We start from the raw sequence: 57,191 nt of genomic DNA, 5'->3' as shown, positions 1-57,191 counted from the left end.
GCACCCTCACCGCGCTGCGACTGGTCATCGCCAGCCGCCTCGGCATCAGCGCTGAGACGCAGCACGATCCGGAGGATCCGCGCTTCGCGGTCTTCGACTGGCTCGGCTACCGCCTCGACGGCCTCGTCGCGGCCGCCGACGAGGCCCACGGCGCATGACGCTCGAACCGTCCATCGCAGATTGGTGAGCGTGTCCGCATCCCGCCCTTTCCAGGTCGATCTGCGCAGCGTCGTCGATCTGCTCAGTCGCCACATCTACTCCAGCCCGCAGGTGTTCCTGCGTGAGCTCCTGCAGAACGGGCGCGACGCGATTCGTGCCAGGGCTGATGGCCATCCGGATGCCCCTGCAGGGCTGATCGAGATCGTTCCGGCCGAGGACGGGAGCACGTTCCGCTTCCGCGACAACGGCGTGGGACTCACCGCGGACGAGGCTGCTGAACTGCTCTCGACCGTCGGGCGCAGCTCCAAGCGGGACGAGCTGCTGCAGGTGCGCCGCGAGAGCTTCCTCGGGCAGTTCGGCATCGGTCTGCTGAGCTGCTTCATGGTGGCCGACCGGATCACGGTGATCAGCCGATCGGCATCGGGCGCGCCGGCCATCGAGTGGGTCGGTGATGCGACGGGCGAGTTCCGCGTCCGCGAGCTCGACGAGGCAGCGACCGCCGAGCTCCCGATCGGCACGGAGGTGGTGCTCGTTCCTCGTCCGGATGAGGCCGCGCTGCTCGCGCGGGGTCGCGTCGCAGGGCTCGCGGAGCGCTTCGGCGGGTACCTCCCGGTGCGTGTGACGGTCGCGAACGCCGACGGCAGCCGTGACCAGGTGACCCGCCGCGCGGTCTTCCTCGATCCGGATGCGACCGATGAGGAGCGCGCCGAACTCGGCGCTGAGCTGCTCGGCCGGGAGCCTCTCGATGTGATCCCGCTTGCGGTCTCGGAGACCGGAACGACCGGCGTCGCGTTCGTGCTGCCTTTCTCGGCTCCGCCAGGCATGCGTCAGCCCAGCACGGTCTATCTCGGCCGGATGCTCGTGAGCGATCAGCTCGATCGTCTGCTGCCGCCGTGGGCGTTCTTCGTCCGCGCCGTGATCGACACGGAGAGCCTTACGCCGACGGCCTCTCGGGAATCGTTCGTCGAGGACGTCTCGCTCGAGATCACACGCGAACGACTCGGCGACGCGCTGCGCGCGTGGATCATCCGGCTCTCCCGCGATGAGCCGTGGCGGTTCCAGGAGTTCCTGTCGGTGCACCAGATGGCGCTGAAGGCCATGGCCGTGCACGACGACGACCTCGCCCGCGCCGTGCTGCCGTGGCTGACGCTCGAGACGTCGCGGGGCACCCACACGGTCGACGAGCTCACGACATCCGGCGGCGAACTGCGCTATGTCGAGACGGTCGACGAGTTCCGCCAGATCGCCGCGGTGGCCGCCGAGGACGCCCCCGTCGTCAACGCGGGCTACTCGTACGACGCCGACCTGCTGAGGCGGCTGCCGGCTCTCACCGGGGCACGAGTGACCCGGGTGCGCGTGGATGATCTGCTCGATGAGCTGAGCCCGCCTCCGCTCGACGATCTCGACGCGGTGCGCGCCCTCGAACAGCGGGCACGCACCGCGTTGGCCGAGACGCGCGCCGATGTGATCGTCCGCGCGTTCTCGCCGGAGAGCGTGCCGGGGCTGTGCGTCGCCGACCCCGAGACGATCAGGCGCCGCGAGCTCGATGACGCGAAGGAGCAGGCATCGGATTCGCTGTGGGGAGATGTGCTCGGCGACGTCGGCGCCATTCTCGACTCACGGCGCCGTGGCGAAGCACGCACGCTGGGCATCCGGCTCTGTCTGAACTGGTCGAATCCGCTCGTGCGGCAGATCGCGTCGATCGACGACGGCCTCGTCTTCGACAGGACCACGAAGCTCGTGTACGTGCAGTCGCTGCTGAGCTCGCACCGGCCGCTCACGGCCGCGGACCGTGCCATGCTCACCGACGCGCTCGGTGACATGGTCGCTCTCAGCGCCGGTGTCACGAACGGAATCGACGTCTTCGGAACAGAGGGAGATCGGTGAGCACCGCACCAGAGGCAGAACGGATCCTCGACCGGATCGAGCAGGGAGAGCTCGCCGCTCAGGCGCAGGAAGAGGTCGCCAGGGCCGTACGGCTGGCCGACGAGGCCGACGCCGACGACACGTCGTACCGCGCCCGCATGCTGCAGACCGATATCGCGCACTGGCTGAACGACTCCGACACGATGCTCTCCTCGTTCGCGTGGTGCGTCGCGAAGCACGACTCCGATCCCGCGCGCTTTCCGATCGCGCGGGCGGACGATGGGCCGGATCTGCTGTTCCAGCACAAGTGGATCGCCGGGCTGCTGGCCGGCAACAGCCGCTTCCCGATCGCCCGCATCGATCAGGTCCTCGGCGACATGGAGCGGCGCTTCCGCGAGGCGGGGCTGAGCCAGAACGGCGTGCACCAGGCGCGACGCGACGTGGCCATCGCGCTCGGCGACTACGAGGCTGCTGAGCGGCATATGACGGCGCGGGAGCTCGCGCCGCGCGACGACTACTCGCACTGCGAGGCGTGCCAGCGGTCCACGGATGCCGGGTTCGCGTCTCTGCAGGGTGACGACGAGCAGGCGCTGCGGCTGTGGCAGGAGATCCATGAACGGGATCTCTCCTGCGGGGAGGAACCGGAGTTCGCCGACGCACAGGCGCTGCTGCCGCTGCTGCGTGCAGGCAGAGGCGACGAGGCGATGATCGTGCACGCCCGCAGCTACCGGGCGGCGCGCACCAACCCAGACGCGATGTCGATGGTGCGCTTCCACCTCGAGTTCTGCGCGGTGACCGGCAACGTCGAGCGCGGTCTCGAACTGCTGCAGCGGCACTTGGGCGGGTTCACCGTCGACGCGTTCTCGGATCAGCACCACATGGGCGTGCTGCGTTCGATCGCGGTGCTGCTCGACGCCGCGGTCGAGGCAGGTGCCGGCGAACGCGAGCTCGTCGGATCCGACGGCGAGAACATCGAGCGCCTGTTCGGCGAGCGGAAGCGCGTGCACACGGTGAGCGAGTTCCGCGACCGCGCCTGGAGCGTCGCAGAGCGCATCGGCGGCGCCCTCGACGAACGCAACGGCAACGATCGCTGCGCCAGCGACCTCACCGCCGCGCGCGGGCTTCGCACGGAACGGTACGACCTGCCCTTCTCTGATGCCGAGGCGTATGCGCCGCTGGCGTCGGCGCATCCGGAACCGTCCGATGCCCGCGGGTGGCTGATCGAAGCACGGCGCTTGGTGGCGGGCCATCACCTGTCGCGAGCGGATGAGGCCGCGGCGCGCGGTGTGCAGACCGCGACGCCGGATGCCGCCCCTCCCCTGCACACGGTGCGCGTGTGGGCGGCGCTGAGCGACGACGACGAGACGGCAGCCGCGGCGCATCACCGGGCACGCGTCGCTGCGATGCGCGAGGCCGGATGGCACGACTACGCCGACGCCGAGGAGCGGCTCGGGCTGAAGATGCTCGGCAACGCATCGCGCGACGACGTCGACGAGATCGCCGAGGAGATCGAACGCGCCAGGTCGCACGGCAGCGACCCCTCACTGCTCGTCGATCTGCTGATCACGTTCGCCGCCACCCAGTTCGAGGCTCCGGAGACGCCGACCGGCGGCGTGGAGGCTGCCCTCGCCGCCGTGCGCGAGGCGGCGCTGACCCTCCCCGACGACGACAAGAACATGCTGTGGCCAGGGCTCGTCGACGCCCATCTCGAGGCCCTCACGCGCGCGGAGCTGTTCGAGGAGGCAGGCGAGGTCGCCGCTCTGGCGCTCGAGGACCCGCGCGCCGCAGATGCCGTGATGCTCACCGCCAGGCGGGTCGTCACGATCTCGATGGCGTCGAAGGCGCGCTTCGACGAGGCGGCGACCGCGAGCGAGGGGCTCATCGTCGACGCCGCGCGCGCCGAGGATCCCGTCGCCGTCGGCAACTCCGCCATGCTCGCCGCGCAGATCTATGCCGACCTCGGCCGACCTCGCGAGGCGAGCGCCCGCGCCGCGTACGCGATCCGGAGCTTCGAGCAGGTGGGGCAGGCGCTTCCCGGCCAGCGGCACACGCTGGCGTCGCTGCAGCTCGATGCGGGGCAGGCGCAGGCAGCGCTGGAGAACTTCCAACTCGCGTTCGACGCCATGCACGAGTCGGGCGAGGAGGATCCCGTCGTCCTCTCGCGTGTCGCGAGCGGGCTCGGCCGTGCCGCGTCGGAATGCGGTGAGCTGGCGGTCGCGTACCGCGTCTGGACGTGGGCGGCCCGCGTCGCGGAGGACGCAGAGGTCTGGGACAGGGCGGCATCCGTGACACTCGACGTGGCGTCTCTGCTGCACGACGTCGACGATGAAGACGCGGTCGTCACCGCGGCGGAGGGTATGGAACTCGCCATGCGCTCAGGCGTTCCCGCACTGCTGGCACGCGCACAGCAGCTGCACGGCTGGTTCACCGCCGGCACCGGTGACGCGGTCGGCGTCGCGGTGCTCGATGAGGCGATCGGCACAGCGGAGGCCGCCGAGCTGTGGGAGAGGGCGCTGGATGCGCGCATCTCCCGCGGCAGGGCGCTGCTCGCGCTCGACCGCCACGACGACGCGATCGGCGCGCTGCGCGAGGCCGCGGAAGCCGCCGAACGGCACGACATGCCGCAGTTCGCGCGACTCGCCGACATCCATCGCGCCACCGCGCTCACGGAAGCGGGGCGCACAGACGAGGCAGCCGTGGTCTACCGCGAACTCATCGACCGCCTCGACCCCGCCGACGATTCCGGCATCCGCGACGCCGCGCGCAGCGCCCTGGCGGAGCTGGGCGGGTAGGGGCGTTCGAGCCTTCCTGACGATCCGGGCCATCGCCTGCCCATGGGGCGCGCCGTCACGGCTTCTACTGAAGCGTCAGCTCACTTTCCAGCGGTCCTCGCGAGTACGCGTCTGAGTGGTCGAGGATCCGTTTCTCGGGCAGAATGAACGGTTCGCCGAAGGTGTGGTCCCACTCGGTCGGATCGAACCGGCCGAACCCGCTTGTTGTATAGAAGGTCAGTTCCTCCACGAGTATCCGACCTTCTGCGATGCAGAGGTCAACGCGGACGTGTGGGAAGGGCGCCGACAGCTTCCTGCAGATCTCAACCAACTCGTCGAAGAGCTCCGGCTTTGGAATGGGGTACTGCGCGTTCTTCTTACGTCGGGTGAACGGCAGCAGGTTCCAGTCCATGTCGTAGTTGTTGTATGTGTTGGGTACACCGGGTGCGCTGTCCCTGGCGACGGTGATGAACGCCGGCTCGCCATCGAAGCAGAAGAACTTGTACTCGAACTCCTTTCCTTCGATGAGTTCCTCTGCGATGATGCGGGGCTCGATGTCCTTGTATCCCCAATCGAACGTGTGGTAGTAGACGTTCTCCCACGGCTGTATCCAGGAACTGGTGCGCAGCCTCATCTCGTCGACGTTCAGCGCGTTCTTATCGCGAACGAGTTGCACGTGGCGGCTTCCGCTGCCCCAGTTCGACTTGATGACGAACTTTTCAGGGAGGGCGTCGAAGTCAATGGCTCGACCACTCTCCCACACCCCGATCAAGGGGATCACGTACCGTTCGCCCACGGTTTCGGCGACATAGTCTTTGAACTTGTACTTGTCGATGCACGCCGTGATGAGCGGATCCTGGTAGTAGAGCTTGTACCAGTTCGTCTTCTCGTTGAAGGTCTCGGGGTCGTCGAGGTTGGGAAAATACTTCAGCGCTCTCATGCACTGCTTCTCGATGAACCACTTCTTCTGTTCCAACGAGAACTCTCGATCGACGATGTACGTGAACATCCGAAATTGGTCGTAGAATGCGGGTTTGTCCACGCGCTGCTGCAGACGCTCGACAGTCCTTTTCAGGATCCGGATCTCTGGGAGCGTCAGACCCTTGAGCGCGTCTACTCGCCCGTTCACCCGCGACAGGCGGTCGCTTGCCTGAGACAGACTGCTGCTGAGTCGCGAGGCTCGGGAATCCAGTCGCGTGACGTCCTTGGATATGCCGAGCTTCGAGCGGAGCAGCTGGCGCAGTCGCGTCTTCAGTCGATCGAGAAGATTCAATTGATGCCGTGTTTCTATAGGTGTGCGGTGACAGCATATACAGGATAACAGTATACCGAGCGACACCGTAGCAGCTCTGACTATACGGAGCGAAGTCAGGCCGCGTTCCGAGCGCGAGCGGACGAACGGGCGAGATCGGGATGTTCGCGGCCTCGACACGGTCCATGATGCCCGCCAGCGCGCGGACATCTCGCCGTATCCGTCGCGGCCCCGGGGACGCCTGTCCATTCATCGATGCGAGGGAGCGCCGCTCCGCAACGGTGCAGCGCACACTGACTCGCCGAGCAGACTCAGCAGGATCGGCCGGGACGCGTCATGGGCACCCGCCGAGCGACGATCCCGTTGCCAAGCGATCGTCTCGGTCGTGTGCCCACCGATTCGACGCCTGATCGCGGACTAGCGCAGCTCGAGCCGAAGGTCTGCGAGCGCGGCCGGATCATGGGAGGCGATGTGTGCGCGTTCCTGCGCCGCCCAGCGCTCCCAGTGCGGCGCGTAGGTCTCGCCGTCGCGAGCCAGAGCTCGCTCCCGTCGCGACACCTCAGGTGCGTCCAGCCAGACGGTCAGATCGGCGAGCTCTTGCGCGTGCGGGGTGAGCGCGCCCGCGCCCTCGACGATCAGCGCGGTGTCCGGCGCGATGCTGACGCTCGCGCCGGGTGATCCGGCGTTCCAGTCCCAGCGGCGGAACTGCCCCGCTCGTCCTGCGGCGATCGGTGCCAGGATGCCGTCGGCGACGATCGTGCTCGCGGACGCGAGGCCGTCCCACCCCGGATAGAAGTCGTCGAGCGCGATCAGGCGCGGCGTCTTCTGGCGGGGCCACGCGTCGCGAAGCCGCGCCGCGATGGTCGTCTTCCCCGAGCCGCTTCGCCCGTCGATGACGACTCTCGGAAGGGCGACGTCCAGGGCGCACACGCGCCGGAGCACGGTGTCGAATGCGACATCGAACGATGCCGCGAAGGCGTCGCTACTTCTTGAGGGCACGGATGATCTTGCGCAGGGCGCGCCCGGCCACGCAGATCACCGGAACCGATACCGCCAGCAGTGCGATGAGGTTCGGCTCGAAGCGCAGCCCCTCCGGTCGGCGCACGTAGACGCCGAGCGGCATGGAGATGCTGCCGCCTCCGCCGCCTGCACCCTTGCCCTCTTCGTCGCCGCCGCCGAAGCCCGACCACGCGGCTGCCACCGGGACGATCGTGACGCCGTCGACTTCCTGCTTCTCGCCGTAGACGGCGTTCACGCCGGCACGGTTCGTGATCTTGCCGAGTTCCAGTGCGATGTTGGGCATGCCTCCAACCTACTCCGGATCGCCGAGATTCGCCCTCACCGACGTCCTGCTCGCCTCAGTCCGACGTCTCCGGCGGTCGTGGCGGCGCATGCAGCGCCCCTCGCCCGAGGAAGGTCGCGCGCGTGAGCGCCCCCGCCCCGAAGCGCGCGACGGCATCGTCGAGTGCTCCCTCGGCGCGGCGCCAGTCCTGATCCTCGTCCCACAGCGCCAGCGCAGACGACCCCGCGGGCTGGAGACGCTCCGCTCGCACGCCGATCAGTCGCACCGGATCGTGCCTCTCCACGGCGGCGAACAGCTCGCGCGCTGATTCGCCCAGGCGCTGGCCGAGGTCGGTCGGCTCGGCCAGCGCCTGCGAGCGCGTGATCGTGGTGAAGTCGGCGAAACGCACCTTGATGGCCGCTCCGGCCGCTTCCAGCCCGGCCCGGCGCAGACGCACCGCCACACGGTCGGCGAGACGCAGCAGCTCGGCGCGCAGGGCATCGGCATCGCGCACGTCGTCGGCGAAGGTCTCCTCGTGGCTGATGCTCTTCTCGACCCGCTCCGTCTGCACCTCGCGCGGATCATCGCCCAGGGCGAGCTCCGCCACCCTGCGCGCCCCCGATTCGCCGAGCGCTCTGGCGAGCACGTGCTGCGGTGCCCTGCGCACGTCTTCGATGGTGCGCACGGCCCGCGCTTCGAGCGCCTCCGCGGCCTTAGGTCCGACGCCCCAGATCGTGCGCACCGACAGCGGCGCGAGAAAGTCGGCCGTCTCGTCCGCTGGCACGATCAGCAGGCCGTCGGGCTTCGACATCGTCGAGGCCATCTTCGCCACGTGCTTCGTCGCGGCGACGCCGACGCTGCAGACCAGCCCGGTCTCCTCCGTCACCCGGCGTCGGATCATCCGAGCGATCTCGCCTGGACTGCCCCATAGTCTCCTGGCCCCGCGCACGTCGAGGAAGGCCTCGTCGATCGACAGCGGTTCGACCAGCGGCGTGATCTGCCGGAAGATGTCCATCACCTGGGCCGATGCCTCGCGATACCGCTCGAAGCTCGGCGGCACCACGGTTGCGCGCGGGCACAGTTGCAGCGCCCGTGCCATCGGCATCGCCGAGCGCACCCCGTACCGGCGCGCCTCGTACGACGCGCTCGAGACGACAGAACGGCCATCCGGCGCCCCGATCACGACCGGCTTGCCCGCAAGCGACGGGTCGTGCAGCACCTCCACGGCCGCGAAGAACGCGTCCATATCGATGTGCAGGATGCCCGTGCCGGAGTCGTCGGCATCCGGCGCAGACACGCGCCTGCCGCTGCCGTCCGATCGCCCCATGCTCTTATTCTCCCCGCGCCCGGCAGCTCAGGTGCGGGAAAGCGCCGCCATTCTCGTGGGAAAGCGGCGTTTTCCCGCACCCGAGCGACGGGGCGCGGATCAGGACCCGGCGCGCTCGAGGATGAGCTCGCGTACTCGGGCGGCGTCGGCCTGGCCCTTCATGGCCTTCATCACGGCGCCGATGATGGCGCCGGCCGCCTGCACCTTCCCGCCGCGGATCTTCTCGAGCACGTCGGGTTGAGCGGCCAGTGCATCGTCGATCGCGGCGATCAGCGCGCCGTCGTCGGAGACGACCGCAAGCCCGCGTGCGTCGACGACCTGCTGCGGCGTTCCCTCACCGGCGATGACGCCTTCCAGCACTTGGCGGGCGAGCTTGTCGGTGAGGGTGCCGTCATCGATCAGCTTCTGCAGCGACGCGACCTGATCCGGAGTCACCAGCGCGGCAGGCTCCGTCTCCTGCGCGTTCGCGACGCGGGTGATCTCTCCGGTCCACCACTTGCGCGCGGTCTGGGGCGCAGCTCCTGCGGCCACCGTCGCCTCGACCTCGTTCAGCAGCCCGCCGTTGACGACGTCCTGCAGTTCGAGATCGGTGAAGTCCCACTCGGCCTTCAGGCGGCGGCGGCGCACGGCAGGCGCCTCGGGAAGCGCGGCGCGGAGCTCCTCGATCAGCTCCTCGCTGGGTGCGACAGGCAGCAGGTCGGGCTCCGGGAAGTAGCGGTAGTCGTCTGCGTCCGACTTCGGTCGGCCTGGCGAGGTCTCCCCCGTGTCCTCGTGCCAGTGCCTGGTCTCCTGAGTGATCGTGCCGCCGGAGGCGAGGATGGCCGCCTGGCGCTGGATCTCATAGCGCACGGCGCGCTCGACCGAACGCATCGAGTTGACGTTCTTCGTCTCGGTGCGGGTGCCGAGCTTCTCAGCTCCGCGGGGGCGCAGCGACACATTCGCGTCGCAGCGCACATTGCCCCGTTCCATCCGGGCCTCCGAGATGCCCGTCGCGATCGCGATGTCGCGGATCGTGGCCAGATACGCCTTGGCGAGCTCCGGTGCACGGTGCTCGGTGCCGAAGATCGGGTGCGTGACGATCTCGACGAGCGGCACGCCGGCGCGGTTGTAGTCGACCAGTGAGCTGGACGCACCCTGGATGCGACCGGCCGAGCCGCCCATGTGGGTGAGCTTTCCGGCGTCCTCCTCCATGTGCGCACGCTCGATCGGCACCACGACCGTCTCGCCGTCGCCCAGGTCGACCTCGACCGAACCCTCGAATGCGATCGGCTCGTCGTACTGGCTGATCTGGTAGTTCTTGCCGAGATCCGGGTAGAAGTAGTTCTTCCGCGCGAAGCGGCTCGACGGGGCGATCGAGCAGCCCAGCGCCAGGCCGAGCGTGATCGACTTCCGGATGGCCTCGGCGTTGACCGCAGGCATCGAACCGGGCAGGCCCATGTCGACGGGGGCGACGAGCGTGTTCGGCTCTGCGTCGTGGTTCTCGGTGTTGGCCGGGTTGGCCGCGGCCGAGAACATCTTCGTCCTGGTGTTCAGTTCGATGTGCACCTCGAGGCCGATCACCGGCTCGAACCTCTCGAGTGCCTCCTCGAAGCCCATCAGTTCTGCGCGCGCCATCAGCGTGCCCCTCCGTTCAGTGCGGGGGCCCGATCGAGCAGGGGGCCGCCCCAATCGTCGACGAGCAGGTGTTCGAGTGCCGCGCCGACCCGGTAGAGACGGGCGTCCTCGTGCGCGGGGGCGAGGAACTGCACGCCGACGGGCAGGCCGTCGTCTGCTGACAGGCCACTCGGCACCGAGATGCCGGGGACTCCCGCCAGGTTGGCGGGGATCGTGGTGAGGTCGTTCAGGTACATCGCCAGCGGGTCGTCGATCTTCTCGCCGAGCTTGAACGCCGTCGTCGGCGCGGTCGGCGTGGCGATCACGTCGACGTCGGCGAAGGCCGAGGCGAAGTCGCGCTGGATCAGAGTGCGCACCTTCTGGGCGCTGCCGTAGTAGGCGTCGTAGTATCCAGCCGACAGAGCGTACGTGCCGAGGATGATGCGGCGCTTGACCTCGGGCCCGAAGCCCGCGTCACGCGTGGCCGACATCACGTCCTCCACCGTGCCGCCCGGCACCTCGACCCGCATGCCGAAGCGCACCGAGTCGAACTTGGCGAGGTTGCTCGATGCCTCAGCCGGGAGGATCAGGTAGTACGCGGCGACCGCGTACTCGAAGTGCGGCGCGCTGATCTCGACGATCTCCGCGCCCTGCGCCTCGAGCTTCGCCAGCGACTGGTGGAAGGAATCGGCGACGCCGGGCTGGAAACCGGAGTCAGGCAGCTCCTTCACGACGCCGATCTTCAGGCCCTTCAGGCCTTCGCCGGCCGCACCCTCGATGGCGGCACGTGCCATCGAGGGCCACTCGCGGTCGATCGACGTCGCATCGTGCACGTCGTGGCCGGCGATGATGTCCTGCAGCAGGCCCGCGTCGAACACGGTACGAGTCACGGGCCCCACCTGGTCGAGGCTCGACGCCAGCGCGATCGAGCCATAGCGACTCACCGCGCCGTAGGTCGGCTTGATGCCGACGGTTCCCGTCACGTGCGCGGGCTGACGGATCGAGCCGCCCGTGTCAGATCCGAGCGCGAGAGGCGCCTCGAAAGCGGCGACGGCTGCGGCCGAACCGCCGCCTGATCCACCGGGGATCCGGTCGAGGTCCCACGGGTTGCGGGTCGGCCCATAGGCCGAGTGCTCCGTCGAGGAGCCCATCGCGAACTCGTCCATGTTCGTCTTGCCGAGCGGCACGAGCCCTGCGGCGCGGGCACGGGCGACCACCGTCGCGTCGTAAGGCGACATGAAGCCCTCGAGGATCTTCGACCCGGATGTCGACGGCATGTCCGTTGTGACGAGCACGTCCTTGATCGCGAGCGGAACGCCGGCGAGCGGGGGCAGCTCCTCGCCGGATGCTCGGCGCTCGTCGATTCCGCGCGCCGTCTCGACGGCCGCGTCGTTCACGTGCAGGTAGGCGTTCACGTCGCCGTCGACCGCGGCGATGCGGTCGAGGTGCGCCTGGGTGGCCTCGACGCTCGAGATCTCGCCCTCAGTGAGCTTCGCAGCCAGCTCAGCTGCGGTCATCCGGATGATGTCCGTCATGTTCTCCCCCGTCACTGTTCTTCGCCGAGGATCGCCGTCACACGGAAGCGATCTCCGTCCGAGTCGGGCGCGTTCTGCAGCGCCTGATCGGTCGTGAGCATGTCGCCGACCTCGTCGGGGCGGAACACGTTCTGCATCGGGATGGGGTGGCTCGTCGCCGGGACGTCGTCGGATGCGACCTGCGAGACCTTGGCGATGTTCTCGACGATGGCGTCGAGTTCACCGGTCAGGCGCGTCACCTCCTCGTCCTCCAGCTGAATTCGGGCGAGCACACCCAGATGGCGCACGAGTTCGGGAGTGATTTCTGACACCGGTCCAGTCTAGGCCGCCCGACGAGCTCGCGCTGTCGTCTGCTGCCGCATCCGGATGTCCTTGAGAAGGCACCTGCGCACTCTCGCGTGCGTTCGCTCGCCTAGTCTTGTCTGGTGACAACGCAGTTCGATCCGCCGCGCCCCTGGACCGCCTCCTATGCACCCGGCGTGCCGGAGGACCTCGATGAGATGACCGGTTCCCTGATGGACCTCGTCAGGACCTCGGCGCGCGAGCATCCCGATGCCCCCGCGCTGCAGTTCTTCGGGCGCGAGACGACCTACCGAGAGCTGTCAGCCGCGATCGACCGCGCGGCGGCCGGACTGTACGCGCTCGGCGTGCGAAAGGGCGATCCGGTGGCGATCGTGCTGCCCAACTGCTCGCAGCACATCATCGCCTTCTACGCGGTGCTGCGCCTCGGAGCGATCGTCGTCGAGCACAACCCGCTGTACACGCCGCGCGAGCTGCGCAAGCAGTTCGAGGACCACGGCGCGAAGCACGCGATCGTGTGGAGCAAGGTCGCCCGCACCGTGCAGGACTTCCCGAACGACGTCGCCGTCGATTCCCTCGTCTCGGTCGACGTCACCAAGGGCATGCCCGCGTACATGCAGGTGGCGCTGCGGCTGCCCGTGCCGAAGCTGCGCGAACAGCGCGCCCAGCTCACCGAGCCGGTGCGCGGCGCCGTTCCGTGGGAGCAGATCATCGGATACGCACCGATCGGCGACGACGTGCCGGCACCCGGCACCGACGACATCGCGGTGATCCAGTACACCAGCGGCACGACGGGCGACCCGAAGGGCGCGACCCTGACGCACCGCAACCTGCTCGCAAACGCCGCGCAGGCCAGGGCGTGGACCCCGGATGTCCCTGACGGCGAGGGCACGGTCGTCTACGCCGTGCTGCCGATGTTCCACGCGTACGGGCTGACTCTGTGCCTGACGTACGCGATGTCGCGGGCGGCGAGACTCGTGCTGTTCCCGAAGTTCGACCCCGACATGGTGCTCGCCGTGACGAAGAAGCACCCCGCAACCGTGCTGCCCGCCGTTCCGCCCATCGCCGAACGCCTGCTGAAGCGGGCGAAGGAGACCGGTGTCTCCCTTGCGGGCACCGGCATCGGCGTCTCAGGAGCGATGGCGCTGGACGACGCGCTCGTCGTGCCGTGGGAGGAGGAGACGGGCGGCATGCTCGTCGAGGGCTACGGGCTGAGCGAGTGCTCCCCCGTGCTGTGCGTGAACCCGGTCGGTGACAACCGCAGGGCCGGCACGATCGGCCTGCCGCTGCCCGGCACCGAGGTGCGCGTGGTCGACCCGGAAGATCCGACCCGCGATGCCGCGCAGGGCGAGGCCGGCGAGCTGCTCGTGCGCGGGCCGCAGGTGTTCAGCGGGTACTACGGACGCCCCGAGGAGACCGAAAGAGTGTTCTCCGACGGCTGGTTCCGCACCGGCGACATCGTGGAGATGGACGATGACGGGTTCCTCACGGTCGTCGACCGGATCAAGGAGCTCATCATCACCAACGGCTTCAACGTCGCGCCCACCGAAGTCGAGATCGCGCTGCGTCAGCACCCGGCGATCTCCGACGCCGCCGTCGTCGGCATGCCGTCGCCCGGCGGCGAGGAGGTCGTCGCAGCCATCGTGCTCGACGGCGCTCCCGATTTCGACCAGGACGAGGCCCGTGAGTTCGTCAAGCGCATCCTCACGCCGTACAAGGCTCCCCGCCGCTTCGTCGTGGTCGACGAGCTGCCGAAGTCGATGATCGGCAAGGTGCTGCGCAAGCAGGTGCGCGAACTGCTGCTCGCCGACGCCGAGAGCGCCGCGTGAACGAACAGGACCGGCTCCCGGCCGCGGAGTGGGAGAAGCGCGTCGAGGCGCTGCGGGCTTCGGACTGCGGCCACCAGGAGCTCATCATCCAGATGACGGCCCTCGCTGCGGCGGCACCGCATCCGGCACTCGGCGCGTTCGAATTGGCCGGCGCTTTCGATTCGACGGGGCATGAAGACGAAGCCGACGCCGAGTACTCCCGGGCCACGGCACAGGGTCTCAGCGATGTCGACCCGTCGAGGGCCTCGCAGCTCGTGGTGCAGCACGCATCCACGCTGCGCAACCTCGGCCGCGTCGACGCGGCCATCGAGATGCTGCGAGACGCGCCGCCCCACCCCGACACGGGCGCGGCCCCTGCGGTCTTCCTGGCGCTCGCGCTGCACAGCGCCGGCCGGCACGACGAAGCTCTGCGCACGGCGGTCGAGGCGATCGAACCGACGCTGCCGCGGTACAACCGCTCGGTGCGCGCATACGCCGCGGCGCTCGCCGACGAATAGTCGTGTTCGCTGCGGCGAAGTGATGTACTCCCACGACGATGGTCGTGCCCGAGACGGATCTCGGGCACGACCATCCGGTCATGTCAGGATCACTCCGAGCGACGCTTGACCTGCGTCAGGATGATGGTGTCGGTGTCGTTGAACTCCTGCTGGATCTCGTTGTCCGAATCGGTGTCGGCCTTGTGCGTCGAAGCACTGACGACGAACGCGAGCACGAGGTTGATCAGGAAGCCTGGCACGATCTCGTAGAGGTCGAAGATTCCGCCGGAGAGGTACTGGCCCCATACCCAGGCGGTGGCGGCACCGGCGACCATGCCGACGATCGCTCCCACGTTGGTGAGCCTGCGCCAGAACAGCGACAGGATGATCAGCGGGCCGAATGCGGCGCCGAAGCCCGCCCACGCGAAGCTGACCAGTTCGAGCACGGACGACTCGGAGTCGAGGCCGATCAGGACGGCGATCACGGCGATGAGGAGTACCGCCCCGCGACCGAGCCACACCAGAGCGGACTCCTTGATGCTCTTCTTCAGCACGAGGCGCGCGATGTCTTCGATCAGCGCCGACGACGACACGATGAGCTGGCTCGAGATCGTCGACATGATGGCGGCGAGCACGGCGGCGAGCACCAGACCGGCCACGAACGGGTGCATCAGGTTCTGTGCGAGCACGAGCACGACCGTCTCGGAGTCGGGGAGCTCGATGCCCTTGACGTGGAACCAGGCGATGCCGATGAGGCCGGTGATCACAGCACCGATCAGCGACAGGATCATCCAGCCGATGCCGATGCGGCGGGCGACCTTGGCGTCGCCCGCGCTGCGCAGCGCCATGAAGCGCACGATGATGTGCGGCTGGCCGAAGTACCCCAGGCCCCAGGCGAGCGAGGAGATGATGCCGAGCAGGACCACGCCGGAGAAGCCGTCGCCGAACCACGACAGCGGGGTCGCACTCGCGAACGGTCCTTCCTCGCCGGCGTCCATCGCGGTCTGTGCGTCTGCGATGCGCTGCGCGCTTGCCGCGTCGAATCCGTCTGCGAGCGCTGTGAGGTCGCCGATGGAGATCACGGCCAGCACCGGAACGATCATGAGGGCGGCGAAGATCATGATGCCCTGCACGAAGTCGGTGTACGTCGCCCCGAGGAAGCCGCCGAACAGCGTGTACGCCAGTGTCACGCCGCCGACCAGGAGCATGCCCGTCAGGTAGTCGCCGCCGAACGCGCTCTCGAAGTACTTTCCGCCGGCGACCATGCCGCTGGAGACGTACAGCGTGAAGAACACCAGGATGACCACGCCCGCGACGATGCGGAGCACGTGCGTCTTGTCGTGCGTACGGTTCTCGAGGAAGCTGGGCACCGTGATCGAGTTCTTCGCGACCTCGGTGTAGGCGCGCAGCCGCGGCGCGACCAGCTTCCAGTTCAGGTAGGCGCCGATCGTCAGGCCGATCGCGATCCAGGCGTCGAAGAGGCCCGTGAAGTAGAGGGCACCAGGAAGACCCATGACGAGCCAGCCCGACATGTCGGACGCCCCGGCGCTGAGCGCCGCGACGGCCGGTGGCAGACTGCGTCCGCCGAGCATGTAGTCTTCGTGGTTCTTCGTCTTCAGCGTCGCGTAGACGCCGATACTGATCATGGCGGCGAAGTATATGACGAGCGCGATGATGAAGTACGTCTGTGGCTGCATTCTGGCACGCTACCGGCAAACTCTCAGTTAAGCGAGTCTTTCGGGGCCGTCCGTTACGAGAATGTGGAACTGCGCGGAGTCGAGTACCGGAATTCCGAGAGACTCCGCTTTTGCGAGTTTCGAACCGGCGCCTGGGCCCGCCGCAACGAAGTCGGTCTTCTTGCTCACACTCGATGCGGCTCTGCCGCCGGCGCGCGTGATCGCCTCCTGCGCTCCCTCTCGGGAGTAGCCCTCCAACGCACCCGTCGCGACCACCGTGATTCCGTCGAGCACTCCCCCTTCGGCCATGGCGGCACCCGGCCCCGGATGATCCGGAGTCTCGAAACGCACACCGGCCGCGATCCAGCGGTTCACGATCTCGACATGCCAGTCGACATCGAACCACGCCAGAAGTGAGTCGGCGATGATCGGACCGACGCCCTCGACGGCCGCCAGCTCGTCGCGGCCGGCAGCCCGGACGGCGTCGAGCGATCCGAAGTACGCAGCGAGCGCGCGGGCGGCGACGGGCCCGACGTGCCGGATGTTCAAAGAGACCAGCAGCCGCCACAGGTCCTTCGTCTTGGCCTTGTCGAGCTCTTCGAGCAGCTTCACCGCCTGCGCCGACGGGTGAACGAGCTCGTGATCCTTGCGCACTCCCGCTCTGCGGCGCTCGGCGGGCGCGGCATCCTCCCAGCCCGGCGGGTAGACCCGCTCGATGCGCTGGAACGGCGAGCGTCGCACCGGCTCGCCCGCCTCGTCCGTTCTGCTCTCCCCCGTCTCGGGATCGGTGACGATGACCTCGAGCGGCACGATCTCGTCGAGCGTGAGGTCGAACAGCCCTTCCTCGGTCGACAGCACGGGCGGCAGCTCCTCATGCGTCTGCGCGTTGCGCGCCGGCTGCGTGAGTGCGGCCGCGGTGACTTCGCCGAGCGCTTCGATGTCGAGCGCTCCGCGGGAGCCGATGTGTTCGACGCGGCCGCGCACCTGAGCGGGGCAGGTGCGCGCATTGGAGCAGCGCAGGTCGATGTCGCCCTCTTTCATGGGGCGCAGCTCCGCGCCGCATTCCGGGCATGCGCTGGGCATCACGAAGGCGCGCTCCGAGCCGTCGCGCGCCTCGGCGACCGGCCCGAGCACCTCGGGGATCACATCCCCCGCTTTGCGCAGCACGACGAGATCACCGATGAGCACGCCTTTGTGCACGACGACTTCCTGATTGTGCAGCGTCGCCTGGCGCACGACCGACCCGGCGACGAGCTTCGGGTCCATCACCGCGTAGGGTGTCGCTCTGCCCGTGCGACCGACGCCGACTCTGATGTCGATGAGACGTGTCTGCACCTCCTCTGGCGGGTACTTGTAGGCGATCGCCCACCGCGGCGCACGACTCGTCTCTGCCAGCTCCGCGTGCAGCGCCAGCTCGTCGACCTTCACCACGACGCCGTCGAGCTCGTGCGCCACGGACGCCCTGTTCTCGCCGTAGTGATGCACGAACTCGGCGAGCTCCTCGTCTGTGCGGGTCACGCGCGTGTGCGGGCTGGTGGGCAGCCCCCACTCTGCCAGCAGGTCGTACACCTCGCTCTGCGCGGCGACAGGGGGTTCGGGCCACGCTCCGATGCCGTGCACGTACAGCCGCAGCGACTTCAGCCTGGTCTCACCGGCCTCCCGCTCGAGGCCCTCCTTCTCGTCGAGCTGCTGGCGGAGCCCGCCGCTGGCGGCGTTGCGCGGGTTCGCGAACGCGGGGAACCGTCGCTCGGCTGACTTGCGTCGCGCCTCCTCGTCGAACGGCTTCTTCGTCGCGCTGCGCACCTGCTCCCATCTCTGCTTCGACTCGGCGTAGGCGCGCTCGCGCAGTTCGGCCTGGAGTGCGTTGAGACTCTCGAAGGCTTCGACGGGGATGAAGACCTCACCGCGGACCTCCACGATCTCCGGATGACCAACGCCTGCAAGCCGCTCCGGGATGTCGGCGAGGCGCAGCGCATTGTGAGTGACCAACTCGCCGACCCTGCCGTCGCCGCGCGTGGCGGCGGAGGTGAGCACGCCGTCCTCGTAGCGCAGATTGATGGCGAGGCCGTCGATCTTCAGCTCCGTGAGCCAGGCGACCTCGCGCCCGGCTGCTTCTCGCGTCTTGGTGCACCATTCGCGCAGCTCGTCGAGCGAGAACACGTTGTCGAGGCTGAGCATGCGCTCGGCATGCTCGATGGTGTCGAGCTCCGTCTCGCCGGCCGCTCCCACCTGCAGCGTCGGCGAGTCCTGCCCCTGCAGCTGTGGGAATGCCGTCTCGAGCTCCTCGAGCCGGTGCATCCAGCCGTCGTATGTCGCGTCGTCTACGGGCGCCGTGTCGCGCCCGTAGTACGACTCTCGCGCTTCGACGATGCGGTCCGTGAGCTCCCGCACCTCCTCGCGCGCTGCGTCGATGGTCGTCTCATCAGCTGCGTCTGCCACGTGATCAGTCTACGAACCGGCACCGACATTCAGGAGCACTCCCGCTCGTCCGGAGATGAAGCCGGGGTCAGACCGGTGCGGGCACAGCGGAGACAGTGCGATCGATCGTGCACTGCCCGATCACACGGGTGCCGTCGTAGAGCACGGCCGTCTGGCCGGGGGCGACGCCGGTGAGCGGGTCTTCGACATCGACGATCATCTCGCCGCCGGTGATGCGCGCGACGGCAGGCACAGGATCGGCGTGGGCGCGCACCTGCACGTCGCACGCGAAAGGCTCATCAGGCTGCACGGGCTCTGCGCCCGCCCATGTGTATCTGCCGCCGGCGAGGGAGGCGACCGCGAGAGCCTCCTTGGGGCCGACGACGACCTGGTTCGACACCGGCTTGACTTCGAGCACGAACCGCGGCTTGCCGTCGGAGGCCGGTACGCCGAGTTTCAGCCCGCGGCGCTGACCGACGGTGAACGAGTGGGCACCGTCGTGCGAGCCGACGACGCTGCCGGCGCGGTCGACGATGTCGCCGTGTTCCTCGCCCACCTTCTCAGCGAGCCACCCCTTCGTGTCGCCGTCGGGGATGAAGCAGATGTCGTAGCTGTCGGGCTTCTGGGCGACGGCGAGCCCACGGCGCTCGGCCTCGGCGCGCACGAGCTGCTTCGACGGCGTCTCCCCGAGCGGGAACATGCAGTGCGCGAGTTGCTCGGTTGTGAGCACGCCGAGCACATACGACTGGTCCTTCGCCTCCTCGCTGGAGCGATGCAGCTCGAGGCCCCGCTCGCCGTCGACGAGGGTCGCGTAGTGGCCAGTGCAGACGGCGTCGAAGCCGAGTTCGATGCCCCGCTCGAGCAGGGCGGCGAACTTGATCTTCTCGTTGCAGCGCATGCACGGGTTCGGGGTGCGGCCGGCACGGTACTCGTCGACGAAATCGGCGATGACGTCGTCACGGAAGCGCTCCGAGAAGTCCCACACGTAGAACGGGATGCCGAGCCGGTCGGACACGCGCCTCGCGTCCAAGGAGTCCTCGATCGTGCAGCAGCCGCGGCTTCCGGCGCGCAGGGTGCCGCCGGCGCGGGAGAGCGCGAGGTGCACGCCGACGACCTCGTGCCCTGCCTCGACGGCGCGCGCCGCCGCCACCGCGGAGTCCACTCCCCCGCTCATCGCCGCAAGTACACGCATGCTTCCAGCGTACGCGCCGCTGGCGGCGGCGGCCTCAGCGCGCGATCAGGTCACGCCCGCATCCGCGAGTGCCTACGTTCTTCACGAGTGCCTACGCTGTTTCGTAGGCACTCGCGAGAATCGTAGGCATTCGCGTGGGCTGCCCGCCTCAGCGCGCGGCCAGGCGCCGGTAGGACTCGGGGAGCGCCGCGACGAGCGCGTCGAGGTCGGTGGACGTCGTGGTGCGACCGAGGCTGATCCGCAGCACCTGGCTCGCCTCTGCCTGGGAGTAGCCGAGCGCCATCACCACGTGCGACGGCTCGGCGACGCCGGCTTGGCACGCTGACCCGGTCGACACGGAGACGCCGCGCTGGTCGAGCAGGAACAGCAGCGATTCGCCTCCGGCGCCCGGCAGGTGCAGGTGGATCGTGCCGGGCAGCCGGTGCTCCGGATCACCGAGCACGACGACCTCGGGAATCTCACGCTTCAGTGCGGCCAGAAAGCGCTCGCGCAGCTCCCAGAGGCGTGCGCTCTCAGTCTCGCGCTCGAGCTCGGCGAGCTCCGCGGCGCGGGCAAGCGCCACCGCCCCCGCGATGTCCTGGGTTCCGGCGCGAAGGCCGCGCTGCTGGCCGCCGCCGTGCAGGAGCGGCTCGACCGTCGCCGTGCGCGAGACGACGAGAGCACCCGTGCCGACCGGGGCGCCGATCTTGTGGCCGGAGACGCTGAGTGCGACCAGTCCGGTCCCCGGCGAGGCGTCACCGCGCCATCCGGCGAAATCCACCCCGACGTGGCCGAACGCGGCGACGGCGTCGAGGTGCAGCGGCACTCCCGCCTCGGCCGCCGCACGGGACAGGCCGGCGGCGTCGTTGGTCGTGCCCGTCTCGTTGCCCGCTACGAGGGCCGTCGCGAGGGCGGCCCGGCCGTCATCGGCGAGCGTGCCGGCGAACGCGTCCACGGGGATCCGACCGCGCGCATCCAGCCCCACCGGGGCGACGACCGCTCCGTCGTGCGAAGCCAACCATCCCACCGTGTCGAGCGTCGCGTGGTGCTCACCATCCGGCAGCACGATCCGCTCAGCGCCCGCAGCCCGCGAGCGCCACAGCCCCTGCAGAGCGAGTCCGATCGATTCGGTTCCTCCGCTGGTGAGCACGACCTCGATCGGCTCGCATCCCAGCACGGCGCCGAGCCGTTCGCGGGCGTCCTCCAGCACGCGGCGCGCGTGCTGGCCTGCACCGTGGATCGACGACGCGTTGCCCACCAGCTGATGCGTCTCGAGCCACGCATCGCGCACCTCAGGCCGCAGCGGCGTCGTCGCGGCGTGATCGAGGTAGACGGGCGCGCTCATCCGGTATCAGAACAGCAGGCTGGTCAGACGCGTGCGGGCCTTCACCACTCGGGGGTCTGCGGCGCCCATCACGCCGAAGAATTCGACGAGTCGCTGCTGCACCGGCGTCCTCGAATCCGTGTCGAGCGAGGCGAACAGCTCGAGCAGCCGGTCGAAGGCGTCCTCGACGTGGCCGCCGGCGACGTCGAGATCCGCGACGGTGAGTTGAGCGTCCACGTCCATCGGCGCGTCTGCCGCCGCCTGCCTCGCCTGCTGCAGATCGACGTTCTGCACGCGGGCGAGCAGCTTCACCTGCCCGAGCCCCGCCTGCGCATCCTCATCGCGCGGGTTCTCCTTGAGCGCCTGCTCGTATGCCGTGACGGCCCTGGCGTAGTCGCCGGCCTCGATCGCGGCGAATGCCTCGGCGTGCAGCGGCGGCAACGGCTTCTCCTCGGGCTCCTCGGCCTGCTCCTCGCCTTCCGCCGACGCATCGACCGTGCCGGTGATGCCGTTCTGCGCCGCCACCTGCAGCAGCTGGTCGAACACCTGGCGCACCTGCTGCTCCGGGATGGCACCGTTGAACAGCGGCGCCGGCTGACCGCCGAGAAGCGCGACCACCATCGGAATCGACTGCGCACCGAAGGCCTGCTTCAGCTGCGGGTTCTGGTCGATGTCGACCTTCACCAGCACGACGCGACCGGCGAGCTCGCGCACGACCTTCTCGATCACTGGGCTGAGCTGCTTGCACGGCTCGCACCACTCGGCCCAGAGGTCGACCACCACGGGCACCGTGCGCGACAGCTCGAGGATCTCGTTGAACGTCGCGTCGGTGACGTCTCGCACAAGCGCGCTCGACGCGCTCGCGCCCTGCTCGCCCGCCGGGGGCGCAGCCGGTGCGTTCTGGCGGTTCTTCAGGGCCGACAGGTCGACGGCGCCGCGAAGCGCGCCGGCGTCAGGGGGAACATTCGACATCAGTGGGTCTCCGTCAGTTCGTCTATCGTGCGGTGGGAGATGCTATTCGTCCTCGTCCTCGGAGTCGGTCTCCGCCTCGAGGACCTCGGCGCCGCGGATCGACGACGAGCTCCCGAGTAGCCGGATGGGCTCTTCCGAGCCCTGTGACGGGACGTAGAAGAACAGCTGGTCGAGGTAGCGAGTGCGCACTCCGCCCGCCGAGTTCTCCTCGCCGGTGAATGCCTGGAGCACCGGGTCGTCTTCGAACCGGATCACGGCGTCGGCGTCGGTCGGTTCGACCGTCTCCGCCTCGACGACCGAGACGCCGACGATCGCGCCGCTGTGCAGCGTCATCAGCGCGAACGGGTCACTGGCTCCTGCCCGCTGCCCGAAGCTGAGCTTGCCGGTGTCCTCGCCGGTCTTGTTGAAGTTGCTCAGCGTCTTCTTGCGCTTCTGCGTCACCTCGGCGAGGAAGCCGTCGTTCTCGATGTCGAAGAGTTCGGCGTATTCGCTCTTCTCACCGTCCTTGAGGATGCTCGCGTACGCCGTGGCCACGTCCTCCGGAGCCAGCTGCAGGAACGACGAGTCCGGCGGCACGAGGGCCGCGCCCTGGTACGGCGGTGCGAGTTCGGGGATCTCCGCGGACGGGCGCAGCTGCGACACGTACGTCGCCTTGTAGCTGTGCCACGGGTCCTCCTGGCGAAGGGTGATGATCGTCGGGGCGACCGTCTCGTCCTCGGCGTCCTCGACGACGGTCAGCACGGTGCGCGGCCAGCCGTCGAATGCCTGTGGAAGCAGGATCGCGATCGGCTCGGCGGGGATCTGCGGCAGCGACTTGTAGTCGTCGATGTCCCCCCGCAGCGAGTAGTTCACCTTGCGGATCTCCAGCGCGGTGCCGGCGAGCCGCTTCGCGGCGAGGCTCGCATCGTTCTTCTCGTCGGCTTCGGCCACCTGCTCCGACAGGTCGGCGATGATGCGCTCGGCCTGCGTCTCGGTGATCGCAGGCTGCTGTGCCGCCTCGGTGTCGGCTGCCTCCTCCGTCGCACTCGGCGACGGCGTCGGGTCGGCAGCGGGAACGTCGGCCGTGCACCCGGCCATCAGCGCGACGGACAGTCCGAGCGCCGGCAGTGCGAGACGCATCCTGCGCCGCAGCGACCACGGCGACGCCTCGCGCTGTGCCGTGCCCCGTTCGGGCCCCGGCTCATCCTGCGCGTCCGGCCGCGCGGCATCCGAATCGGTGCCGGCTGATGCGCCTGAATCGTCACCCGGACCGTCGTCATCCGGACCGTCGTCGCGCGATTCGGCATCCGCTTCGCCTGCCGATTCCGGCTTCGCCTCGTCGATCTCTCCGGCGACGTGTCGGTCTCGGGCGATCGCGATCGCACCCGTGAGCGGCACTGGCTGCCCCTTGCGCCGCGGTCCGCGCGAGCGCCGCGAGTGCACGACGGCGAGGATGTAGAGAAGCAGACCGATCACGAGCACCCCGACGCCGGCGCCGATGAACCACGGAGCGGACGGTGTGCTGTTGTCGATGGGCCACGTGACCTCGATGGTCGCCGGCGCCGGCTCCGTGCCGTCCGAGGCGATGAGCACGCTCAGCTGCATGCCCTCGGGGAAGGAGAAGTTCTCCTCCATCGTTCCCTCCGCCGTGAATGACTCGAGCCACAGGTCCGATCCGGCAGGGCTGCGCCCCTCCGGATCCCCCTCCAGCTCAACGGTCGGCTCGACCGTAGCGACGTCGATCTCGCCGCCGTCCGCAGTCGCGTGGGTGAAGCGCTGGTCGCCCAGCCAGCCGAGCACGTCGGTCGTGCGCGCGTACGTGGCGAAGATCGGACCGTCGCTGGAGATCGTCAACGTGCCGCTCTCGCCAGGCAGAGCCTCAGGCAACGCCTCGAAGACGTCGGAATCGATCACCGTGAACGGCAGGTCCTGTTCCGACGACACCTTGATGGTCTCGGAGTCCGGCCCGAGGAACACGGTGCGCTGGGCAACGCCCATCGCGACGAGACCGGCGGCGATCACGAACGCCACCACAGCCCAAACGAAACGCACAGCACCACTCCCTCGGCGGCGAAGCGGCGCGGATGGCGCCCGTCAATCGCACGCGGTTGTCGAGAACTCAACAGCCCAGGTTACCGGGTCCGCCCCTGAGCGACGCCACAGAAGAGCTGAATGTGCATTCTGCCCGCAGTGCAGGGCGCGTGGCGCGGCACCGCGGCTTCCTGGCCCTTCCGTCGTATTGTGAGAGCGCACGAGTCGCGCGCCCAGCGAGGAGAACGATGAAGATCCACAACCCGTTCCGCGTCGCGCTGGTCGCGACCCTCGGAGTCGGGCTCGGCATCATGCTGATCCAGAGCCTCGCGGAGCTGTCGACGATCCTTCTCTATGTGGGAACGGCGCTGTTCATCTCGCTCGGCCTCGACCCTGTCGTGTCGTGGCTGTCGAGGCGGAAGATGCCGCGCTGGCTCGCCGTCGTCATCACGGTCGTCGGAGCGCTGGCCGTGTTCGGCGGCATCATCATGATCGTGCTTCCGACGCTGATCGAGCAGATCAGCCAGCTGGTGCGGCGGGTCACCTTCCTCGTCAACAGCGGATCGTGGCAGACCGATGTGGTCACGTGGCTCGAGACGACGTTCCCCACGCTGCAGGTCGACGAGCTGTTCTCGCGCGTGAACGGCTGGCTCCTCGACAACATCGACACGATCAGCGAGGGCGTGCTCGGTCTCACGGTCGGCGTCGCTCAGGGGCTGTTCGGCGCGTTCATCGTGCTGATCCTCACGATCTACTTCACGGCATCGATACCGACGCTGAAGGCCGCCGTGTACAAGATCGTGCCGGCGTCGAAGCGCGAGGGCTTCACCGGGCTGGGCGATCAGATCACGGACTCAGTCGGCTACTACGTGATGGGGCAGGTCACGCTCGGACTGATCAACGGTGTGCTGAGCATGATCTTCCTGAACATCATCGACGCCCCGTTCCCCGCGGTGCTCGCTGTTCTCGCCTTCCTGGGGTCGCTGATCCCCCTCGTCGGTTCGATCACCGCCTCGACGATCATCGTGCTCGTGTGCCTGATCCCCGGCACGGGTTCACTCACGACCGCGATCGTCGCCGCCGTGTACTACCTCATCTACATGCAGATCGAGGCATACGTGATCTCGCCGCGCGTGATGAGCAGGGCGGTGTCGGTGCCTGGCGGCGTCGTGGTGGTCGCCGCTCTCTCCGGCGGCGCGCTGCTCGGACTGCTCGGCGCGCTGATCGCCATCCCGATCGCCGCGAGCATCCTGATCATCTATCGCCAGGTGCTGATCCCCAAGATGAACGAACGCTGACCGGCGGTTCGGGAGCACGGGCCTGGCGGCGTTCTCGCCAGCCGTCGGGCTCTCAGCCCGCTGAGGCTAGGCGGTCTCCGGATGCTCGGTGGGCAGCGGCAGCGCTGCAGGGTTGACCAGGTTCACGATCTCGGTGAGCACACGGGAGGTCTGCTTCTCCCCCACCCAGAGGTGCTTGCCGCCCTCCACCGGGACGAGCCGGATGCCGGGCGCGACGGCGAAGCGCTGTGCCGCCTCGTCGGGGCGCAGGAAGTCGTCGAGCTCCGGGATCAGCGCGACGATGGGTCGCTCGTCACCGTTCCATGCAACGAGGTCGTCCTCCGTCGCACGGTGCAGCGGCGGCGAGAGCAGAACCATGCCCCGGATGTCGTGGCCGCGCCCGTACTTGAGCGCGAGCTCGGTGCCGAACGACCATCCGACGATCCACGGGTTCGGCAGTCCGCGCTGCGCGACGAACGCCATGGCCGCGGCGACGTCCGCCTCTTCGGCGGTGCCTTCGCCGAACTCGCCGTCACTGGTGCCCCGCGGCGACGAGGTGCCTCTGGTGTTGAATCGCAGCACCGCGAGGTCGGCGAGCGCAGGCAGGCGCGCCGCCGCCTTGCGGATGATGTGCGAGTCCATGAATCCGCCTGCCGTCGGCAGCGGATGCAGCGTCACCAGCGTCGCGACGGGTTCGCGCTCTGCCGGAAGAGCCAGCTCTCCGACGAGTTCGAGGCCGTCATCGGTGCGGAGGGTGATCTCTTCGCGTCTGGCGGGCAGCATCACTGCCCCGCGGATTTCTGCCACGCGGTGCTCCAAGGTCGGAAACTGGACCGCATCAGTCTACGGCCCTCACCGAGTGTGCCCCTTGTGTTCGAGCGGTCCGATCGAACACAGGGGGTACGTTCGCGGGCTAAGAGATGCGCCAGCAGTGGGTGTGCCAGTGGCGGCGTCCGCTCAGGTCTGCTTGGGCGCCCATGATGCCGTCCTCGCGCCACACCACGACGTGGGCGACGCCGGGGTCGATCGTACCCGCGCACCCCGGACAGGTGTACTGCTTCACGGCGCGCTGACCGGAGACCGGCTGCACGCTGAACTCACGGCCGCGGCGCGTCTCGCTGCGCCGAAAGCCCGACAGCATTCTGTCGAGGCTCTCGCGCGACTGCTCTTCGCGGCGCTGCCGCTGCTCGGCGCGCTGGCGCCGGGAACGACCCACGAGGGGTCACCACCAGTGGTTGGAGGTCCAGAAGGAGTACGCGCTCGCCCAGCTGCCGTAGCGCTGGATGGCGTAGCCGTTCGCCCATCGCAGGTTGTCGACCGGGTTGTAGCCGCTGCCTGGCACCTTGCTGCACGGGTATGCCTGGATGATGCCGCACGCGCCGGATGACGGGTTGGTCGCGTTGGGGTTCCAGCCGCTCTCGCGATTGGCGATGTAGTCGACGTAGCCCCAGTCCGACTCAGCGATGCCCGCCGCGGTCAGCCACTCTTCTTTGGAGCCGCCCCCGCTGTAGAACGGCGAGGGCGTCGACGTGCTCGTCGTGCTGCCGCCGGACCCTTCGTCCTCCGCATCGGTCTCAGGCTCCGGGGTCGGCTTGGGCTTGGGCTTCGGCTTGACGTAGACCTCGTACTCGCTGCCCTCGAGGGCGAGCGGTTCGACGTTCTCTCCCGTTGCGTAGACCTGGGCCTCCGCGAGCGAGTCCTGGAACGCCGACGGCGTGTCGATGGCGGCCGACGCCTCGGCGGGATCGGAGAACGCTCCGAGGCTCGGCGTCACGAACGCCGCGACGAGACCGAGGGCGCCGACACCGGCGAGTGCGGCGCTGACGGTGCGCTTGGCCGACCACTTGGCCTTCCCCGGCCGTTCGATCAGACCTGCGCCCTCGATGAGGGCACGGGTCTCACGGCGCGAAAGCGTGGTCTTCGGAGTCTGAGAAGTGTCGGGAGTCACAGTGGGCCCCACTGTACCAGGAACGTTACGTCCCCGTGACATTCAACTCGGTTCTCTCAGAGTCGTGTCGGAAGGGCGGCGCGACGAGCGCCTGTGTTCGTCGCGAATGCCTATGCCATGCGACAGGCGCTCGTGAGATTCCTAGGCGCTCGCGGGTTTCCAGGCTTGTCAGCGGACAGCGAGGATGATGCGGACGACAGCGTCGAGCAGAGCGTCGACCTGTTCTTCGCGGTAGCCGCGTTTCACCATGCGGAACGCCGCCTGGCGCACTTGATCGGCCTCGAGCGGGGCGCCGGAGCGCAGGAACTCCACCACGCGGTCCGCGACCACGTCGACCTCCGCCGGGGCGTAGCCGTAGGAGAACATCCCGACCCTGGCGAACCGGTGCCGCGCGGGTCGCGTGAGGTGTTCGAGGATCTCCTGCGCCTCGTCCTTCGCACGATCCACCCAGACGTTCGCACCGGCGGTGTCGAGCGCGATGCGTCGCTCGCGCGCCGCGAACGCCTCTTCGATGCGACCGAGCGCCTGATCGACGGCCGCCACCCGGAAACCGCGCTTGACGAGAGAGAAGCCTGCTTCTCTCACGTCCTCCGCGGTGAGGGAATGGTCGTCGCTTTCGAAGGCCGCGCGCGCCTTGGCGAGGAACGCATCGACCTGCTCGCGGTCGTAGCCGCGTTCGCGTCCCTCCGCCAGCGGAAACGGGAGCTTCTTGCGCCCATCGGGCTGCTCGTGCTGGCTGCCCTGATCGATGATCGCGGTCTCACTCATGTCCGGTCCTCGGGTGTGGTGGGTGGAATGGAGATTCTACGGTGTGCCGGATCACAGCGCGACGAGCGGCGCCAGCGCGTGGTAGAGCGCGAACGCCGCCGCGGCCGAGAGCAGGATGCTGTCGAGCCGATCGAGCACTCCCCCGTGCCCCGGGATCCAGTCGCTCATGTCCTTGATGCCCAGGTCGCGCTTCAGCATCGACTCGCCGAGATCCCCCACAGTCGCCGTCGCCAGCAGCACGACGCCGATGATCATGCCCGACCACCACGGCAGCCCGAGCAGGAACTGAGCGAGCAGGGCGCCGGCGACGACGGAGGCCACCGCCGCGCCGGCGAAGCCCTCCCAGGTCTTGTTCGGGCTGATCCGGGGCGCCATCTTGTGCCTGCCGAAAATGAGGCCTGAAGCATATGCGCCGGTGTCGGCGACGATCACGATCACGATGAACGCCATGATCCAGAACTCGCCGCGCTCCTCCCGAAGCAGGGCGAGGGCGAGACTTGCCAGCAGCGGCACGTAGACGGCGATGAATCCGCTCGCCAGGACGTCGTTCATGACATCGCCCGCCGACCGACCGTCGCGGGCGATCATCTGCGCGCAGAGGCGCCACACCACGATCGCGGCGACGGCGAGGAAGATCGCAGTCCAGTGCACCCACGCGTCGAGGAAATATGCCGGCAGCAGGATGAGCACGACGGCCGCTAGCTGCGGCACGACGTCGACGCGCCTGCCGCCATGCTGGAACGCCCGCACCAGCTCCAGCACGCCCACGCCGGCGCCGAGCACGGCGATGATGACGAACAGCGCCTTCACGAAGATGAGCGAGCTCAGCACCACCACGCTGATGACGATCGCCGAACCGATTGCGAGGAACAGGTCGCGCCCTGTGCGCTCCTTGATCCGTTCGTTCGCCTGGTCGAACTGCTCCTTGGCATGTTCGATCTGGTCGCGCGCGTGCTCCATCCGGTCACGCGCCTGCTCGAAGGGTGCACCGTGCGCGCGGTGAGAGGAGTCATCGCGCTCCTCGCGCGACGACGCCTCCCCCTCACCGGGCACCTGCGACATCCGAATTCAGACCTCGAGGAGCTCTGCTTCTTTGAGCTTGAGCGCTTCGTCGATCTTGTCGACGTGCGACTTGGTCAGCGCGTCGAGCTCTTTCTCGCCTCGGGCGATCTCGTCCTCGCCGACCTCGCCCTGGAGAGCATCGAGCCCGTCCTTGAGCTTGCGGCGGATGCCGCGCACGTGGACCTTCGCGTCCTCACCCTTGGCACGCACGAGCTTGACGTACTCCTTGCGGCGCTCCTCGGTCAGCTCCGGCATCGTGATGCGCACCAGGTGGCCGTCGTTGGTGGGGTTCACATCGAGGCTCGGCATGGCCCTGATCGCGTCCTCGATCGCCTTCAGCGCCGTCTTGTCGTACGGGGTGATGATGAGGGTGCGCGCCTCGGGGTTCTGCATGGAGGCGAGCTGCTGCAGCGGTGTCGGGGAACCGTAGTAGTCCACCGTCAGCTTCTGGAAGAGCTGCGGGTTGGCGCGGCCGGTGCGCACGGTGGCGAAGTCGTCCTTCGCTGCTTCGACGGCGCGCTCCATGCGCCCCTTTGCTTCTGTCAGGACATCCGCGATCACGGTGGCTCCATTCGTCATGTTGCTGAGTCGAGTCTACTGGTGCGAACGCGCGGCACGCGCACGCAGAGGCGCCGCAGCGCGGTGCGGCGCGGTCGCGTCAGGACGTGACGCGCGTGCCGAGCTGCTCCCCGCGCAGGGCGCGGGTGACGTTGCCCGCGGGCTCCATGCCGAACACGCGCATGTCCATGCCGTTGTCCATGCACAGGCTGAACGCCGTGGAGTCGACGACCTTGAGGCCGCGCTGGAGCGCCTCGGAGTACGTCACGCTGTCGAGCTTGGTCGCGGACGGGTCGGTGCGCGGGTCGCCCGTGTACACGCCGTCGACGCCGTTCTTGGCGACGAGCACTTCGACCGCGCCGATCTCGAGCGCACGCTGGGCTGCGACCGTGTCGGTCGAGAAGTACGGCATTCCTGCGCCCGCGCCGAAGATGACGACGCGGCTCTTCTCGAGGTGGCGCTCCGCCCGCAGCGGGATGTACGGTTCGGCGACCTGGGTCATCTCGATGGCCGACTGCACACGGGTGGCTGCGCCCGCCTGCTCGAGGAAGTCCTGCAGCGCCAGCGCGTTCATCACGGTGCCGAGCATGCCCATGTAGTCGGCGCGTCCGCGCTCCATTCCGCGCTGGCTGAGCTCGGCGCCACGGAAGAAGTTGCCGCCGCCGACGACGACCGCGACCTCGACCTCGTCGGTCACCTCCGCGATCTCACGTGCGATCTGGCCGACGACATCCGGATTCACCCCGAGGGTGCCCCCTCCGAACGCCTCGCCCGACAGCTTCAGGAGGACGCGCCTGCGTCCGGTCTCTTTGCGCATATGGATTCCTTCTCACTCGGGGCGTTCTCGGCCACTGCTCACGGTAGCCGATGGTGCTTTCTTCCGGCCGCGAAAAGGGGGCCCGGATCACTCGGATCCGGGCCCCCTGATGTCGTCGCCTACGCGCCGACCTTGAAGCGTGCGAAGCCGGTCACCGTGATGCCGGCGTCCTTCGCAACCTGATCGATCGACAGCTTGTTGTCCTTCGCGAACGGCTGCTCGAGCAGTACGACCTGCTTGAAGAACGCACCGACGCGACCCTCGATGATCTTCGGCAGTGCGGCCTCAGGCTTGCCCTCGTTGCGCGAGATCTCGGTGACGATGTCGCGCTCCTTGTCGACGTCTTCGGCCGGGACCTCGTCGCGCGTGAGGTACTGCGGGTCGGCGAACGAGATGTGCTGCGCGATCGAGCGCGCCGTCTCTGCGTCGTCACCCGAGTACGCGACCACGACGCCGACCTGCGGCGGCAGGTCCTTGCTGGTGCGGTGGAGGTAGACCTGGAAGGCGTCGCCCGACAGAGTCGCGACCCTGCGGAGCTCGACCTTCTCACCGATGATGGCGGCCTCGTCGCTGATCAGCTGTTCGACCGTCTTGTCGCCTGCGGGCGCAGCAAGGCCCGCCTCGACCGTCTCGGCGCCGGCTGCGGCGACTGCGTCGACGACCGCGTCGGCCAGGACGAGGAACTTGTCGTTCTTCGCCACGAAGTCCGTCTCGCACGCCAGCTCGATGAGAGTGGCCTTACCGCCCTGCTCACGTGCGATGACCAGGCCCTCGCTGGTGGAACGGTCAGCGCGCTTCGCGTTGCCCTTCGCACCCTTCAGGCGCAGGATCTCCGTGGCCTTCTCGATGTCGCCTTCGGCTTCCTCGAGCGCCTTCTTGGTGTCGACCATGCCCGTGCCGAGCTGCTCGCGCAGGGTCTTGATGTCAGCGATGCTGATGTTCGCCATGGGTTGTGGCTCTCCCTCTAGTCAGTTCGTGCGCCTCCGGCGGCCGTGGCCGCCGGAGGCAGAAGAATTACTCGGCTGCGGGCTTGGAGGCGTCGGCCTCGGCGGGGGCGTCCTCGACGACGGACTCCTCCGCGGGGGTCTCCGTCGCCGGAGCGTCCTCGACAGCGGTCTCCGCTGCAGGGGCCTCTTCGGCCGGCGCCTCAGTCGTCGCCTCAGCGGTCTCCGCTGCCGGAGCCTCCTCAGCAGGCGCCTCAGTCTTCGCCTCGTCGCCGGCGAGGAGCTCCTGCTCCCACTCGGCGAGCGGCTCGGCGTCGCCGGCCTCGGGGTTGTGCTTGGCCTGCAGGCCCTCAGCCGCGGCGTCCGCGATGATGCGCGTCAGCAGCGAGACGGAGCGGATCGCGTCGTCGTTGCCCGGGATCGGGTACTGCAGGTCATCGGGGTCGACGTTCGTGTCGAGGATGCCGATCACCGGGATGCCCAGCTTCTTGGCCTCGTCGATCGCGAGGTGCTCGCGCTTGGCGTCGACGACCCAGAGGGCCGACGGCGTCTTCTGCAGGTTGCGGATGCCGCCGAGCGACTTGTGCAGCTTGTTGAGCTCGCGCTTCTTGAGCAGAAGCTCCTTCTTGGTGAAGCCGGACTCCGACGGGTTGTCGTAGTCGAGCTCCTCGAGCTCCTTCATGCGGGCGAGGCGCTTCGAGACGGTCTGGAAGTTGGTCAGCAGACCACCCAGCCAGCGCTCGTTGACGTAGGGCTGGCCCACGCGGGTCGCCTGCTCGGCCAGAACTTCCTGCGCCTGCTTCTTCGTGCCGACGAAGAGGACCGTGCCGCCGTGGGCGACCGTCTCCTTGACGAAGTCGTACGCGCCATCGATGTAGGCGAGCGACTGCTGCAGGTCGATGATGTGAATGCCGGAGCGCTCGGTCAGAATGAAGCGCTTGACCTTCGGATTCCACCGGCGGGTCTGGTGTCCGAAGTGAACGCCGCTGTCGAGCAGCTGGCGAATGGTGACGACGGCCATGGTCGTACTCCTTGAGTCTCGGCGCCGCGAGGCGCCATCTTGCGGTTGTTGTTCCTGGTGCCCGGCACACGCCCACCCTCATCAGAGGGACCGAAGGGAGATGTGCCGCGGTCGTCGCCGGGGCCTCGAGTGACCGAGACCCTCGCGAAGACTCGCTGTGAGCACGCGAAGTCACCCCGAACATCGGGATGCTCCCACAAGCATACCAGGTCGCCTGCCTCAGAACCGCGCCGTTCCGCGGGGTCCGCGCGGGTCGCTGGCGATCGTCCTTCCCCTCACAGGCACGGGTTCGCCGCGTTCGCCGTCCACAGGGGCGCGCACGGTGTTCCGCTCCCGGATGCCGCGGTGCAGTGTGGGCGCATGAGCGGATGGATCTCCAGAGCACAGCCCCGCATCGGGCGCCCGCGCCGATGGCCGCGCGGCGTCGCCGCCGCCGTCTGCGCCGTGCTGGTCGCGGCAGTGCTGCTGGTCGTGCAGGCATCGCCTGCGCACGGCGATCCGCGCTCCGACGGCACGGCGGTGATCGCTGATGCGAACGCAACGCGCATCGCGTGGAACGGCGCTGCTCCCGGATCGGTCGGCACGGAGTCCGTGCCGACCGACGAGCCGTGGCGCTGGCCCACCTCGCCGGTGCGGGTGGTCGCGGGGTTCGCGGCGCCCGCGCACGACTACGGCGCGGGCCATCGCGGCATCGATCTGTCCGCTGCAGGCGAGGTGCGCGCCCCCGCGTCCGGCGTGGTCGCGTTCTCCGGCACCGTGGTCGACCGGCCGCTCGTCACGATCGACCACGGCGGTGGTCTGGTCTCGACTCTCGAACCGGTTTCGAGCCCGCTCTCCCCCGGCGATCCGATCACGGGCGGCGACGCGGTCGGCACCGTCTCATCCGGCGGGCATGCGCCGCCAGGCGCGATCCACTTCGGCGTGCGCCTGAACGGCGACTACATCAATCCGCTGCTGCTGCTCGGCGGCGTGCCTCGGGCGGTGCTGCTGCCGTGCTGCTGATCGGCGCGCACCGCCCGAGACTCGCGTCAGCGGGCGATGAGATCGCTCGCGCCGCCCGCGGCGACCTGGACCTCATAGCGGCGCGGGTTGCCGAAGCGGTGCGCCGTGATCGAGACGGCCTGCTCGCGGACGAACGGCAGCATCTCGACGCGACCGGCCGACGTGACCTCGTGGCGGTAGATCGCGATGTTCGGCTCACCCTTGGTCGCCTCGATGATCGGTTCCGCTGAGCCTCCGATGAGACGGATCCGCGCTCCCGTCGTCGTGAACGACGCGGCCCGCGCCGCCCACTCATCGGCATCCTCGACGCGCGCGACGACACCGGCCTGCGTGAGGTACTCCCGCACTTCGCCCGACAGGCCCTCAGCGCTCGAGACCGTGATCGGGGCGCCGATGCGCACGCCGGCGGCGACGACGCGCACGAGCTCCGCGGTGCGAGTTCCCTCGAACCGCACCGTGACGGCCGTCGGCACGTAGCGCAGCACGTTCTGCTCGAGCTCGAGGCCCTGCACATCACGGGCCACGCCGAATTCGTCGTTCCAGGCGGCGATGTCGGTGCCGAGCGCTGATTCGAGCCATCCGCGGTCATCCGCGGGAACGGCAGCCGCGGCGCGGCGCACGGCGGCGTCGCTCGACGCAGCTCCTGTCACGGGGACGTCCGTCCACGTGCCGAGACCGAACAGGTAGCTCGGTCCTCCCGCCTTCGTGCCGGCGCCGACAGCCGATTTCTTCCAGCCGCCGAACGGCTGTCGCTGCACGATCGCACCGGTGATGACGCGGTTGACGTACGCGTTTCCCGCCTGGATCGACCCGAGCCACTGCTGGATCTCGTCGACGTCGAGCGAGTGCAGACCGGAGGTGAGACCGTAGTCGACCGCGTTCACGACCTCGATCGCCTCCTCGAGCGTGTCCACGGCGATGATTCCCGCCACGGGCCCGAAGTACTCGGTCATGTGGAACTCGGATCCCGGCTTCACGCCCTCGCGCAGGCCGGGTGTCCACAGCGCGTCGCCGAGCTGCTTCGGCTCGAGCAGCCACGTCTGGCCGGGCTCCAGCTCGGTCAGACCGCGCAGCAGCTTGCCCTCGGCCGGGGCGATGATCGGCCCGATGCGCGCGCCCTCGGTCCACGGCATGCCGACCTCGTAGCCGTCGATCGCGTCGAGCAGCTGGCGGTGGAACCGCTCGCTCTTCGCCACCGACCCGACGAGCACGATGAGCGACGCCGCGGAGCACTTCTGGCCCGCGTGGCCGAACGCCGAGTACGCCGCGTCCTTTGCGGCGAGGTCGACGTCGGCGCTCGGGGTGACGATGAGGGCGTTCTTCCCGCTCGTCTCCGCGAGCAGCGGCAGGTCGGGGCGGAACGAGCGGAACAGCTCGGCCGTCTCGTAGGCACCCGTGAGGATGGCCTGATCGACCGACGGGTGCGCCAGCAGCTGAGAGCCGAGCTCACGCTCCTGGAGCTTCACCAGGCGCAGCACGTCGCGCGGAACACCGGCTTCCCAGAGCGCTTCAGCGATGACGGCACCTGTGCGCGCCGCCTGGCGTGCAGGCTTGAACACCACTGCGGACCCGGCGGCGAGCGCCGCGAGGACTCCACCGGCCGGGATCGCTGCGGGGAAGTTCCACGGCGGGATGACAGCGGTCACCTTCGCCGAGGTGTACTCGGCGCCGTCGACGTCGGCGAGCAGCTCGGCGCTGCGTGCGTAGAAGTGCGCGAAGTCGATCGCTTCGCTCACCTCGGGGTCGCCCTGTTCTACGACCTTGCCGCACTCGGATCCCATCACCTCGAGCAGATCCGCACGGTGCGTCTCGAGGGCGTCACCGGCGCGGTGCAGAATCTCCACCCGCTCGGCCAACGGTCGCGCGGTCCACGCCTGCGCGGCCGAGACCGCGCCGTCGATGAGCGCATCGAGCGACTCGGAGTCGCGGATCGTCGCGTCTTCGAGTGCCTGCTCACCGAGCTCGGAGTTCTCCATGCGCGCACGGATCCCCGCAGCCCAGTCGCGGTTCACGGCCACGGCCGGATCCGTGTCGGGGACGCCGTGGAACTCGCCCCGCGGGCCATCGGGCTGCGGCTGCGAGCGGTCCATCACGCGGTTCGGCGTCGGCACCTCGGTCGGCATCATCTCGATCGAGGTGAGGAAGCGGTCCTGTTCCCGCTGGAACAGCCGCTCGTCGCTGTCGATCTCGAACACGACCGACATGAAGTTGTCGGAGCTGGCGCCCTCCTCGAGTCGGCGAATGAGATAGGCGATGGCCACGTCGAACTCGTCGGGGTGCACAACGGGTGTGTAGAGCAGGAGCTCGCCGACGTCGCGGCGCACGACCGCTGCCTGCTGCGTCGCCATTCCGAGCAGCATCTCGAACTCGACGCCGGAACCCGGCTCGATGCGGATGCCGCGCTTCTCGGCGAGCAGCTTGGCGAGCGCGATGTCGAAGAGGTTATGACCGGCGATGCCGATGTGGACATGGGCGATCCGCTCGGGCGTGAGCGCGTAGTCGAGCACCTGCTTGTAGCCCGCGTCGGTGTGCTGCTTCGACGGCCATGTGGCGATCGGCCAGTCGTGGGTCTCCGCGTCGACCTGCTCCATCGGCAGGTTCGCACCCTTGACCACCCGCACCTTCACGGGCGTTCCGCCGTTCGCGACACGGTGCGCGGCCCATTCCTGCAGACGGATCATGGCGCCGAGGCTGTCCGGCAGATAGGCCTGCAGCACGATGCCGGCACGCACGGCCTGGAACTCATCGCGATCCAGGATCCGCTGGAAGACGTCGAGCGTCAGGTCGAGGTCCTTGTACTCCTCCATGTCGAGGTTGAGGAACGTGTCGTTCGCGAGCGCCGCGCGGTACACCGGGGCGAGCGCGTCGACGGCCTCGTCGACGGCCTGCTCATGCGCCCAGAGGCTGTGCGGGGCGACGGTCGAGGAGACCTTGATCGACATGTAGTCGACGTCATCGCGCTCGATGAGCCGGATCGTGCCGGCGACCCGCTTGGCCGCCTCGCGCTGGCCGAGGATGGCCTCGCCGAGAAGGTTGACGTTGAGTCGCGTGCCCTCTCCACCGACCTTCGCCAGCGCGGGGCCGAGCTTGGACTCGCTCGCGTCGACGATGAGGTGGCGCACCATGCCGCGCAGCACCCTGCGGGCGATCGGCACGACGATCTGCGGGAACGTCGTGGCCACGGCCCCGCCGAGGCGCACGAGTCCGCGCAGCGGAGCGGGAAGGAACCCCGGCACGTTCTGCGACACTCGGCGGAAGTTGCGGGCCGCAACGCGCAGATCCTCCGGCTGCACGACGCCGTCGACGAAGCCGACGGCGAAGTCGAGGCCGTTCGGATCGCTCAGCACGCCGGCGAGGTTCTTCGCCGCGGCATCGACCTTCTCGCCGCGCGCGGATTCCAGCCAGATGCGCACCTGCGCAATCGCCTCATCGGCGAGCGCGCGGTCGATCCCGCTCGTCGCCGTTGCTGCCGTGTCCGCTGCGTTGTCGCGGGGCTCGACGGTCATTGGTTCTCCTCGTTGCAGTCTGCGTTCTCCCATCGTGCGCCCTGAGAACCGTGAGGTAAAGCAGATCATTTCGAAGGATTCCTTTCGGTACTATCGAACGATGAGTATGGGGTGGAGTACGCACCGATTGCTGCTGCTGCGCGAGCTGCAGCTGCGCGGAACAGTCACCGCCGTGGCGACGGCGCTGCGCTACTCGCCGTCGACGGTGTCGCAGCAGCTCGCCCAGTTGGAGCGCGAGGTAGGAGCGCCGCTGCTGCAGGCGGACGGGAGGCGGGTGCGCCTCACGCCGCAGGGCGAGACGGTGGCCGCTCACGCCGCGAGATTGGTGTCACTCGAGGACCAGGCCCGCGCCGAGATCGACATCGCGCGATCGACGCCGCCGCACGTGCGCATCGCCGCACTGCAGACCTCCGCCCACGCACTGCTGTCGCGCATGCTCGACGTGCTCGCTGCCTCTCACCCCGGTATGCGAGTCGACGTATGGGTGCTTCCGCCCGAGGAGGGTCTGTTCGAGGTCGAGGCGCGCGGCTTCGACCTGGCGATCGCCGAACAGTATCCGGGTCACACCCGCGAGCGCCGCCCGGGGCTGGACCGTGTCGTCCTCGGCAGGGATCCGATCCGACTCGCTGTCGGCCCCGACTCATCGGTCAGCTCGCTCGCCGATACGAAAGAACTGCCGTGGGTGATGGAGCCGGTCGGCACGGCGGTGCGCGCCTGGTCGGTGCAGCAGTGCCGGGAGGCGGGCTTCGAGCCCGACGTGCGCTACAGCGCGGCCGACCTACTGGCGCAGGTGCGGCTGATCTCATCCGGACACGCCGTCGGGCTGCTGCCGGAACAGCTGCTCACGAACGAGGACACCCCGGTGACGCTGATCGATCTGCCAGGCGCCCCCGGCCGCGAGATCTTCACCGCAGCGCGCGAATCCTCCCGCAACACCTCGGGCATCGTCGCTGTTCGTGCCGCGCTCGAACGCGCCTTCCGCGACACCACCGCCGCATAGAGTCGCCGGCGCGGCAGCTCACGCTCGCGGATGCGCGAGCCGGTAGGTCGCCTTCAGCCGTTCGGACGAGACGTGGGTGTAGATCTGCGTCGTGCCGAGGCTGGCGTGGCCCAGCAGCTCCTGCACCGCGCGCAGGTCGGCGCCGCCGTCGAGCAGGTGCGTGGCCGCCGAATGGCGCAGCGCGTGCGGCCCGACCGCACCGGAGCCGACCGCTGGTCCGATCGTTCGCGCGACGACGTCGTACACCGCTCTGGGCCCGAGGCGCCCGCCCCGCGCGCCGAGCAGCAGTGCCGTCGTCTCCTGCTCGCTCCTCGCACGCAGTGCGGGGCGAGCGCGCGTCAGATAAGCGGCGACCGCGCGCGCGGCCGGGGCGCCGAAGGGCACGACCCGTTCCTTCTCGCCCTTTCCGAGCACCCTCGCCGTGCCGCGGTCGAGGTCGACGTCGCCGACGTCGAGGCCGCACAGCTCCGATACCCGAATGCCCGCGCCGTACAGCAGTTCCAGCGCCGCGTGATCGCGAAGCGCAACCGGATCGCCGTCGGAGATCGCCGTCGAGGCGAGAGCGTCGAGCGTCTCGCGCAGGGCGTCGGCTGTGGCGACCTGCGGCAGCGTCCGCCCGCGCTTCGGCGTCACCAGTCGCAGACTCGGGTCGATGGGCGCAAGACCCTCGTCGCCCGCCCAGGAGAAGAAGGATCGCGCCGACGAGGTGCGCCTGGCGAGTGTGGATCGCGCATCGCCTCGTCTGGTCGCCCGCCACAGCCAGTCGCGCAGGTGCTCGAGATCGACGGCGGCCACGTCGATGTCTCCGATCGCGTCGGCGAGGTCGGCGAGATCCGAACGGTACGCCCGCACCGTCGCGGGCGACAGTCGGCGCACCCGCTCCAGGTGCGACACGAACGCCTCGGCGGCCCGCGAGATCTCCATTCCCCCAGTCTCCCGCGCCGATGCCCCGCCGTGCCGTGACGCGCCGCGAGGATGCCTCGCGCGCAGGGCGCATCGCCGGACACGCGACACGATGCATCGACGACGCAACGAAGAGCTGCGCTGAGCAGGCACCGCGCAGCAGGCAGCGCTCAGGAGCCACGGCCGAGCCGCCATCTGCCGCCGTCCTGCTCCGCCGCGCCTTCGAGCCCGAGCAGTCCGAGCGCCGCAGTCACCTCGGTCGGGGCGACACCACTGCTGCGCGCGATGTCGTCGACGCTTCGCCATGCGCGCGTCCCCAGCGCGTCGCGCACCCGGAGTGTGACGGGGTCGACCGGCGCGGCCAGCGGTCGGTCCCCCGCCCCGCCTGGGTGCTCGCCCCCGAGTGCCATCAGCTCACGTGCGTCATCGCCGCAAGTGACGCACACCGCGTCGTACTCGCGCAGCAGCCTGTGACACCCCGCCGAGGTCGTCGACAGCACCGACCCGGGAACCGCGCCGAGCGGTCGCCCCAGCTCTGCGGCGGCTCCCGCTGTGCTGAGCGAGCCCGACCGCTGTGCCGCTTCGACGACGACGGTGGCCGCGCCCAGCGCGGCGATCAGCCGGTTGCGGCGCAGGAACCTGAACTTGGTGGGCGCGGCGCCCGGTGCCACCTCACTGATCACCGCTCCCGTCTCGACGATGCGCTGCAGCAGATACGCGTGCCCTGCCGGATAGACGCGGTCCGCTCCGCCGGCCATCACGGCGATCGTGGCGCCGTCCGCCCTGATCGCCGCGCGGTGCGCCGCTCCGTCGATGCCGTACGCCCCGCCCGACACCACAACGACTCCCGACCGGGAGAGATCGTCGGCCAGTTCCCCTGCGACCTGTTCGCCGTACGGACTTGCGGCCCTCGCGCCCACGATCGAGAGGAACGAGCGCCGTTGCGAGAGTGTGCCAGGGTCTCCGTGCACCCAGAGCGCGATCGGCGCATGCGGCCCCAGATCGTTCAGCTGCTCCGGCCACCTCTGATCGTCGGGGGTGAGCAGGATCAGACTCTTGCGGTGAGCAGCGCGGAGCGCATCGGTGACGCGATCCGGTCCGAATCGGGGCCGCCAGCGGGCCAGCGCCTGGTGCCAGGCCGGGGCGTCGATCCCTGCCGGCGGCGATGGACGTGCCGTGGCCACGGCGTGCTCGGCCTCCTCCAGTGCTGCTCGAGCACCGAGCATCTGCGTCACGGCCCCGGCGACGCCGTCGCTCGGCTCGACGATGCTCGTCCACGCCGCACGGGCGATCAGGTCTCCGAGCTCGGCCCGCCCCGCCTCAGGCCACAATCGCTCGGCGGCTCCACGAACCGAGTCGTCGGAGAGGATGCTGTTCATGTCACCGCTCCTGCCTTCAGATACAGCGCCCGCCCGATCTCCCGCGCCGTCGGCACGTCGATTCCTGCGAGATCGCTCAGCGTCCACGCCAGGCGCAGGATCCGGTCGTACGCCCGCAGCGTGATCGAGCCGTGCGAGAGCGCACGGTCGAGCGCACCGGTCGCCTCGCGAGGGACGCGCGGCCCCTCGCTGCGCAGCCACGCACCGGGAACCTCAGCGTTGCGAAGCCACGGCGTGCCGCGCAGTCGGCGCCGTGCGCGCTCTCTCGCTGCGACGACGCGCTCGCGGGCCTGGTCCGAAGTCACATCGCCCGCACCCGTCGCGGCGGTGACGCGTTCCACGCGCAGCGCGATGTCGATCCGGTCCAACAGCGGACCGGACAGTCGACGCTGGTAGGTGCGCACGGCATTCGGTGAGCACACGCAGCTGCCGCCGCGCACACCGTGCTCGCCGCACGGGCACGGGTTGGTGGCCAGCACCAGCTGGAAACGGGCGGGATAGCTCGCGGTGAAGCCGGCACGATGGATGTCGATGCGGCCGTGCTCGAGCGGCTGGCGCAGCGCGTCGAGCACCCCTGCACGCACTTCGCCTGCCTCATCGATCATCAGCACGCCGCGGCTCGCCCGCGAGATCACGCCGGGCTTCGACATCCGGGAACCCCCGCCGACGAGCGCGGCCAGCGTCGCCGTGTGGTGCGGCGCTTCGAACGGGGGCGTGCGGTTCAGCTCTTCGACTGCCTCCCCAGAGAGGGAACGAAGCGCCGCCACCTCGAGCGCCGCCTCATCGTCGAGCGGCGGCAGGATGCCGGGGAGCCGCCTCGCGAGCATCGTCTTGCCTGCACCCGGCGGCCCCGACAGCAGCAGATGATGCCCGCCGGCCGCCGCCACGGTGAGCGCTTCGACCGCCTCGACCTGCCCCACCACATCACACAGATCGCCCGCTTCTGCCGGCGCCGCCGGGGACACGACGCGCCGCACCGCTCTGTGCTCGGGCACGGCGACGTCGGCGCCGTACCCCTGGGCGACCTCGGGAAGCGACACGGCCGAGACGACTTCGATGCCCGGCACCAGCCGAGCCTCCGCCTCGTTCGCCCTCGGAACGACGACGCGTTCGAACCCGCGTTCCGCCGACGCCCGCACGGCGGGCAGCACACCGGCGATCGGCCGGAGACGGCCGTCGAGACCGAGCTCGCCCAGGTGCACGGTCCGCGCGATCGGCGCACGCGGGATGACCCCGCCGACGGCGAGCGAGGCCACCGCGATGCCGAGATCGAACGCCGACCCGTGCTTGGGCAGGCTCGCCGGCGACAGGTTCACGGTGATCCGTCGCGGCGGGAGCTCGAGCCCCGAGTTCTCGCTCGCGTTGACCACCCGACGCGACGCCTCTCCCAGCGTCTTGTCCGCCAGCCCGATGATGCGGAACTCCGGGGTGTGACTGGTGACGTCGGCCTCGATCTCCACCATCTCGCCGCGCAGCCCCGTCAGCGCGACGGCCCACGTGCGCGCGACGCTCATCGCAGGTCCTCGACGTAGTCGATCGAGGCTTTCGTCGGGTCTCGGCCGACCAGAGCCATCGCGTCGACGCGCACTCTCCTGCCGCGGGCGATGTCGGGATGCTCCCGTGCCCAGAGATGGGCGAGCCGCCACAGCCGCCGCAGTTTGTCGGAGCGGATCGCCTCGAGTGGATGGCCGAACGCGGTGCCGCTGCGCGTCTTCACCTCGACGGCCGCGATCACTCCGGCGCGAACGGCGACGATGTCGAGCTCACCGGCGCGGCACCGCCAGTTCCTGTCGACGACGGAGAAGCCGCGGCGGCGCAGTTCGTCCGCTGCTCGCTCCTCGCCTGCTCTGCCCAGGTCGTCTTTGTGTGCCATGGCACCAGACTCGACCAGCCGTGACGAAGGCCGACAGGGTGTGAATGGTCACCTTCCGCGTGATCACGCGGATTCTGCGAGAGACCTCTCCCCTGTGAGGGGAACGGCGCGTGCTACGTTCCGTCGAGCGACAGCTCATCCGGGATCTCGAAGTCCCGGCGGGTGAGCTCCTCGATGTTGACGTCCTTGAACGTCAGCACCCGCACCGACTTCACAAAGCGGTCGGCGCGGTACACGTCCCACACCCAGACGTCGCTCATCGTCAGCTCGAAGTAGAAGTCGTGCTCCGTGTCGTGGCGGACGACGTTCACGTCGTTGGCGAGATAGAAGCGCCGCTCCGTCTCGATCACGTACTGGAACTGCGACACCACATCGCGATACTCCCGGTACAGCGCAAGCTCGAGTTCGCGGTCAAAGTCGTCGAACGGGTCCTCATCCATGGTGGCTCCATCCTACGTGCGAGAGCGCCTGCTCGTGCCCGGAGCCGGATTGCCGGATGTCGCGGCAGGCGTCAGAACAATGCAGGCGCGTCCGCGATGGCCCAAGAGCGCCTGTGGTGATCGCTCAGGCCGTGACCGGCGATGGCCTCGCGGTGCGCGGCGCTGGCGTAGCCCTTGTTGCGCTCCCACGCATAGTGCGGGTGCTCGGTGTGCAGCGCGACCATGTGCTCGTCGCGGGCCACCTTCGACACCACCGATGCCGCGGAGATCGACGCGCAGGTGCGGTCGCCTTTGATCACCGGCCGCACGTCGAGGCGCGCCGCGGAGGCCCACTCGTCGAATGCCCTGGCTGTCGGCGTGATGTAGTCGTGGTTGCCGTCGAGCAGCACGATGCCGCTGTCCGGGGCGAATCCGGCTGCCGCGAGCGATTCGATGGCGCGCAGCGCCGCGAGCCCGAGCGCGCGCACGATGCCGACCTCGTCGATCTCGGCGGGGCTCGCCCAGCCCACGGCCGATCCCGTCACCCATCTCGCGGCGCGGGAGGCGACTTCCGGGCGCCGCTTCTCCGTGATGAGCTTGGAATCCTTCAGGCCCTCTGGCACCGCGCCTTCTGCAGCCGAGGCGTCGATCACGGACGCCCCGACGGCGACGGGGCCGGCCAGAGCGCCCCGACCGACCTCATCGAGCGCGAAGATGAGCGGAGCCTGCCCGAGCAGTCTGCGCTCGAGCTCGAGCGTCGGCGGTGCGGCGCTCATTCGTCGTCCGGTGACGGCACCGCGGCGAACACCTCGGGCGCGCTCATCCAGCCGAAGCGCTCGAACGGCCAGGTGCGGAAGAACACTCGCCCGACCACGTTGTCGACCGGGACGAAGCCATCACCTGGCTTGTCGCGGTTGTAACGCGAATCCAACGAGTTGTTGCGGTTGTCGCCCATCACCCAGAGCGAATCGTCGGGAACGGTGATGTCGAACCCGTCGCGGGAGGCCTTCGTGTCTCCCTCGGGGAGCTTCAGATACCCCATCTCGTCGATGGCCTTGCCGTTCACCGTCAGCTGCCCGAGAGCGTTGCAGCAGACCACGTGATCTCCCGGTGTGCCGATGATCCGCTTGACGAGGTGATCCTCGCTGTCCGCCGCTGACAGTCCGATCATGGTGAGGAACCAGTCGATGCCCTCGCTCACCGGGGAGCGCTCCGGCTCCCCCTTCGGCTCGAGCCAGCCGCCCGGGTCGGCGAAGACGACGATCTCGCCGCGCTCGTACTCGTTCCACAGCGGCGTCACTTCGTCGACGAGGATGCGGTCGTCGATCTGGAGCGTGTTCTCCATCGATCCGGATGGGATGTAGAACGACCGCACCACGAAGGTCTTGATCAGGAAGGAGATCAGCACGGCGATCACGATGATCACCACGACGTCGCGCAGGAACAGCAGCGCCCCGCCGCGTTTGTGCTCCTTCTTCTCCCGCTTCCCGTCGCGTTCCGCTTCCTGCCGCTGGCGAAGCTCGCGTCGCGAGGTCACCGGCATATCGTCCGCAGCAGGGTCGGCGGAAAGTGAATCGCTCATATCGTCCTTCGCTCGGCGCCGACGCAGGCGCTCCGTCCAGCATTCCACATCGCAGCAGGGAGCCCTTTGCGACACGGAGGCTGCTCACGCGGATGCACCGAAAAAGAAGAGCCCCGCGCCCCGAAAACCGGGGTGCGGGGCTCTCCTGAAGCATGTCAGCCGTTGTCGCGCTTCTCGCGGATGCGGGCCTTCTTGCCGGTGAGGCCGCGCAGGTAGTACAGCTTCGCGCGACGCACGTCACCACGGGTGACGCGCTCGATCTTCTCGATGATCGGCGAGTGCACGGGGAACGTGCGCTCGACGCCGACCTGGAAGCTGATCTTGCGGACCGTGAACGTCTCGCGCACGCCGTCGCCCTGACGGCCGATGACGACGCCCTGGAACACCTGCACACGCGAGCGGTTGCCCTCGACGATGTTGACGTGCACCTTGACGGTGTCACCCGGGCCGAACTCGGGGACGTCGGTGCGCAGCGAAGCCGCGTCGATGGCATCGATGATGTTCATGTCACTGTCTCTCTGCGGCCGCCACGGGTCGACCGCGATCCTCTGGAAAGAGTCGCTTGTGCGGTGAGGCCGAGGCAGAAAGCTCCGGCGGCCCTCGTCTCCCCCGCGGCAGAAACGAAACGCATGCGTGCAACAGCACCATGCATCACGGCACAGCGCCCTATTCTGCCATGGATTCCGCGTCCACCCAAACCGTCTCGGCGCTACTTGTCGGGGTCGCTCTCTGTGACGATGAGCACGTCGCCTTCGTCATCCGGACCCTCGTCGTCTCGATGCTTCGTGCGGAAACGCATGACGCCCGCCTCACGACGCAGCTGCCAGAACTGCAGCCAGAACAGAGCGAGCCCCGCGACGATGGCCGCCGACAGCGTCGCGGCGAACCATCGGGCGTCGACGACGACGACGGCGATCGTCAGGATGTGCCACACGCCGAAGCCGAGCACATCCCACCACGAGACGGCTCGGGTGCGCCCGACGGACGGACGGGAGCGCGTGATGAGAGTGAGCAGACCCTGCCCCAGGAACACCGACGGCATGGCGATGAACACGATCCACAGGATCGCGAAGCCGTTCTCGCCGAAGACGCCCCATCCGATCAGCAGCCAGGCCGGCAGCACGAGCGCGGCGAGCCACAGCCACCGGTAGAACACGCGACGAAGGGCCATGCTCCCAGCGTAACCGCGCGGGGCACGCCCATCTCGAGTGGGAGAGAATGGAAGGACGATACCTGGAGGATTCACATGATCGAACTGCGCACCCCCGCCGAGATCGAGCAGATGCGGCCGGCCGGCCGCTTCGTGGCCGAGACCCTGAACACACTGAGAAGCGAGGTCGCCGTCGGCACGAATCTGCTCGATATCGATCGGCGCGCGCACGACATGATCCGGAAGGCGGGCGCGACCAGCTGCTACATCGACTACCACCCGTCGTTCGGCGCGATGCCGTTCGGCAAGGTGATCTGCACGTCGATCAACGACGCGGTGCTGCACGGACTGCCGTTCGACTACAGCCTGCGCGACGGCGACCTCGTGACGCTCGACTTCGCCGTGTCCGTCGACGGGTGGGTCGCCGACTCGGCCGTATCGTTCGTCGTCGGCACGCCCCGCGATGAGGACCTGAAGCTCATCGACACGACGGAGCGGGCGCTGACGGCTGCCATCGACGCCGCGAAGGCCGGCAACCGGGTCGGCGACATCTCCGCGGCGATCGCCGAGATCTCCTATGCCGCCGGTCACACGATCAACACGGACTTCGGCGGCCACGGCGTCGGCCGCGAGATGCACGGCGACCCGCACATCCCCAACGACGGCCGGCCCGGCCGCGGCTTCCCGCTCAAGCCCGGTCTGATCATCGCGATCGAGCCGTGGCTGCTGCAGTCGACCGACGAGCTCTACACCGACCAGGACGGCTGGACCCTGCGCAGCGCCGACGGCTCCCGCGGCGCCCACTCCGAGCACACAATCGCGATCACCGAAGACGGCCCGATCGTCCTGACGGACAGGTCTGCCCTCTGACCTCATGCACACGAAAGCCCCGGATCACGATGATCCGGGGCTTTCTTCCGCTATGCGCTGAGCGGTGTCCGGCGCGGTCGATTCCCAGGCGGAGGAGGGAACGGGGCCGAGAGCCCTGTGACCGACGACAACGCAGGAAGCGGCCGTGCCGGGCGCCGCTCAGCGGGCGAAGTTTCCTCGGTAGTACTCATAGGTCCACCCCACCAGTGCGACGACCAGCAGGCCGGCCGCGAGCGGGATCAGGAAGGTGCCGACGGCGAGGCCGAGCGCGCCGAGGGCGACGGCTCCGCTGAGGACGAGCGGCCACCAGGACCACGGGCTGAACTCGCCCATCTCGGGGTCGTCGTCGTCGATGTCGGCGTCGAGGCGGTCCGCCGCGAGCTCAAGGCCCTTCTGGCTCGCGTGCCACTTCTGGATGAAGAAGGCGATCATCGCCGACATGAAGGTGCTGAACAGCAGAGCGATCGCGCCCGGCCACTCGACGGCTTCGTTCCACGTGCGCTCCCCCGCCTGAACGGCGTCGAGGTGACTGAGGATTCCCCAGCCGGCGTAGACGACGGTGCAGATCAGGAAGAAGACCGCGAGGATCCACCAGATGACAACGTTGGATTTCATGGCTCTACTTCACCTCTCCGTCTGCGACGTCCTTCACTGGGACATCCGGAGCATCCTTCGCCGGCCCGACACCCACCTCGACGACGGGGCCGTGGTTCAGGTCGAACGCGGGGCGCTCCGACCGGATGCGCGGGATCGACGTGAAGTTGTGCCGCGGCGGCGGGCAGCTGGTCGCCCATTCGAGCGATCCGCCGAAGCCCCACGGGTCGTCGACTGTGACCTTCTTCGCCTTGCGGGCGGTGACCCACACGTTCAGCAGGAAGGGGATCATCGACGCGCCGAGAATCATGGCACCGACGGTGGAGAGCTCGTTGCCCCACGCCCAGCCGTCTGCCGCCGAGTAGTCGGCGTAGCGGCGAGGCATGCCGTCGACACCCAGCCAGTGCTGGATGAGGAACGTCATGTGGAAGCCGATGAACAGCATCCAGAAGTGCACGTAGCCGAGACGCTCGTTGAGCATCTTCCCCGTCCACTTCGGCCACCAGAAGTAGAAGCCGGCGAACATCGCGAATACGACGGTTCCGAACACCACATAGTGGAAGTGGGCCACGACGAAGTACGAATCCGACACGTGGAAGTCCAGCGGCGGCGCCGACAGGATGACTCCGGTGAGACCGCCGAAGACGAAGGAGACCAGGAAGCCGAGTGAGAACAGCATCGGCGTCTCGAAGGTGAGCGACCCTCGCCACATCGTTCCGATCCAGTTGAAGATCTTCACGCCCGTGGGAACGGCGATCAGCATCGTCATCAGCGCGAAGAACGGCAGCAGCACCGCACCGGTGACGTACATGTGGTGAGCCCACACCGACACCGACAGCGCCGCGATGGCGATCGTCGCGTACACGAGGGTCTTGTAGCCGAAGATCGGCTTGCGGCTGAACACCGGGAAGATCTCGGAGACGATGCCGAAGAACGGCAGCGCGATGATGTACACCTCTGGGTGTCCGAAGAACCAGAACAGGTGCTGCCACAGCAGCACACCGCCGTTGGCCGGGTCGTACACATGGGAGCCGAGGATGCGGTCGCTGGCCGCGGCGAGCAGCGCGGCTGCGAGGACCGGGAACGCGATCAGGATCAGCAGGCTGGTCACGAGCGTGTTCCAGCTGAAGATCGACATGCGCCACATCGTCATGCCGGGTGCGCGCATCGTGATGATCGTGGTGATGAAGTTCACCGCGCCGAAGATGGTGCCGAATCCGGAGATGCCGAGACCCATCATCCACAGGTTGCCGCCGACACCCGGCGAGAACGAGGCGTTGGCGAGCGGCTGATAGGCGAACCAGCCGAAGGAGGCCGCGCCCTGCGGGGTGAGGAAGCCGGCCACCGTGATGATCGAACCGAAGGTGAACAGCCAGAAGGCGAACGCGTTCAGTCGAGGGAACGCCACATCGGGTGCACCGATCTGCAGCGGCAGTATCACGTTGGCGAAACCTGCGAACAGCGGCGTCGCGAATATCAGCAGCATGATCGTGCCGTGCATCGTGAACAGCTGGTTGTACTGTTCGTGGGTCGGGACCACCTGCAGGCCCGGTGCGAACAGCTCGGCGCGGATGATCAGCGCCATCACACCGCCGAGCATGAAGAACAGCACCGAGGTGATCAGGTACATGTACCCGATCGTCTTGTGGTCAGTGGATGTGATCCAGCTGACGATGATGTTGCCCTTGCGGTGGGTGCTGTTCCCGCTGAGCAATGCCGCCTGACGCGCCGGCATCGCCGGGCGCTGCTCCTGCACAGTCGATGTCATAGCGCTCAGTGCCCCTCTTCTTCTGCCTCGGCACCAGTGGTGCCCGGGAGGTTCTGCAGGCGGTCGTAGGCGTCGTTGATGTCGCCCGTCTGACCATCGCCCTCGAGGTCGTCGAGGTACGACTCGTATTCGGCATTGCTGACCACGTCGACCTCGAAGAGCATCGCGGAGTGGTATTCACCGCACAGCTCGGCGCACTTGCCCTGGTAGGTGCCCTCACGGGTGGGGATGAACGACCACGAGTTGTCGTGTCCCTGGTACATGTCCTTCTTGTAGAGGAAGTCGATGATCCAGAAGGAGTGGATCACGTCGCGGGACTGCAGGTCGATGGTGACCTTCTTGTCCACCGGCAGCACGAGCCTGGGGAGCTTGTTCTCGTCGACGTCGCCGTCGTCATCGACCTGGGCTTGGATGCCCATCGTCCACACGGCGTCGGAGTTGTCCTCCTGGTCGCCGTCGTACTGGAAGTCCCATGCCCACTGCTTCGCGATCGCGGTGATGTGCACGTCGGGCTCTGCCCACGGCTCCTCGATCTTCGTCTGCTCGCGAGCGGTGAAGGCGAACAGTCCGATCACCAGGATCAGCGGCACCGTCGTGAAGAAGATCTCGATCGGCATGTTGTAGCGCAGCTGCACGGGCAGACCGGTCTGTCCCTTGCGGCGGCGGTACACGACCATCGCCCAGAGCATCAGGCCCCAGGTGATGATGCCCACGACCAGAGCGGCGATCCACGAGCCCGTCCAGAGCGCGGCGATGCCGTCGGTCTGGTTGGTCGCGGGGGTGCCTTCTTCGGTGAAGCCGGGGAGGTACCCGTGCAGTTCCGTCGGGGTGCAGCCCACGAGGGCGACGAGAGAGGCAACGGCGATAGGTATCGCGGCCCAACGGAGGCGGCGTTTCGACGGCACGTACTTCACCTTTCGAACGTGAATGGAGCGGAATCAGTCTACGGCACTTGCTCACCGGATTCAGGCCACACTCCCAGCGTGTGGCGCGGTGCTCCGGTGGTGCCGCACAGCGAACGGCCCCGCATACGGGAGCTGCGGGGCCGTTCGCTCGTGGATCAGTGGAAGCTGTCGCCGCAGGCGCAGGAGCCGCCGGCGTTCGGGTTGTCGATCGTGAAGCCCTGCTCACTGATCGTGTCCTTGAAGTCGATGGCGGCACCGTCGAGATACGGCACCGACATATTGTCGACGATGACCTCGACGCCATCGAAGTCGACGGTCTCGTCACCCTCGAGCTGGCGTTCGTCGAAGTACAGCTGGTAGATCAGGCCGGAGCATCCGCCCGGCTGCACGGCGACGCGGAGGCGCAGGTCGTCGCGCCCTTCCTGTTCGAGCAGGCTCTTCACCTTGGCGGCGGCGGTATCCGTGAGGCTCACGCCGTGTGCGCGGGTCTCGGCGTTGATCGTCAGGGTGTCACTCATGCCGTCTCCTTCTCACTCCAGGTTTCGCCCTTGCGCGGGAACGCACATCGGCCTTCTACCGATTGTAGACGTCGATTCGGCGCTTCAGGCACGTTTCCGTCCCGCTCGCGGCGTTTCTCGCCCGTCGGACGCGGCATCCGGATGTCGTCTCAGCCCTCGCGCTGATTCATCCGCCCCAGCAGCAGCGTCTCCGACACGATCGCGTGGCGGAACGTGTCGAGGTGCAGGGACTCGTTCGGACTGTGCGCCCGCGAGTGCGGATCCTCGATGCCCGTGACGAGGATCTGCACCCCCGGATAGCGCTCGACGAGGTCGGCGACGAACGGTATGGAGCCGCCGACGCCGTAGTCGACGGGCTCCGTGCCGTATCCGTCTCGCATCGCCTCGCGTGCCGCGGTCACCGCCCATCCCGACGTGTCGACGAGGAAGCCGTCGCCGTTGTCGACCTCACTGAAGGTGAGCTCAGCGCCGAACGGTGCGCGCTGCTCCAGGTGGGAGCGGATGGCCTCGTAGGCCTCCCGCGAGCTCTGGCCTGGTGCGACACGAGCGCTGACGACGACGGTGATCTCCGGCGCGAGGGTGTTGCTCGCCGCATGCACTGGCGTGTGGTCGATCCCCGTGACGGTGATGGCCGGTTTGTTCCAGATGCGGGAGAGGATGGTGCCGTTCCCCATGGGGCTGACGCCGTCGAGGAGTCCTGCTTCGTCCCGCAGCGTCGACTCGTCGTACTCGGGAGTGTCGGCATCACGTATGGCAAGGCCCTCGACGGCGACCGAGCCGTCGTCGTGCCACAGCGTCGACAGCAGCTTGATGGTGGCGAGCATGGCATCGGGCACCGCGCCGCCGAACATGCCGGAGTGCGATGCGTGGGCGAGCGTGCGCACGGTCAGGTGGAACGTGGCGTTGCCACGCAGCGACACGGTGACGGCGGGCGTGGCCGAGTCCCAGTTGCCTGAGTCGGCCACGACGATCACGTCGGAGCGCATCTCGTCCGCGTTGTCGTCCATGAACTGCGTGAACGAACGCGAGCCGAACTCCTCCTCGCCCTCGATGAACAGCACGATGCCCAGGTCGAGGTCGTCGCCGATCTTCTCGTGCAGCGCCCGCAGCGAGGCGATGTGCGTCATGACGCCCGCCTTGTCGTCAGCGGCGCCGCGACCGTACAGGCGCCCGTCGCGCACGGTCGGCTCGAACGGCGGCGTCTGCCAGAGCGCGTCGTCGCCAGGGGGCTGCACATCGTGGTGGGCGTAGAGCATCACCGTCGGCCTGCCGTTTCGCGCCCTGCGCGTGGCCAGCACACCCGGCTGACCGAGGTCGTCGGTGCCCGGAACCTCCGCGCGATGGATGCGCACCTCGTCGAAGACAGCGGTGTCGCGGGCGAGCTGCGCCACCGCCTCCGCGCTGCGCCCGAGCTGATCCTGGTCGAAGGACGGCCACGCGATGCCGGGGATGCGCACGAGGCGGCCGAGATCGGCCAGCGCGTTCGCGATTCCCCCTTCCGCGACGTCGGCGAGATTCTGATCCGGATCTTCTGCGAAGGTCATGCGGGTATCCTAGGGCGCGAACCGCAACGACTTATCGAGGTGCTCCGCCGTGGCAAAGACCCCCGCTCCCAGCGACAACGACGCGTCGACGCCGACCGTCGGCAAGGGACGCCCCACTCCGACGCGCGCCGAGCGCGAGGCGGCCAATCGCCGTCCGCTCGTCGCCAACACGAAGGAGGCCCGCAGACGCGCTAAAGCTGACCTTCGCGCCCGCCAGGATCGCGCCCGCCTCGGACAGGCCAATGGCGAGGAGAAGTTCCTCCAGCCGCGCGACAGAGGGCCGCAGCGCCGCTGGGTGCGCGACTTCACCGACTCACGGTGGCATCTCGGCGAGCTGCTGATGCCTGCGCTGATCGTGATCCTGGTCGCGACGATGTTCCTGCCGTACGCGTTCCAGTTCTACGGCATGGTCGGCCTGTGGGTGTTCGTGCTGTTCACCGTCGGCGATATGTTCATCCTGTCGCGCAGTGTGAAGAAGCGCGCCGGCGAGAAGTTCGGCGAGGACAAGCGTGAGAAGGGTCTCGGCTGGTACGCGGCGATGCGCTCGATGCAGATGCGCTTCATGCGCCTGCCGAAGCCGCAGGTGCGCGTCGGCGGCGCACCGAAGTAGCGGCACGCGCATCCGGCCTCGCTCATCCGGCACGATCCGGATGAGCGAGGCCGGTTCGCGTCAGCGGCCCCGTATCAGGCCGCGGTTGATCTGTCGCGCCCAGAACGGGCCACGATAGAGGAACGCCGTGTAGCCCTGCACGAGGGTCGCCCCCGCATCGAGCCGCTCCTGCACGTCGTCGGCGGTCTCGACGCCGCCGACCGAGATCACGCAGAACTCAGGGTCAGGCACCTCGGCCCGGATGATCCGGAGCACCTCGAGAGAGCGTTCACGCAGGGGCGCGCCGGAGAGACCGCCGGCGCCGGCGGCGGAGATCGTGGCCAGATCGGCGGTGAGACCGTCTCGGGAGATGGTCGTGTTGGTGGCGATGATGCCGGCCAGGCCGAGATCCTTGGCCATCGTCGCGACACCGGCGATCTCGTCATCCGGCAGGTCGGGTGCGATCTTCACCAGAAGCGGGGTGGCACCGGCCGCCTCGCGCACAGCCGTGAGCAGCGGCGTCAGCGTCTCGATCGCCTGCAGACCGCGCAGGCCAGGAGTGTTCGGCGACGAGACGTTCACCGCAAGATAGTCGGCGAGCGGTGCGAGCATCGTCGCGCTGGCGACGTAGTCGTCCGTGGCGTCAGCGACATCGACGACACGGCTCTTGCCGATGTTGGCACCGACGACGGCTCCCCCGCGCCGCATCTTCGCCAGGCGCTTGGCCGCGGCCTTCGCGCCGCGATTGTTGAAGCCCATCCGGTTGATGACGGCGCGATCGCGCACGAGGCGGAACAGTCGGGGCTTGGGGTTGCCGTCCTGCGGGATCGCCGTGACGGTGCCCGCCTCGATGTGGCCGAAGCCGAGCGCGTCGAGGCCGCGAACACCGACGGCGTTCTTGTCGAAGCCCGCGGCGACGCCGAACGGACTCGGGAACGTGAGCCCGAGCGTGGTCACCGCAAGCGACGAGTCGGGCTTCGTCACGGCGCGCACGATCGGCGCGAGCGGCCTGAGCCCTGCGAGGCGGATGACTGCCATTCCGAGGTGGTGGGCGACCTCAGGATCGAAGCGGGTGAGCACGGTGCGGAACAGCAGCGGGTACATTCTCAATCCTTCTGGTCCGTCGCCGAATCGATCGGCGCCGCGACCGCGTGATCGGCGCGGAGCGAGGCGATGGCCGATTCGAAGTCTTCGAGCGACTCGAACGCCTGGTAGACGCTGGCGAAGCGGAGGTAGGCCACCTCGTCGAGCTCACGCAGCGGGCCGAGGGTCGCCAGACCGATCTCGTTGGCGTCGATCTGGCTGAGGCCGGTCTGACGCACCGCCTCCTCGACCTTCTGCGCGAGCACGGCGAGGTCCGCGTCGGTGACAGGACGACCCTGGCAGGCCTTGCGCACACCGAGCACGACCTTGTCACGGCTGAACGGTTCGACGGCGCCGGATCGTTTGATCACGTTCAGACTGGAGGTCTCGACCGTGGAGAAGCGCTTCCCGCATTCGGGGCACTGACGCCTGCGCCGGATGGACAGGCCGTCGTCGCTCGTACGCGAGTCGATGACGCGGGAGTCGCCGTGGCGGCAGAACGGGCAGTGCATCAGGCGAACCGCGCCGTGACGGCCTCGCCGTGCGCGGGGAGGGCCTCTGCTTCGGACAGGGCGACGATGCCGTCCCTGACGGCTTCGAGCGCCTCGCGCGAGTATTCGATGACCTGCTGCGATCGCAGGAACGTGGCGGCGCCGAGGCCCGCCGCGTAGCGCGCCTGGCCTCCGGTCGGGAGCACGTGGTTCGATCCGGCGAGGTAGTCGCCGAGGCTGACAGGGCTGTGGGTCCCGACGAACACCGCGCCGGCGCTGGTGTAGCGGGGCGACGCGTCTGCGGCGTCGGCGAGGTGGAGTTCGAGGTGCTCCGGCGCGTACGCGTTGCTGAACGCTTCGGCCGCGGATGCGTCGTCGACGAGCACGATCGCGGACTGCTCCCCCGCCAGCGCAGTGGCGACGCGCTCGGCATGCCTGGTCGCAGCCGCAACGCGTTCGACCTCGGCGGCGACCGCTTCAGCGAGGGTGAGCGAGCTCGTCACGAGCACAGCTGAGGCCTGCTCGTCATGCTCCGCCTGGCTGACCAGGTCGTAGGCGACGTGCCGGGCATCGGCTGTGTCGTCCGCCGAGATCAGGATCTCCGTCGCTCCCGCCTCCGCGTCCGTGCCGACGACGCCGGCGACGGCCCGCTTGGCCGATGCGACGAAGTTGTTGCCTGGCCCGGTGACGACATCGACCGGATCGAGGCCGAGCTCGTCGACGCCGTAGGCGAACGCGCCGATCGCTCCTGCGCCTCCCATCGCGTAGACCTCGTCGATGCCGAGCAGCGCGGCCGCTGCGAGGATCGTCGGGTGCACGCGACCGTCGTGCTCGGACTGCGGCGGCGATGCGAGTGCGACCGAGGCGACGCCGGCGACCTGAGCAGGCACGACATTCATGACGACGCTCGACGGGTACACCGCCTTGCCGCCTGGCACATAGACGCCCACGCGTGCGACCGGCTGCCAACGCTGCGTCACACGCGCGCCGTCGGCGAGAGTGGTCGTCCTGGCCGGGGGGATCTGGGCCGCGGATGCCTCACGCACACGACGGATCGTCTCTTCCAGTGCGTCGCGGATCGGCGAGGCGAGGCCCGCGAGTGCCTCAGTGAGCTGCTCCGAGGGCACGCGGATGGCGTGGTCCGTCGCACCGTCGAACCTCTCCGCCTGTTCGCGCAGGGACGCCTCGCCCCTGGCGCGGACATCGGCGACGATGTCGGTCGCCGCCTCGAGCGCCGCCTGCCGTGCCGCGTTCGCGCGCGGCACGGCGGCGAGCAGTTCCGCGGGCGTCAGCTCGCGCCCGCGCAGGTCGATCGTGCGCATGTTCGTATGGTTCTCTTCTCAGCCGCGGGTGACGCCCGTGGTGTCGTGCAGGTAGCCGACCCTGCCGTTGTCGTCGCGGACGACGAATACCTCGCCGCGCTCCTCCAGCACCAGCGCCCACGCCGTGGGGCCGATGCGGAACAGCGGACCGCCGGCGGCGTCGACGACGTCACGCTCGACCGGCGCGAGTGCCCAGAACGGCTGTGCGTTCGTCACCGGGAGGGAGCCTGGGTCGACGCGCTGACCCTCGGCCGAATCCTCGTCGTCGTGACGGTCAGAATCGCGGGCGTCCTGAACATCGGCCGGCACGCGCAGGACGGTGTCGCCGTCGAGTTCTGAGTCGACCGCCGCGGCGTCTGCCTCGTCCGGCACGGGGATCGAACCGGTGCGCCGGTACCCCTGCCCCGGCTGCTCCTCGCCATCGCTGGCGAGGGCGCCGCCGAAGTCGACGCCGGCTGCGCTGTGGTCGAGCGCCGAGCGGGCGGGCTGCCCCGTCACCTGTTCGGTGTCGGTTGTGATCTCCTCGTCCTGTGTCGAGACGTCGGCAGAGGTCGGCACCTGCAGCGCGCGCGTGGCGACGTCGTCGGCCTCTCCTGCTGACTCGTCGGCGTCGGAGGCGACCTCGGCCGCGGCGGTCGTGCCGTCGGAAGCCGCGGCGCCGTGCTCGGTTCCATCTGCCGGAGCACTGTCCCCTGCGGGAGCGTGGTCTGCCGACGGCTCACCGAAATCGATGGCGGGTGCGGCTGCCGGCGGGCCGAACGGATCGGCGACGGGTTCCTGGGGCGGGTACTCGTACGGCGCAGCAGGAGCACCGGAGGCAGGAGCGTGCGCGTCGGCGGTCGGCGCCTGCGCGGCATCCTCGGCGCCAGAGGCCTGACCCTGGTACTCGTACGGCGCAGCAGGAGCGCCATAGGCAGGCGACTGCGCGTCGGCAGTCGGCGCCTGCGCAGCTTCCTCAGCGCCAGAGGCCTGACCCTGGTACTCGTACGGCGCAGCAGGAGCGCCATAGGCGGGAGGCTGCTGCGGAGCGAACGACGACGACGGGTCTGGCTGCGGTGCGTACGGCACGGGCTGCTGCGGGTAGCCGCCCTGCGGTCCGTAGGCGTTCTGCTGACCGTAGGCCGGGGGCTGCTGGCCATACGGGCTCTGCCCGTACGGCGGCTGCGCGTGGGGCGGCTGCTGACCATAGGGCGCCTGCTGGCCGAACGGTGCGGGCTGCTGGCCGTACGCCTGCTGGCCCTGCTGCTGCCACGGCGCCTGCTGCGGTGCGGGCTTCGGCGCCCGCGGGCGCTGGATCAGCGTGAGCGCGGGCCTCGCCGCTCTCGTCGCCTGTGTCTCCTCGCGACCGTCGAAGTCAGCTCGGAACGGCGGAACGAACGGAGCGACGACCGTGAAGAACACGCCGGCAAGTGCGACCACGGCGGCGACCCAGGCCATCCAGGTGACGCCGACGCCGCCCATCATTGAACCGGTGCCGAGCGCCGAGAAGACGGCGCTCCAGTAGACGACGGCGTACGACACGAACGCAACCGATGCGAACTGGTCGATGCTCAGCGAACCGATCTTGAGTGTCGTGAGTGCCGGCACGAGGCGACGCAGCACGATCAGCGCGGTAGCTGCGACCATGGCGACCGATGCGGCGATCGCGGCGATTCCCTGTCCCCAGACCGGGAAATACGACGGCAGCTCCATGCCGAAACCTGCTGACGCACCTGTCAGCGAGTAGATCGAGAAGAACGAGAAGACGATCGAGACGACGCCGACACCCGCAAGAATCAGCTCCCGCAGCGAGAACACCCAGATCGCGGGGACGCCGCCGTGGCCGCGATCACCATCCGGTTCATCGGTCGTATTCGACATCGGCTGTTCCGGGATGAAGCTCTCTCGTGCCGGCGCAGGTGCCGGCGGCCGCGGGTCGCCCGCGGGGGGCTGCGGATTGGGAGCGCCCTGCTGCGGCTGGCCGCTCGGCTCCCAGGCCTGCTGGCCGTTTGTGTTGTCGGACACGACTGACGTCCCCTCTTACTGCTCGCGTGAGCATTGCTTGCACGGTCGTGGTTACTTCGATCCTACTGCCCGGATCACGGCCGTCTTCTGTGTTCGTTCTGTGTGACGGCCGCCCGCGCGCCGTCGCCTCAGCCCAGGCACTGCGGCCCGAGGAGCGACTTCAGGTCGCCGAAGAGATCGGCGGTGACGGTGACGGGGATCGGCACTTCGAACACCTTCGCCGATCGTCCTCTGTGCATCTTCAGTCGCACCTCTGTGTCTCCTGTGTGTCGCTTCAGCACGTCGGCGAGGTCCTTCACGACCCGCTCCGTGGCACGCTGCTCCGGCAGAAGA

Annotated in this window: 52 protein-coding genes (2 of these 52 cut by a window edge); 10 read left to right on the top strand and 42 right to left on the bottom strand. The window is 68.6% G+C overall.

Annotation, left to right across the window (positions count from 1 at the left end; translation table 11 throughout):
* The 3 genes in view from CIK77_RS00775 to CIK77_RS00765 are tightly spaced (at most 31 nt apart) and all read left to right on the top strand, a layout consistent with a single transcriptional unit that may run on beyond the window.
* On the top strand, positions 1 to 158 hold the end of the coding sequence (locus tag CIK77_RS00775) for a DUF2017 family protein (RefSeq protein WP_170934185.1). The gene continues 325 nt to the left of window position 1, outside the view; only the last 158 of its 483 coding nucleotides appear in the window; its start codon lies off the left edge, out of view; the stop codon is at positions 156 to 158.
* 31 nt (positions 159 to 189) lie between these two features.
* On the top strand, positions 190 to 2,046 hold the full coding sequence (locus tag CIK77_RS00770) for an HSP90 family protein (RefSeq protein WP_249268644.1): 1,857 nt from the start codon (positions 190 to 192) through the stop codon (positions 2,044 to 2,046).
* Positions 2,043 to 4,817 carry a hypothetical protein gene (locus CIK77_RS00765; protein ID WP_087055577.1) on the top strand — a complete coding sequence of 925 codons (2,775 nt, stop codon included), beginning with the start codon at positions 2,043 to 2,045 and terminating at the stop codon, positions 4,815 to 4,817. The genes CIK77_RS00770 and CIK77_RS00765 overlap by 4 nt, the downstream gene beginning before the upstream one ends.
* Before the next feature lie 64 nt (positions 4,818 to 4,881).
* Here the strand turns inward: CIK77_RS00765 and CIK77_RS00760 are convergent, their stop codons facing one another.
* The 7 genes from CIK77_RS00760 to gatC all read right to left on the bottom strand — a co-directional run bounded on the left by CIK77_RS00760 (position 4,882) and on the right by gatC (position 12,096).
* The gene (locus CIK77_RS00760; RefSeq protein WP_170934186.1) at positions 4,882 to 5,925 is read right to left on the bottom strand and encodes an ATP-grasp fold amidoligase family protein; all 1,044 of its coding nucleotides are present in this window, start codon (positions 5,923 to 5,925) and stop codon (positions 4,882 to 4,884) included.
* Between the two features lie 540 nt (positions 5,926 to 6,465).
* Positions 6,466 to 7,047, bottom strand: coding sequence for a hypothetical protein (locus CIK77_RS00755; protein ID WP_087055579.1), 582 nt, complete (start codon positions 7,045 to 7,047; stop codon positions 6,466 to 6,468).
* Positions 7,031 to 7,351 (bottom strand): hypothetical protein, encoded by a 321-nt coding sequence (locus tag CIK77_RS00750; protein ID WP_087055580.1) that lies wholly within the window; start codon positions 7,349 to 7,351, stop codon positions 7,031 to 7,033. The genes CIK77_RS00755 and CIK77_RS00750 overlap by 17 nt, the downstream gene beginning before the upstream one ends.
* A gap of 55 nt (positions 7,352 to 7,406) precedes the next feature.
* Positions 7,407 to 8,657 (bottom strand): DNA polymerase IV, encoded by a 1,251-nt coding sequence (gene dinB, locus CIK77_RS00745; RefSeq protein ID WP_087055581.1) that lies wholly within the window; start codon positions 8,655 to 8,657, stop codon positions 7,407 to 7,409.
* A 99-nt stretch (positions 8,658 to 8,756) separates the two neighbouring features.
* Positions 8,757 to 10,271 carry an Asp-tRNA(Asn)/Glu-tRNA(Gln) amidotransferase subunit GatB gene (gene gatB / locus CIK77_RS00740; RefSeq protein ID WP_087055582.1) on the bottom strand — a complete coding sequence of 505 codons (1,515 nt, stop codon included), beginning with the start codon at positions 10,269 to 10,271 and terminating at the stop codon, positions 8,757 to 8,759.
* Entirely contained in the window at positions 10,271 to 11,785 is a 1,515-nt protein-coding gene (gene gatA, locus CIK77_RS00735) for an Asp-tRNA(Asn)/Glu-tRNA(Gln) amidotransferase subunit GatA (RefSeq protein WP_087055754.1), read from the bottom strand. Before gatA ends, gatB begins: the two co-directional genes overlap by 1 nt.
* Positions 11,786 to 11,796: 11 nt before the next feature.
* A complete protein-coding gene (gatC, locus tag CIK77_RS00730; protein WP_087055583.1) occupies positions 11,797 to 12,096 on the bottom strand; it encodes an Asp-tRNA(Asn)/Glu-tRNA(Gln) amidotransferase subunit GatC in 300 nt (99 codons plus the stop codon).
* A 114-nt stretch (positions 12,097 to 12,210) separates the two neighbouring features.
* Between gatC and CIK77_RS00725 the strand changes: the two genes are divergently transcribed.
* A complete protein-coding gene (locus CIK77_RS00725; RefSeq protein ID WP_087055584.1) occupies positions 12,211 to 13,914 on the top strand; it encodes a long-chain-fatty-acid--CoA ligase in 1,704 nt (567 codons plus the stop codon).
* A complete protein-coding gene (locus CIK77_RS00720; RefSeq protein ID WP_249268645.1) occupies positions 13,911 to 14,411 on the top strand; it encodes a tetratricopeptide repeat protein in 501 nt (166 codons plus the stop codon). Before CIK77_RS00725 ends, CIK77_RS00720 begins: the two co-directional genes overlap by 4 nt.
* Positions 14,412 to 14,500: 89 nt before the next feature.
* On the opposite strand, the gene putP is transcribed toward CIK77_RS00720, so the two are convergent.
* From putP to CIK77_RS00690, 6 genes are all read right to left on the bottom strand, one after another.
* A complete protein-coding gene (putP, locus tag CIK77_RS00715) occupies positions 14,501 to 16,087 on the bottom strand; it encodes a sodium/proline symporter PutP (RefSeq protein ID WP_087055585.1) in 1,587 nt (528 codons plus the stop codon).
* Positions 16,088 to 16,114: 27 nt separating this feature from the next.
* On the bottom strand, positions 16,115 to 18,505 hold the full coding sequence (gene ligA / locus CIK77_RS00710; RefSeq protein WP_087055586.1) for an NAD-dependent DNA ligase LigA: 2,391 nt from the start codon (positions 18,503 to 18,505) through the stop codon (positions 16,115 to 16,117).
* A 67-nt stretch (positions 18,506 to 18,572) separates the two neighbouring features.
* On the bottom strand, positions 18,573 to 19,676 hold the full coding sequence (gene mnmA / locus CIK77_RS00705) for a tRNA 2-thiouridine(34) synthase MnmA (protein ID WP_087055587.1): 1,104 nt from the start codon (positions 19,674 to 19,676) through the stop codon (positions 18,573 to 18,575).
* Positions 19,677 to 19,824: 148 nt separating this feature from the next.
* Positions 19,825 to 21,000, bottom strand: a complete 1,176-nt coding sequence (locus CIK77_RS00700) for a cysteine desulfurase family protein (protein WP_087055588.1) — start codon at positions 20,998 to 21,000, stop codon at positions 19,825 to 19,827.
* A gap of 6 nt (positions 21,001 to 21,006) precedes the next feature.
* Positions 21,007 to 21,951, bottom strand: coding sequence for a tetratricopeptide repeat protein (locus CIK77_RS00695; RefSeq protein WP_087055589.1), 945 nt, complete (start codon positions 21,949 to 21,951; stop codon positions 21,007 to 21,009).
* 42 nt (positions 21,952 to 21,993) lie between these two features.
* Positions 21,994 to 23,982: a glycosyl transferase gene (locus tag CIK77_RS00690; protein WP_140403551.1), complete on the bottom strand. Its 1,989-nt coding sequence runs from the start codon at positions 23,980 to 23,982 to the stop codon at positions 21,994 to 21,996.
* 227 nt (positions 23,983 to 24,209) lie between these two features.
* Between CIK77_RS00690 and CIK77_RS00685 the strand changes: the two genes are divergently transcribed.
* Positions 24,210 to 25,259, top strand: a complete 1,050-nt coding sequence (locus tag CIK77_RS00685; protein ID WP_087055591.1) for an AI-2E family transporter — start codon at positions 24,210 to 24,212, stop codon at positions 25,257 to 25,259.
* A gap of 66 nt (positions 25,260 to 25,325) precedes the next feature.
* On the opposite strand, the gene CIK77_RS00680 is transcribed toward CIK77_RS00685, so the two are convergent.
* From CIK77_RS00680 to rpsB, 9 genes are all read right to left on the bottom strand, one after another.
* Positions 25,326 to 26,021: an alpha/beta hydrolase gene (locus CIK77_RS00680; RefSeq protein ID WP_114347174.1), complete on the bottom strand. Its 696-nt coding sequence runs from the start codon at positions 26,019 to 26,021 to the stop codon at positions 25,326 to 25,328.
* Between the two features lie 130 nt (positions 26,022 to 26,151).
* A complete protein-coding gene (locus CIK77_RS00675; protein WP_441894831.1) occupies positions 26,152 to 26,454 on the bottom strand; it encodes a hypothetical protein in 303 nt (100 codons plus the stop codon).
* Between the two features lie 6 nt (positions 26,455 to 26,460).
* The gene (locus tag CIK77_RS00670; protein ID WP_249268646.1) at positions 26,461 to 27,186 is read right to left on the bottom strand and encodes a transglycosylase SLT domain-containing protein; all 726 of its coding nucleotides are present in this window, start codon (positions 27,184 to 27,186) and stop codon (positions 26,461 to 26,463) included.
* A 168-nt stretch (positions 27,187 to 27,354) separates the two neighbouring features.
* Positions 27,355 to 27,954 carry a DivIVA domain-containing protein gene (locus CIK77_RS00665; RefSeq protein ID WP_087055593.1) on the bottom strand — a complete coding sequence of 200 codons (600 nt, stop codon included), beginning with the start codon at positions 27,952 to 27,954 and terminating at the stop codon, positions 27,355 to 27,357.
* 51 nt (positions 27,955 to 28,005) lie between these two features.
* Positions 28,006 to 29,016 carry a phosphatidate cytidylyltransferase gene (locus CIK77_RS00660; RefSeq protein ID WP_087055594.1) on the bottom strand — a complete coding sequence of 337 codons (1,011 nt, stop codon included), beginning with the start codon at positions 29,014 to 29,016 and terminating at the stop codon, positions 28,006 to 28,008.
* 6 nt (positions 29,017 to 29,022) lie between these two features.
* The gene (frr, locus tag CIK77_RS00655) at positions 29,023 to 29,577 is read right to left on the bottom strand and encodes a ribosome recycling factor (protein WP_087055595.1); all 555 of its coding nucleotides are present in this window, start codon (positions 29,575 to 29,577) and stop codon (positions 29,023 to 29,025) included.
* A gap of 97 nt (positions 29,578 to 29,674) precedes the next feature.
* Entirely contained in the window at positions 29,675 to 30,391 is a 717-nt protein-coding gene (gene pyrH, locus CIK77_RS00650; protein ID WP_087055596.1) for a UMP kinase, read from the bottom strand.
* Positions 30,392 to 30,510: 119 nt separating this feature from the next.
* The gene (gene tsf, locus CIK77_RS00645) at positions 30,511 to 31,338 is read right to left on the bottom strand and encodes a translation elongation factor Ts (RefSeq protein ID WP_087055597.1); all 828 of its coding nucleotides are present in this window, start codon (positions 31,336 to 31,338) and stop codon (positions 30,511 to 30,513) included.
* A 67-nt stretch (positions 31,339 to 31,405) separates the two neighbouring features.
* A complete protein-coding gene (gene rpsB, locus CIK77_RS00640) occupies positions 31,406 to 32,356 on the bottom strand; it encodes a 30S ribosomal protein S2 (RefSeq protein ID WP_087055598.1) in 951 nt (316 codons plus the stop codon).
* 360 nt (positions 32,357 to 32,716) lie between these two features.
* Between rpsB and CIK77_RS00635 the strand changes: the two genes are divergently transcribed.
* The gene (locus CIK77_RS00635) at positions 32,717 to 33,358 is read left to right on the top strand and encodes a murein hydrolase activator EnvC family protein (protein ID WP_087055599.1); all 642 of its coding nucleotides are present in this window, start codon (positions 32,717 to 32,719) and stop codon (positions 33,356 to 33,358) included.
* 26 nt (positions 33,359 to 33,384) lie between these two features.
* Here the strand turns inward: CIK77_RS00635 and CIK77_RS00630 are convergent, their stop codons facing one another.
* On the bottom strand, positions 33,385 to 36,864 hold the full coding sequence (locus tag CIK77_RS00630) for a bifunctional proline dehydrogenase/L-glutamate gamma-semialdehyde dehydrogenase (protein ID WP_087055600.1): 3,480 nt from the start codon (positions 36,862 to 36,864) through the stop codon (positions 33,385 to 33,387).
* Positions 36,865 to 36,964: 100 nt separating this feature from the next.
* Between CIK77_RS00630 and CIK77_RS00625 the strand changes: the two genes are divergently transcribed.
* Positions 36,965 to 37,864, top strand: coding sequence for a LysR family transcriptional regulator (locus tag CIK77_RS00625; RefSeq protein ID WP_249268647.1), 900 nt, complete (start codon positions 36,965 to 36,967; stop codon positions 37,862 to 37,864).
* Between the two features lie 18 nt (positions 37,865 to 37,882).
* Here the strand turns inward: CIK77_RS00625 and CIK77_RS00620 are convergent, their stop codons facing one another.
* The 9 genes from CIK77_RS00620 to CIK77_RS00580 form a co-directional block, all read right to left on the bottom strand.
* Complete coding sequence (locus CIK77_RS00620; RefSeq protein WP_087055602.1) at positions 37,883 to 38,788, bottom strand: tyrosine recombinase XerC; 906 nt, start codon at positions 38,786 to 38,788, stop codon at positions 37,883 to 37,885.
* Between the two features lie 149 nt (positions 38,789 to 38,937).
* The gene (dprA, locus tag CIK77_RS00615; RefSeq protein ID WP_087055603.1) at positions 38,938 to 40,146 is read right to left on the bottom strand and encodes a DNA-processing protein DprA; all 1,209 of its coding nucleotides are present in this window, start codon (positions 40,144 to 40,146) and stop codon (positions 38,938 to 38,940) included.
* Positions 40,143 to 41,660 (bottom strand): YifB family Mg chelatase-like AAA ATPase, encoded by a 1,518-nt coding sequence (locus CIK77_RS00610; protein WP_087055604.1) that lies wholly within the window; start codon positions 41,658 to 41,660, stop codon positions 40,143 to 40,145. Before CIK77_RS00610 ends, dprA begins: the two co-directional genes overlap by 4 nt.
* Positions 41,657 to 42,019, bottom strand: a complete 363-nt coding sequence (locus tag CIK77_RS00605; RefSeq protein ID WP_087055605.1) for a YraN family protein — start codon at positions 42,017 to 42,019, stop codon at positions 41,657 to 41,659. The genes CIK77_RS00610 and CIK77_RS00605 overlap by 4 nt, the downstream gene beginning before the upstream one ends.
* A gap of 113 nt (positions 42,020 to 42,132) precedes the next feature.
* Complete coding sequence (locus CIK77_RS00600) at positions 42,133 to 42,459, bottom strand: DUF2469 domain-containing protein (RefSeq protein WP_087055606.1); 327 nt, start codon at positions 42,457 to 42,459, stop codon at positions 42,133 to 42,135.
* 71 nt (positions 42,460 to 42,530) lie between these two features.
* A complete protein-coding gene (locus CIK77_RS00595; RefSeq protein ID WP_087055607.1) occupies positions 42,531 to 43,214 on the bottom strand; it encodes a ribonuclease HII in 684 nt (227 codons plus the stop codon).
* Positions 43,211 to 44,020 carry a signal peptidase I gene (gene lepB, locus CIK77_RS00590; protein ID WP_249268648.1) on the bottom strand — a complete coding sequence of 270 codons (810 nt, stop codon included), beginning with the start codon at positions 44,018 to 44,020 and terminating at the stop codon, positions 43,211 to 43,213. Before lepB ends, CIK77_RS00595 begins: the two co-directional genes overlap by 4 nt.
* A gap of 155 nt (positions 44,021 to 44,175) precedes the next feature.
* Positions 44,176 to 44,526, bottom strand: a complete 351-nt coding sequence (rplS, locus tag CIK77_RS00585; RefSeq protein ID WP_087055608.1) for a 50S ribosomal protein L19 — start codon at positions 44,524 to 44,526, stop codon at positions 44,176 to 44,178.
* 203 nt (positions 44,527 to 44,729) lie between these two features.
* A complete protein-coding gene (locus CIK77_RS00580) occupies positions 44,730 to 45,191 on the bottom strand; it encodes a hypothetical protein (protein WP_087055609.1) in 462 nt (153 codons plus the stop codon).
* Positions 45,192 to 45,266: 75 nt separating this feature from the next.
* On the opposite strand from CIK77_RS00580, the gene map reads away from it, so the two are divergent.
* Positions 45,267 to 46,040, top strand: coding sequence for a type I methionyl aminopeptidase (gene map / locus CIK77_RS00575; protein WP_087055610.1), 774 nt, complete (start codon positions 45,267 to 45,269; stop codon positions 46,038 to 46,040).
* Positions 46,041 to 46,199: 159 nt separating this feature from the next.
* Here map and ctaF read toward each other — a convergent pair whose 3' ends face one another.
* The 5 genes from ctaF to CIK77_RS00550 all read right to left on the bottom strand — a co-directional run bounded on the left by ctaF (position 46,200) and on the right by CIK77_RS00550 (position 51,369).
* On the bottom strand, positions 46,200 to 46,655 hold the full coding sequence (gene ctaF, locus CIK77_RS00570) for an aa3-type cytochrome oxidase subunit IV (RefSeq protein ID WP_087055611.1): 456 nt from the start codon (positions 46,653 to 46,655) through the stop codon (positions 46,200 to 46,202).
* A 4-nt stretch (positions 46,656 to 46,659) separates the two neighbouring features.
* Positions 46,660 to 48,402 carry an aa3-type cytochrome oxidase subunit I gene (ctaD, locus tag CIK77_RS00565; RefSeq protein WP_087055612.1) on the bottom strand — a complete coding sequence of 581 codons (1,743 nt, stop codon included), beginning with the start codon at positions 48,400 to 48,402 and terminating at the stop codon, positions 46,660 to 46,662.
* Between the two features lie 5 nt (positions 48,403 to 48,407).
* Entirely contained in the window at positions 48,408 to 49,307 is a 900-nt protein-coding gene (ctaC, locus tag CIK77_RS00560) for an aa3-type cytochrome oxidase subunit II (protein WP_087055759.1), read from the bottom strand.
* A gap of 155 nt (positions 49,308 to 49,462) precedes the next feature.
* Positions 49,463 to 49,825, bottom strand: coding sequence for an iron-sulfur cluster insertion protein ErpA (gene erpA / locus CIK77_RS00555; protein WP_087055613.1), 363 nt, complete (start codon positions 49,823 to 49,825; stop codon positions 49,463 to 49,465).
* 149 nt (positions 49,826 to 49,974) lie between these two features.
* Entirely contained in the window at positions 49,975 to 51,369 is a 1,395-nt protein-coding gene (locus CIK77_RS00550) for a dipeptidase (protein WP_087055614.1), read from the bottom strand.
* 49 nt (positions 51,370 to 51,418) lie between these two features.
* Between CIK77_RS00550 and CIK77_RS00545 the strand changes: the two genes are divergently transcribed.
* A complete protein-coding gene (locus CIK77_RS00545) occupies positions 51,419 to 51,979 on the top strand; it encodes a DUF3043 domain-containing protein (protein WP_087055615.1) in 561 nt (186 codons plus the stop codon).
* 60 nt (positions 51,980 to 52,039) lie between these two features.
* Here CIK77_RS00545 and CIK77_RS00540 read toward each other — a convergent pair whose 3' ends face one another.
* The 5 genes from CIK77_RS00540 to dnaE all read right to left on the bottom strand — a co-directional run.
* On the bottom strand, positions 52,040 to 53,062 hold the full coding sequence (locus CIK77_RS00540) for a quinone-dependent dihydroorotate dehydrogenase (protein WP_087055616.1): 1,023 nt from the start codon (positions 53,060 to 53,062) through the stop codon (positions 52,040 to 52,042).
* Positions 53,063 to 53,064: 2 nt separating this feature from the next.
* Positions 53,065 to 53,553 carry a transcriptional regulator NrdR gene (nrdR, locus tag CIK77_RS00535; RefSeq protein WP_087055617.1) on the bottom strand — a complete coding sequence of 163 codons (489 nt, stop codon included), beginning with the start codon at positions 53,551 to 53,553 and terminating at the stop codon, positions 53,065 to 53,067.
* Positions 53,553 to 54,854 carry a histidinol dehydrogenase gene (gene hisD, locus CIK77_RS00530; RefSeq protein WP_087055618.1) on the bottom strand — a complete coding sequence of 434 codons (1,302 nt, stop codon included), beginning with the start codon at positions 54,852 to 54,854 and terminating at the stop codon, positions 53,553 to 53,555. Before hisD ends, nrdR begins: the two co-directional genes overlap by 1 nt.
* Before the next feature lie 18 nt (positions 54,855 to 54,872).
* Positions 54,873 to 56,858 carry a hypothetical protein gene (locus CIK77_RS17980; protein WP_249268649.1) on the bottom strand — a complete coding sequence of 662 codons (1,986 nt, stop codon included), beginning with the start codon at positions 56,856 to 56,858 and terminating at the stop codon, positions 54,873 to 54,875.
* A 128-nt stretch (positions 56,859 to 56,986) separates the two neighbouring features.
* Positions 56,987 to 57,191: the 3' end of a DNA polymerase III subunit alpha gene (dnaE, locus tag CIK77_RS00515; protein WP_087055619.1), read on the bottom strand. It continues 3,308 nt past the right edge of the window; only the last 205 of its 3,513 coding nucleotides appear in the window; the start codon falls outside the window, past its right edge; the stop codon is at positions 56,987 to 56,989.

Source organism: Microbacterium sp. JB110, from assembly GCF_003335195.1.
In the GTDB taxonomy this organism is placed as follows: domain Bacteria; phylum Actinomycetota; class Actinomycetes; order Actinomycetales; family Microbacteriaceae; genus Microbacterium.
This window is presented reverse-complemented; position numbering and strand designations above follow the sequence as displayed.

Bases quoted from the DNA above. Each gene is read 5' to 3' on its own strand.
- erpA (WP_087055613.1), bottom strand. From the start codon at position 49,825: ATGAGTGACACCCTGACGATCAACGCCGAGACCCGCGCACACGGCGTG.
- rpsB (WP_087055598.1), bottom strand. From the start codon at position 32,356: ATGGCCGTCGTCACCATTCGCCAGCTGCTCGACAGCGGCGTTCACTTC.
- CIK77_RS00700 (WP_087055588.1), bottom strand. From the start codon at position 21,000: ATGAGCGCGCCCGTCTACCTCGATCACGCCGCGACGACGCCGCTGCGG.
- CIK77_RS00625 (WP_249268647.1), top strand. From the start codon at position 36,965: ATGAGTATGGGGTGGAGTACGCACCGATTGCTGCTGCTGCGCGAGCTG.
- hisD (WP_087055618.1), bottom strand. From the start codon at position 54,854: ATGCGCACGATCGACCTGCGCGGGCGCGAGCTGACGCCCGCGGAACTG.
- ctaF (WP_087055611.1), bottom strand. From the start codon at position 46,655: ATGAAATCCAACGTTGTCATCTGGTGGATCCTCGCGGTCTTCTTCCTG.
- CIK77_RS00750 (WP_087055580.1), bottom strand. From the start codon at position 7,351: ATGCCCAACATCGCACTGGAACTCGGCAAGATCACGAACCGTGCCGGC.
- gatB (WP_087055582.1), bottom strand. From the start codon at position 10,271: ATGGCGCGCGCAGAACTGATGGGCTTCGAGGAGGCACTCGAGAGGTTC.
- CIK77_RS00550 (WP_087055614.1), bottom strand. From the start codon at position 51,369: ATGACCTTCGCAGAAGATCCGGATCAGAATCTCGCCGACGTCGCGGAA.
- CIK77_RS00665 (WP_087055593.1), bottom strand. From the start codon at position 27,954: ATGAGTGAGACCGCGATCATCGATCAGGGCAGCCAGCACGAGCAGCCC.
- pyrH (WP_087055596.1), bottom strand. From the start codon at position 30,391: ATGCGCAAAGAGACCGGACGCAGGCGCGTCCTCCTGAAGCTGTCGGGC.
- CIK77_RS00680 (WP_114347174.1), bottom strand. From the start codon at position 26,021: ATGCTGCCCGCCAGACGCGAAGAGATCACCCTCCGCACCGATGACGGC.
- dinB (WP_087055581.1), bottom strand. From the start codon at position 8,657: ATGGGGCGATCGGACGGCAGCGGCAGGCGCGTGTCTGCGCCGGATGCC.
- map (WP_087055610.1), top strand. From the start codon at position 45,267: ATGATCGAACTGCGCACCCCCGCCGAGATCGAGCAGATGCGGCCGGCC.
- CIK77_RS00660 (WP_087055594.1), bottom strand. From the start codon at position 29,016: ATGTCGCAGGTGCCCGGTGAGGGGGAGGCGTCGTCGCGCGAGGAGCGC.
- CIK77_RS00620 (WP_087055602.1), bottom strand. From the start codon at position 38,788: ATGGAGATCTCGCGGGCCGCCGAGGCGTTCGTGTCGCACCTGGAGCGG.
- CIK77_RS00630 (WP_087055600.1), bottom strand. From the start codon at position 36,864: ATGACCGTCGAGCCCCGCGACAACGCAGCGGACACGGCAGCAACGGCG.
- mnmA (WP_087055587.1), bottom strand. From the start codon at position 19,676: ATGCGTGTACTTGCGGCGATGAGCGGGGGAGTGGACTCCGCGGTGGCG.
- CIK77_RS00635 (WP_087055599.1), top strand. From the start codon at position 32,717: ATGAGCGGATGGATCTCCAGAGCACAGCCCCGCATCGGGCGCCCGCGC.
- tsf (WP_087055597.1), bottom strand. From the start codon at position 31,338: ATGGCGAACATCAGCATCGCTGACATCAAGACCCTGCGCGAGCAGCTC.
- CIK77_RS00610 (WP_087055604.1), bottom strand. From the start codon at position 41,660: ATGAGCGTCGCGCGCACGTGGGCCGTCGCGCTGACGGGGCTGCGCGGC.
- ctaD (WP_087055612.1), bottom strand. From the start codon at position 48,402: ATGACATCGACTGTGCAGGAGCAGCGCCCGGCGATGCCGGCGCGTCAG.
- CIK77_RS00685 (WP_087055591.1), top strand. From the start codon at position 24,210: ATGAAGATCCACAACCCGTTCCGCGTCGCGCTGGTCGCGACCCTCGGA.
- gatA (WP_087055754.1), bottom strand. From the start codon at position 11,785: ATGACGGACATCATCCGGATGACCGCAGCTGAGCTGGCTGCGAAGCTC.
- CIK77_RS00540 (WP_087055616.1), bottom strand. From the start codon at position 53,062: ATGTACCCGCTGCTGTTCCGCACCGTGCTCACCCGCTTCGATCCTGAG.
- nrdR (WP_087055617.1), bottom strand. From the start codon at position 53,553: ATGCACTGCCCGTTCTGCCGCCACGGCGACTCCCGCGTCATCGACTCG.
- lepB (WP_249268648.1), bottom strand. From the start codon at position 44,020: ATGAGCGATTCACTTTCCGCCGACCCTGCTGCGGACGATATGCCGGTG.
- rplS (WP_087055608.1), bottom strand. From the start codon at position 44,526: ATGAACATCATCGATGCCATCGACGCGGCTTCGCTGCGCACCGACGTC.
- CIK77_RS00580 (WP_087055609.1), bottom strand. From the start codon at position 45,191: ATGGCCCTTCGTCGCGTGTTCTACCGGTGGCTGTGGCTCGCCGCGCTC.
- CIK77_RS00600 (WP_087055606.1), bottom strand. From the start codon at position 42,459: ATGGATGAGGACCCGTTCGACGACTTTGACCGCGAACTCGAGCTTGCG.
- dprA (WP_087055603.1), bottom strand. From the start codon at position 40,146: ATGAACAGCATCCTCTCCGACGACTCGGTTCGTGGAGCCGCCGAGCGA.
- putP (WP_087055585.1), bottom strand. From the start codon at position 16,087: ATGCAGCCACAGACGTACTTCATCATCGCGCTCGTCATATACTTCGCC.
- CIK77_RS00595 (WP_087055607.1), bottom strand. From the start codon at position 43,214: ATGAGCGCCGCACCGCCGACGCTCGAGCTCGAGCGCAGACTGCTCGGG.
- CIK77_RS00605 (WP_087055605.1), bottom strand. From the start codon at position 42,019: ATGGCACACAAAGACGACCTGGGCAGAGCAGGCGAGGAGCGAGCAGCG.
- CIK77_RS00695 (WP_087055589.1), bottom strand. From the start codon at position 21,951: ATGTCGAATGTTCCCCCTGACGCCGGCGCGCTTCGCGGCGCCGTCGAC.